The organism is Rhodococcus sp. OK611 (assembly GCF_003050885.1).
Classification (GTDB): Bacteria; Actinomycetota; Actinomycetes; order Mycobacteriales; family Mycobacteriaceae; genus Rhodococcus_G; species Rhodococcus_G oryzae.
Genome location: NZ_QAOZ01000007.1, coordinates 1 through 55,946 on the forward strand (window position 1 = coordinate 1; position 55,946 = coordinate 55,946).

Sequence of the window (55,946 nt, forward strand, 5' to 3'; positions counted from 1 at the left end):
CGTCACCCTCTGGGGCCAGCCCTTCAGCATCGGCTGACCCCACCCAAGAACGCACCCGGACCACTCGGCCGCGCCCCTCACGCGACCGAACCCGGACGCTGAAGAACCGCAGGCGTGCGGTCCGGAACGCCCCCTCCCGGACCGCACGCCTGCGTGGTCTCCGACGGAACTGATCCACATTCGGGTGACGAGGGCCTGGGCTACCGGTGATTCTCGGCGACCCAGGCCACGATCTGAGTTCGGGAGGTGAACCCGAGCTTGGCCAGGATGTGTTCTACATGGCCCTGGACGGTGCGGGGTGAGAGGACCAGCATCGAGGCGATCACCTTGTTCGGATGGCCTGCCGCGACCAGTTGTGCCACCTCGGTTTCTCGCGGGGTCAACACGGGGGCGACCGGTGTCGTCCGGGGCTGGTCGGCGGGGCGGTCCCCGAGTGCGTACGCGACGGATTCTTCGAGGCTCATGGCGGCACCGGTGCGGAATGCCTCAGTGTAGGAGCGCTTTCCGAGCGCATCACGGGCCTGTTGCACGCATTCGTCGTGGTTCCCGAGCATGTACGGAAGGGGCACCGCGGCGGTGCCCACCCTCTGCGAGAGCGTCTCGGCGGCGCCCATCAGGACGGCCGCTCGAGTCGGCTTGTCTTCGCGTATCGCGATCCAGGCCATCGACTCCAGGCACCAGCCCGTCATGAGCGGGTCGTTGACCTGCCGGTTCAGTCGCATTGCCTGTTCCATCATGGTTGTTGCCCGGTCGATGTCGCCGGTCCGTAGCGCCGTCAATCCGAGGGCCCATGACGAGTACGCACGGAAGTAGGACTCACCGCGCGGGGTGGTGATCGCCAGCGTCTGCTCGTAACAGGCGACGGCCGTCTCCTCGTCCCCCAGAAGCCCGCTCGCGAGTGCCAGGCCCAGGAGGGCGCCCAGCTGTCGAGCGATTCGGAGCCCGGTTCGACCCGGGCCGGACCCGGCCGCGAAGTGCGCACCCGCGCTGGCGAGGGCGGCCTGGAATGGTTCGTATGCCGCGGCGAGGTCGCCCCTGAACATTGCCAGGTAACCCCTGGCGTAGTTCGCTGTCTCGAGCGACTCCGCGTCCCCCAGCTGCTCCGCGAGCGCGCAGCACTGCTGCGCCCGTGTCGTCGCGTCGCCGAGTTGACCCTGCATCCCCGCCAACACCCCGTCGTCGAACAAGGTCGACAGTCGTTCCGCCGCCTGCGCGGTATCGGAGGTCGACAGGGAAATGTCCATCCAATGCCGGGCTTCCGCCAACAGGCCCCGGCACGTCCAGAACAGAAACAGGGCATTGACGATGCGCACATTGACATCTGGATCGGTGCCGATCACCGGCTCGGTCATGCTGAATGCCAGTGCTTCCCGCAGGTTCGACTGTTCCCGGTCGAGTCGAGCGATCCAATCGGTCTGGTGGGGGCCGATCCACTCGGTAGCCGCCTGCGCTACCAGCCGTTCGTACCACCCGAGGTGCTGCCGCTGCGCCCGGGACAAGTCGCCGGATTCACTCAGCTTCTCTCGGCCGTAGTCGCGGATGGTCTCGGCCATGCCGAAGCGCACGACGTCCCCACACTCCTCACGGACCAGGATCGACTTGTCCACCAGCGACGCCACCGCGTCCAGCAGGTCCCCGGACGATTGTTCCTCGGGGCAGATACCCTCGGCCGCATCGAGTTCGAAACCACCGACGAAGACCGACAACCACGACCACAGCTCCCGCTCCCGCGCCGTGCACAACTCGAAACTCCAGTCCACACACGACCGCAACGTCTGCAGACGGGTCGGCGCGGATCGGGAACCAACGGTGAGCAGCTGGTACTGGTCGGTCAGGCGTTGCAGGATCTGCTCGGCAGACATCATCCGCAGCCGCACCGCCGCCAGCTCGATGGCCAACGGAAGTCCGTCCACCCTGCTGCAGATCCCGGCCACCGCAGCGCAATTGGTCTCGGTGAGCGCGAACTCGGGCAGGGCGGCGGCGGCCCGCGTGACGAACAGCGCCACCGCCTCGTACTGGGGCATGGCCTCGAGCGGCGGGGTCCGCTGCGCGTCCGGAACGGTCAGCGGCGGCACCCGCAGCACCCGCTCTCCGTGCACCCCGAGGAGCTCTCGGCTCGTGGTCAGGATGCGCAGCTCCGGACACGATCGCAGCAGTGCCTGCGCGAAATCCGCGACTGCCCCGAGCAGATGCTCGCAGTTGTCCAGGACCAACAAGGTCTGCCGGGTGGACAGATGATGGACCAGCAGACGGGACTCCGAACTTCCCGGCCGATCCGGTAGCCCGAGCGCCGCGGCGACCGCCTCAGGCAGCAACGCAGGATCGTGCAGGTCGCCGAGCGCGACAAACCAGACCCCGTCGGTGAACGACCGCCGCGAGTCCGCGGCGACCCGCACCGCCAGCCTGGTCTTGCCGACCCCGCCGATGCCGGCCAACGTCACCAACCGTGAGGTACCCAGCAACCGCCTCGCCTCGGCGATCTCCCGGCGCCGACCGACGAAACTGGTCAATTCCAGCGGCAGGTTCCCGAGCCTGCCCTTCACGGAGGTCGTCATGGAACGTCCCGTCGTGGTCTCGTGTGATCGAAACTACCCCTGGCAAATTATGGCAGGCCGATCGTGGACCAGCGAGAACGGCGAAGGGGCTGTCCCCGGCCGCTCGGCCGGGGACAGCCCCTTCATCAGAAAACTAGGTCACCGAAGAAGACTAGGCGCCGATCAGTCGCTGGGCCAGGTAGCCCTCGACCTTGTCGAGCGAGACCCGCTCCTGCTCCATGGTGTCGCGCTCGCGGATCGTCACCGCATGGTCGTCGAGGGTGTCGAAGTCGACCGTGATGCAGAACGGGGTGCCGATCTCGTCCTGGCGACGGTAACGGCGGCCGATGGCGCCTGCATCGTCGAACTCGACGTTCCAGTTCTTGCGCAGCAGCGCCGCGAGATCCTTGGCCTTGGGGGTGAGGTCGGCGTTGCGGCTGAGCGGCAGCACGGCGGCCTTGACCGGGGCCAGGCGACGGTCAAGGCGCAGTACGGTGCGCTTGTCGACGCCGCCCTTGGCGTTGGGCGCCTCGTCCTCGGAGTAGGCGTCGACCAGGAAGGCCATCAGCGAGCGGGTCAGGCCTGCTGCCGGCTCGATGACGTACGGGGTGTACCGCTCGCCGCTGGCCTGGTCGAAGTAGTTCAGGTCGGTGCCCGAGTGCTCCGAGTGGGTCTTGAGATCGAAGTCGGTGCGGTTGGCGACGCCCTCGAGCTCGCCCCACTCGCTGCCCTGGAACCGGAAGCGGTACTCGATGTCGACGGTGCGGGTCGAGTAATGCGAGAGCTTGTCGGCCGGGTGCTCGTACAGACGCAGGTTCTCCGGGTCGATGCCGAGGTCGGTGTACCAGGCGAGCCGGGTGTCGATCCAGTACTGGTGCCACTCCGCATCCTCGCCCGGCTTGACGAAGAACTCCATCTCCATCTGCTCGAACTCGCGGGTGCGGAAGATGAAGTTGCCGGGCGTGATCTCGTTGCGGAAGCTCTTGCCGATCTGGGCGATACCGAACGGCGGCTTTTTGCGCGAGGTGGTGAGCACATTGGCGAAGTTGACGAAGATGCCCTGCGCGGTCTCGGGCCGCAGGTAGTGCAGCCCCTCCTCGGTCTCGATGGGGCCGAGGTGCGTCTTGAGCATCATGTTGAAGTCGCGCGGCTCGGTCCACTGGCCGACGGTGCCGCAGTCCGGGCACACGATGAGGTCCATGGACACGTCGTCCGGATTGTCGAGGCCCTTCTTCTCCGCGAAGGCCTCCTGCAGGTGATCCTGGCGGTGCCGCTTGTGGCAGTTCAGGCACTCGACGAGCGGGTCGTTGAAGACCCCGACGTGGCCGGATGCGACCCACACCTCGCGCGGGAGGATCACCGAGGAGTCGAGGCCGACGACGTCGTCGCGGCTGGTGACAATGTTGCGCCACCACTGCCTCTTGATGTTCTCCTTCAGCTCGACGCCGAGCGGCCCGTAGTCCCAGGCAGACTTGGTACCGCCGTAGATCTCACCGCAGGGGTAGACGAGCCCCCTGCGCTTCGCGAGGTTGGCGACGGTCTCGATCATGGACTTGGGTGCCACTTGGGGAGCTCTCCATCTGGGTAATAGATGCTGCGGTCACGTGCGGTTTTCTGCGCCCCAGCCTATCTGCCCCGTCGGGCCGACCGAAATCTCCCCATTTGACATGCGCATCCATGCATATCAAAATGGAATCGATTTGCAATAAGGCGAGCGGGGCCCGCCGCGGGATCCGACGAGGAGGTGGGTGCGGGGTGAGCATCAGCGATGCCGACGATCTCCACGCCGTCGAACACGTTCCGTCCGGCTCCAGGCCGCCGGCCGCCCTGCCGAGCAAGGACACGCTGAGCGCGGCGGGCGACATCCTGCGCGCCCTGGCCGCCCCCGTGCGGATCGCGATCGTGCTGCAGCTGCGCGACGCGGAGCGCTGCGTGCACGAACTCGTCGAGGCGCTCGGCGTCACCCAGCCGTTGATAAGCCAACACCTGCGGGTGCTCAAGTCGGCGGGCGTCGTGCGCGGCGAACGCAACGGCCGCGAGGTGTTCTACCGCCTCGTCGACGACCACCTGGCCCACATCGTGATCGACGCCGTCGCCCACGCCGAGGAAGGACCGAGACCGTGACCGAGAAGAACGACAGGCGTAACCCCGTCGTGGTCGGCGTGCGGGCCACCAAGCAGCGCAGCGCGATCTCCGCACTCCTCGACGAGATCGACGAGTTCCGCTCCGCGCAGGACCTGCACGACGAGCTGCGCAAGCGCGGCGAGGGCATCGGCCTGACTACGGTCTACCGGACGCTGCAGACCCTCGCCGACGCCGGCACCGTCGACGTCCTGCGCACCGACACCGGCGAGTCGGTGTACCGCCGCTGCTCCTCCGGCCATCACCACCACCTGGTGTGCCGGTCGTGCGGGTTCACCGTCGAGGTCGAGGGCCCGACTGTCGAGCAGTGGTCGCAGTCCATCGCCGACGAGAACGGCTTCACCGACGTCAGCCACACCGTCGAGATCTTCGGTACCTGCCGCAACTGCTCCGCCTAGCGCCCGCTCGATTCCGCGCCTGTCGCTCGGGACACCCGCGTCAGCGGGTGCGCGGGATAGGCGTGCACCAGGGCGGTCGAGACCTTCGGGACCGCTTGGGTGAGTGCGTGTTCGGCTCGATGGGCGATCCGGTGCGCGTCCTCGAGACTGGTACCGGCGTCGATGTCGAGTTCGGCGTCGGCGTGTAGCCGGTGACCGATCCACCGCATCTTCAGGCTCCGGACCCCCGCCACCCCCGGCTCGGCGGCGAGCGCACGCTCGCAGGCATCGACCAGATCCGGATCGACCCCGTCCATCAACCGACCGAACACCTCGCGCGCGGCGCTGATGAGCACGATCAGGATCGCGGCTGTGATGAGCAGGCCCACGATGGGGTCGGCCAACGGGAATCCGAGGGCGACGCCTCCCGCGCCGAACAGCACTGCGAGCGAGGTGAATCCGTCCGTGCGTGCATGCAGGCCGTCCGCGACCAGGGCAGCGGATCCGATCTGCCTGCCGACCCGGATCCGGTAGAGCGCGACGAGCTCGTTGCCGATGAATCCGACCAGCCCGGCCGCAGCCACCCATGCGAGGTGCTCGATCGGCACCGGATCGAGCAGCCGACGCACGGCCTCGTACCCCGCGATCAGCGCGGACAGCGCGATCATGGCGAGCACGAACAGGCCTGCCAGGTCCTCGGCGCGGCCGAACCCGTACGTGTAGCGGCGGGTCGCGGCACGCCTGCCCAGCGCGAACGCGATCCACAGCGGGACGGCGGTCAGCGCGTCAGAGAAGTTGTGGATGGTGTCGGCCAACAGCGCCACCGACCCCGAGACCGCGACGATCGACAGCTGGACGAGTGCGGTGACACCCAGCACGACCAGGCTGACCTTGACCGCCCGGATGCCTATCGCGCTCGATTCGAGCGCGTCGTCCACGTTGCCGGCCGCGTCGTGGCGGTGCGGGACGAACACCTCCCGCACGGCGGAGCGAAAGCCGCCACGGTGCGCGTGCACGTGACCCTCCTGGTGTTCGTGCGTCATGCTGGGCCGCCGATCTCGCCGACCGCCGCCTCCCCCGCGGCATCGGCGTGCAGGACCCGCAACCCGCTGTCGGTGCGGTGATGTCCGGGTATGCCAGGACCGGCGTGCTCGGCGTTGAACACCGCGTCGGTCACCAGCTGGCGCACGTGGTCGTTCTCGAGCCGATAGAACACCGTCGTGCCCTCGCGGCGCGTCCGCACCAGCCGCGCCATCCGCAGCTTCGCCAGGTGCTGCGACACCGACGGCGCCGGCTTGCCGACGTGCGCCGCCAGCTCGTTGACCGAGCATTCCCGATCGACCAGGGCCCACAACACGTGCACACGGGTGGCGTCAGCCAGCATCCGGAACACCTCCACGACGAGGTCGACCTGGTCGTCCTGCAGCCGCCGCCGGCAATATGCATTATCTGCATTCATACGTAGATATTACGCCCGTCGATCCCCGAAAGCGGCGCCCCGGCGTCAGCGGACATTCGCGACGCACAACTCCGCTGCGCTCCTGGGGCATATAGATTTTGGGGACATCCAGGGAAGGATCGAAGAATGGTTCGTGATGTCGTGCGCCGTGCGCGCGAGCTGCTCGAGGTAGGTGATCAGGAGCAGGCGCACGCGATCCTGGCTCTGGCGCTGGATGCGCAGGGACGTGCCGCCGAGGACCTGGACGCAGTAGCCGTGGCCGAGGCGACGGGGATGCTCCTCCGATTGGAAGCCCCGTCCGAACCACGCGATGCCCTCGAGCGACGCATCGCGAGGATGACCGAGCTCACGGACGGCTTCGATGCCGACACCGTCCGGGAGGCCCGCGCGCTCGCCGAGCTCGAGGCGATCGAGTGGATCCACCGGCACGAGCTCGATGACGCGATCGTGCTGGTCGATGTGCTGCGAGCGGCGGAGTCGTTCGCAGCACGTCACATCGGGGACGATCAACCGCTCGGTGTGCGGCAGGCCCGAGCGGAGGCAATGCTCACCGCCGAGATCCTGCGGCGGCACCTGGGACGAGATCGCCATCGGGTGGCGGTCGGCCTCGAGACGCTGGCGCTCACGCTCACCGCGGAATCCGACGAGCGGTTGCGTCATCTGCGCATCAATGCGCTCTATCGGGCGGCACAGATCCGCTACGACATCGGAGATGACCCGGAGTCCGCGATCACGCTGATGCACCGCGTGATCGCCGAGGCCGAGCCACTCCCCTCGGCGCGGGCGCTCCTGCACGCCGCATCGCTCTGCCTGGTCGACGACGAGATCAGCCGGGGATTGCCTGCGGCGGTGGCGATTACCCACGGCCTGCGTGCTCTCGATGTGCCCGTCGCCGATCCCGGCTTCGAGGCGGCCGCCGAACAGGCCCGGCATCTCGACCAGGTGCTGGAGCGGCTTCCCGACACCGAGCGCGACCTTGCCGCCGTGGAACACTCGACCGCACTGGTGGACCGCTATGCCGCCTGTGCCGCCGAGGACGCGCGTGAGGCGGTCCTGTGGTGGGTGCTCGGGGGTGTTCCCGAGGACGCAGGCGCGGTGACGACGGTGGATCGACAGATCCTCGCCCACGCCGACCGCGCGTTCGGCACCGATACCAGCCCGGTCACGGCGGGGGCACGGGCGCGCGTGGCATCACGACTCGCCGAGGTGACCGCGCATCTCGGCGACCCCGAGATGGCCGTGCAGCTCTACGAACGGCTCGAAGCGCGATTCCCCGGGCACGAGACCGACGAGCGTCTTGTTGTGCCGCTCGCCCTGGCGATGGTCGACCGAGCGCTTCGACTCGCCGACATCGGCCGCCGTGGCGATGCCCTCGAGGTGCTGAAGCAGGTGCCGCACCGGTACGCCAGGGCCGCCGGCGTGCCCGGCGTCGCGGCCGCGATCGCCCAATCGATGTACTGGCGGGGACGCCTCCTGCGGGAAGCAGGCGAACTGGCCGAATCTCGCGGTGTCATCCGCGACACCGTGAATCGCTCGGCCCACGACGCCGACGCCGACGTCCGCCTGTGGGCGGCCAACTCACTCTTCTCCGTGTGGCAGTCACCCGGGCTCGATCCGACCGAGATCGATGATGCGCTGCACCGCTTTGCGGATCTGTTTGCCGCCGATCCAGACGTGCGCATCCGCCGCCTGGACGCCCGGCGCCGCCTCACTCAGTCGACACGCGCGGCAGAACGAGGCGAACGCGAGTTGGCGGCGACCCTGCTGCGGGGCCTGGTCACGAACCACGCGGACAGCGGCGACCCGGACACCCGCGACACCGTCGACCTCGCGACCGAGAATCAACGGATCCTCGCGATCTCCTCCCCCACCGATGCGGCCCCCGCCTCGGCGGGAGAGGCCCGCTACCGCGATCTTCGCGAACGGCTGTACGAGGCCGACAGACTGGTCGACGAGGGGCGACGCGCGGACGCCGAAACGCTGCTCGCGGCGGTTGCGGCCGACACCGGTGCGGACCCCGACGAGAACATCGTCATGCTCGGGCTCGCGGCGCTGGACGTGCTCGGAGGTCTGTTGGTCGACGCCGGGCGGTGGGAGGAACTCGTCGCCGTCGCACGCGGTGCCGCCCTGCGCCGCCCCGGCCTCGACACCCGCGCACGGCGGGTACACGCGCGTGGCCACCTGAGGCTCGGCATCGCGCTCGCCCGACTCGGCGAGGAGCGTGCCGCGATCGAGGCCTACGAGGCGCTCGGACGGCTCGCCGACGGATCGACCGACGGCGACATCGTGAGCGCCCGCGAAGTGGCCGCCTACAACCGCGCCGTTCTGATCGACGATCTGGGCGACCCGGTCGCCGCGATCACCGCCTACGACCACGTCCTCGCAGTCCACGACCTGTCCGTCGACTCCGCGGAACGCCGGCTCCGCCGTGTCAAGACACTGCGCAACAAGGCGCTACTCCTGACCGGTCTCGGCCGCCTGCACGAGACGAGCAACGCCCACCGGATGATCCTGGACATCGCGGGTGCCTTCCCCGATCCCGAGGTCGCCGAGCGAGCCCGCAAGTCCGCCTTCGACCTGGCGGCCTGCTACTCGCGGCTCGGCCAGCATCGGGCGGCTTCGGACCTCTACACCTGGATGCGCTCCGCCCGCCATCTCGGTTTCACCCGTGACGAACTCAAGAGCATCGCACGCTCCGCCAAGAACGCGGCCCGTGAATCCAAGCGCGCACATCGGTGACGAGTGGATCCCGATCGCGCACCTGAGCGCGGCGGCTAGGGCAGCAACCCCTGCCGACCCTGATCCGCGCCCGAGAGCACCAGCAGCAGCATCGTGGTGAGCGCCTCGTCCTCGAGCCCGGCGGCCGGGAAGGTGTAGCGCAGGATCACGTCGGCCAGCTTGCCGCGGGTGATCACTGTGATCGACCCGAACTGCATCATCGAGTTCTTCTCGGCGACCTTCTTGTGCAGCGCGGGCTTGACCGGACGGTCCCAGGCCAGCACGGCGGTCACCGACAGCACGTCGAGCCCGGGCGCGAGGTTCACCGCCCGCAGCGAGCACAGCGCCCCCGCGTACTCGAAACCCAATGACCCGTCGTCGGATTCGCGCACCTCCACGAAATGCGCGAGCGCGTCACGGGCGCGGACCTGCAGCTGCTCGGCGGTCCCGGCGTCCGTCACTTCACTCCTCCGAACCTTCGGTCGCGCGACGCATACTCGACGCACGCGGCCCACAGGTCGCGGCGGTCGAAGTCCGGAAACAGCTTCTCCTGGAACACCATCTCCGCATAGGCGGACTGCCAGATCAGGAAGTTCGACGTGCGCAGCTCACCCGAAGGTCGCAGGAACAGGTCCACGTCCGGCATGTCGGGCTCGTCGAGATACTTCGCGACGGTCGCCTCGGTCACCTTCTCCGGGTTCAGCTCGCCCGCCGCCACCCGACGCGCGATCTCCCGTGCCGCGTCGGCGATCTCGGCGCGGCCGCCGTAGTTCACGCACATCGTCAGGGTCATCGTGGTGTTGTGCTTGGTCAGCTCCTCGGCGACCTCGAGCTCCTTGATGACGCTGGCCCACAGCCTCGGCCTGCGCCCCGCCCAGCGCACCCGCACACCCATCTCGTGCATCTCGTCGCGCCGACGCCGGATCACGTCCCGGTTGAAGCCCATCAGGAACTTCACCTCCTCGGGACTGCGCTTCCAGTTCTCGGTGGAGAACGCGTACGCCGAGAGCCACTTCACGCCGATCTCGATGCAGCCCTCGAGGGTGTCCATCAGCACCGCCTCGCCGCGCTCGTGACCCGCGGTGCGCGGCAGGCCCCGCTCCTGGGCCCAGCGGCCGTTGCCGTCCATCACCAACGCGACGTGCCGCGGGATCAGCTCGGGCTGCAGGATCGGCGCCCTGGCGCCGGAGGGGTGGGGGGCCGGGGGCCGGATCACGCGGTTAGGCGGAGCTTGCGGTTCGCGTCGTCGAATCACGGTCACCATCCTGCCCGACCGGACGGGGTGGCCCCGCCACCGCCCGCGGATCCGCGGTATCCACCTCGGCCGCGGCGTGCGGGCGTGAGCGCTCGATCAACGGCAGGGTGCGCAGCTGACGCTCGAGGTGCCACTGCAGGTGCGCGGCGACCAGCCCGCTGGCCTGCGCGCGGACCGCGGCCGTGACGGTCTCGGTGTTCGCCCACTCGCCGCGCGCGAGCGCGTCCATCAGGTCGAGCACGCCAGGGGAGGGTGTCGCCGAGCCAGGCGGTCGGCAGTGCACGCAGACCGCCCCGCCCGCGGCCACGTGGAAGGCCCGATGCGGGCCGGGTGCTGCGCACCGCGCGCACTCCTCCAGCGCGGGCGCCCAGCCGGCGAAACCCATGGCCCGCAACAGGAACGCGTCGAGGATCAGCTCGGGTGGCCTGGCCTGCTCCCCCACCGCGCGCAATGCGCCGACGGTGAGCTGGTGCAGCCGCAGGGCCGGGGCCCGCTCCTCGCCCGCGAGCCGTTCCGCGGTCTCGAGCACCGCGCAGGCGGTGGTGTACCGGCCGTAGTCGTCGACGATGTCCCCGGCGAAGGCATCCAGGGTCTGCACCTGGGTGACGATGTCGAGGTTGCGGCCGGGGTAGAGCTGCACGTCGATGTGCGCGAACGGCTCCAGCCGGGCACCGAACTTGGACTTGGTGCGGCGCACACCCTTGGCCACCGCCCGCACCAGCCCGTGCTGGCGGGTCAGCAGGGTGACGATGCGGTCGGCCTCGCCCAGCTTGTGCTGGCGCAACACCACCGCGTGGTCCCGGTACAACCTCACCAGGAAAGTGTCCCACGATGCGGGGACAATCCCGGACCGCCCGCGCTCACCCGGTCAGCCCAGGCGTTGCCCGATCAGCTCGGCGAGCCGGTCCGGCGCCTCGAGCTGCGGCCAGTGCCCGATGCCGGGTAGCCCGGTCACCGCGGCGTCGGGGCGCAGCTCGAGCAACCGCGCGGGCATCTCGGGGACGGCGATGGGGTCGCACTCGCCCCAGATCAGCGCCAACGGCTCCGGGTACTCCACCAGCCCCGCCGTCCACCGATCCTGATGCGCCCGGCGCTCGAGAATGTAGCGGTTCTGGCGGGGCAGCAGCCGCCCGCCGCCGTTGCGCTCGATGGCCTCGATCAGGGCGTCGATGGCGCCGGCCGGAGCGGGCGCGCGCGGCGAGAAGCTGCGGTCGATCGCGCGGGCCAGCAGCCAATGCGGGGGTGAGAAGGGCAGCGCCCGCGCGGGCAGGCGCAGCATCGCGCGCTGGCCGGACGTCAGCTGCGCGAGGTCGATGAAGATCGAGCCGTTGGTCAGGATGACCTGCTCGGGAACGAACCCGAGGACACCGAGATTGTGGCGGTACATCAGCTCGGCCACCACGGTGTCCCCCATGTCGTGGGCGATCAGCACGCAGCGGCCGATACCCAACCGGCCGAGCACGGCCTCCACCAGGTCCGCCTGCTCGAACAGCGAGTAGCGGGCCGAGGTCGGCTTGTCGGACAGCCCGAACCCCAGCAGGTCGAGCAGCACCACCCGCCGACCGGACCCGAGCCGCTCCGCCACCTCGGCGAAGTCGTGCGACGAGCCGGGAAACCCGTGCACCATCACGAGCGGAGCGCCGGTGCCCTCCCCTATCTCGACGACGAAGATCCGGTTCCCGTCGACCTCGAGGTGGCGCCCACGCCGTTCCCAGGCCCTCAAGTCACCGCTCATGACTCCTCCGATGTTCGCGCTGGGCCCAAAGCTACTCACCCGGCACCGAATCCTGACGCGAAAACCTGGCGGCCGACACCGGCCGGAGGTACTGTTCGTTCGAACGAACAGTCATCGGGAGGCACGGAGTGAGCACGCACATGGAAGAGACCAGGGAACTCGGACTCGAGGAGACCGCACAGTCCCTGGCGACCGGCGCCTCCACCTCCGTCGACCGGGTTCGCCGCAGCCTGGACGCCATCGACGCCAGCCAGCCTGGCCTCAACGCCTTCCGGGTGGTTCGCCGCGAGGCCGCGCTCGCGGAGGCGGCCGAGGCCGACCGTCGGCTGGCCGCGGGCGAGCGCCTGCCGCTGCTCGGCGTGCCGATCGCGGTCAAGGACGACGTCGATATCACCGGCGAACCGACGGCCTTCGGCTGCCCGGGCGAGTTCCCCGCCAAGACCGCGGACTCCGAGGTCGTGCGGCGACTGCGCGCCGCGGGCGCCGTCATCGTCGGCAAGACCAACAGCCCCGAGCTCGGCCAGTGGCCGTTCACCGGGGGCAGCTTCGGGCACACCAGGAACCCGTGGGCGCGCGAGCGGACCCCCGGCGGGTCCTCCGGCGGCAGCGCGGCCGCGGTCGCCGCCGGGCTGGTACCGGCCGCGCTCGGCTCGGACGGCGCGGGTTCGGTCAGGATCCCGGCGTCGTGGACCAACCTGGTCGGCATCAAGCCGCAGCGTGGACGGATCTCCACCTGGCCCGAGCCCGAGGCCTTCTACGGCATCACCGTCATGGGGCCGCTCGCCCGCACGGTGGCGGACGCGGCGCTCCTGCTCGACCTGGTCTCCGGCAGCCACGAGGGCGACATGCACCAGCCCCCGCCGGTGACCGTGCGCGATGCCGTTGACCGCGAGCCCGGCCGGCTGCGGATCGCGCTGTCGCTGAAGATTCCCTACACGGCCACGCCAAGGACCCTGCACCCCGAGGTCAAGGAGGCGATCGGTGCCACCGCGCACGCGCTGCGCCGCCTCGGCCACGAGGTGACCGTCGCGGACCCCGCCTACGGGCTGCTGCTGGGCACGAATTTCCTGCCGCGGTCGATGGCAGGGCTGGAGCAGTGGCGCTCGCGGGTGCCGGACCCGACGCTGCTCGACCCGCGCACCCTGTCCAACGCGCGCACCGGCAGGCTACTGGGGGGCCTGCCGTTGCGTGCGTCGCGCGCCGCCGAGCCGCGCATGCGCAGGCGGATCGGCACCATCTTCAACGACTTCGACGTCATCCTGGCCCCGACCACCGCCACCCCGCCGCCGCCGGTGGACGCGATCGACGGCATCGGGCACTTCGAGACGGACAAGGTGATCACCGCCGCCTGCCCGTACACCTGGCCGTGGAACATCCTGGGCTGGCCGAGCGTGAACGTGCCCGCAGGCTTCACCCCGGACGGCCTGCCGCTCGGCGTGCAGCTGATGGGTCACGACAACACCGAACCGCTGCTGGTCTCGCTCGCGGCCCAGCTCGAACGTGAACTACGTTGGGACCGTGAACGTCCCGAACAGTGGTGGTGACCGGTGAGCGAGACCCCGGTTCGTGAGCGGATCCTCGCCGCGGTCCTGCACATCATCGGCACCGACGGCATCGCCGCCGTCACCAACCGCCGAATCGCGGCGCAGGCCGAGGTCTCGCTCGGCTCGATCACCTACCACTTCCCCAGCCAGACGGACCTACTGCGCGACGCCCTGCTCGGCTTCGTCACCGCCGAGACCGCCCGGCTGACCGACCTGGCCGAGCAGTACCGGGACACCGGCTTGAGCGTGCAGGACGCCGCCTCACTCACCGAGCAGGTGGTGCGGGACCTGGCGTTCGACGCGGAGCGGATGGCGCCGTTCGAGCTGTACATCCAGGCCGGCCGCGACCCGGAGCTGCAAGCGGCAGCCGACGATTGCTTCGCGGCCTACGACACGCTCACCGTGACCATCCTCGAGGCGCTTGGCGTGCCCGACGCCGCGGCGATCGCGCCGACCCTGGTCGCGACCATCACCGGCCTGCAGCTGCGCCGGCTGGCGACCGGCGGCGCGGGCACCGACGTCTCGACCGCGATCCTGCTGCTGGTCGGCGGGGCTCAGCCATGAACGGGGCCCGGCTACCGGCCGCCCGAGATGGAGCAGTCGACTGGCCGGTCCGATCGACCGTGTTACTCCATCGCCAGCTTGCCGAGCCTGGTGGCGCGTCCCAACACGAGCGGACGGACGATCGGCGGCATGCCGCGCCACACAGCATCGTCGGCTGCGATCGTGAAGCCGCTGTCGCGCATCAGGTCCGCGGTCGCGCGGTTGCAGCGGCAGCCGCCCGCAAAGTGTCGCCACGGATCGAGCAGAAGATCCTGGCACGCCGCGAGGAACCGCGAGCTCGCACGCACATGTTCGATGAACAACAACTGCCCATCCGGGCGGAGCACGCGCGCGATCTCGCGGAGCGCGAGTTCGGGGTCGTCGACGGTGCAGAGGACGAGCGTCGCGACGACGGTGTCCACCGACGCATCGGCGAGCGGTAGACGCTCGGCAGGCGCGTCGACGATCCGCGCGATGGGCGCATGCCGCTGCAGGCGACGCGCAAGTCTTCGGCGCATCCCCGGTTCGGGCTCGGCGAGCACGAGCTCGGCGATCCCGTCGGGATAGTGCGCGATGTTCAGCCCGGTCCCGGCGCCGATCTCGACGACGCGACCGTGGGCGCCGCCCAGGAGCGAGCTCCGCCGGCGGCGCATGCCTGCGATCTCGCCCAGCCAGAGAAACGGGTCGTACGCCAGCGCGAAGATCCGCAGCCACGCCGCTGATGGGGGGCTCGCCTGGAGTTCGTTGCTTGATTCGATGCTTACGTTCTCGGTCATGCGGTCAAACGTACGAGCGACCGCTTGTTGCGCACATCGCTCAGTTCGGCCATCTCCTGCAGATGGCCCATTCCGGCCATCTCACAGGAGTCCGAGACGCGCGGCCTCCGCGACGGCGGCCGTCCGTGAGGTGCGGCCCAGCTTGCGGCGGATATTCGCAACGTGGCGGTGAACGGTATGCGGGCTCAGCACGAGCTGCTCTGCGATCTCACGGTCGCCGAGACCGCGAGCGACGCAGGCGAGGATCTCACGCTCACGGCTGGACAGCAGGACCGATTCCGGCTCGCTCGCACGGTGCGACGACGGCTGCACCGGTGCCAGCGTCTGGTGGCACGCGCGGACCACGGAATCGGTGTCATCGTGCCAGGGAAAGTGCGCGCTTCCCGGCAGCGGGACGAAGGTCGCGCCCGGAATGGCGGCCGCGACCTCGCGCCCGAGCCGGAACGGTACCGCGCGGTCGCCACGACGATGCACAACCAACGCCGGCTGGCGGACGAGAGGGAGGTGTGCGCGTACGTCGAGGTGATAGGCCAGATCCAACAATGCGGCAGCGGTTTCGGCGGTCGCCGCCTCCCGCTGCAACCGCGCAAAGAGTTCGTGCTCCGCAGGGTCGGCGCCACCGAGGAAGATGTCACCTAGCAGGCGCGAGCCGAGGCCCCAGTGCGCGCGCACCGTCGCCAAGATCGCATCCCCCACGCCCGGTGTTGTCAGCGCCGCACCGTTGGGGTACGACCCGTACAGCACCAGGTGCTCGACGCGCTCCGGAAACGCTGCGGCAAACGCGATGGCGGTGCAGCTCCCAGATGAGCCGCCGATGAGCGACACACGCTCGAGCTCGAGCTCATCCAGAAGCGCGCACAACGTCGCAACTTCCCCATCGAGGCTCAGGTCCGAATCGTGCAAGGTGCGGTCCGACAAGCCGACGCCGAGCCGGTCGTAGCGGATCAGCGTGTAGCCAGCTGCGACTCCCTCCCAGAATCGCCGAAAACCCACACCCTGCCAGTCGAGCTCGAGGTGACTCACCCACCACGCCGGAGCCACGAGTGGTGGACCATCCCCGCGAATCTCGTACGCAACGCGGCGGGCGCCGAGGGGGAGGAACCGGATCTCGGACTTCTCCAGCATGGCACGAGCCTACGACCCGGGACGATCATCTCCACGGGATCCGTTGTCACCCGGCAACTGCTCGCCCTCGCCTGGTGGGACTGGCCGGCGCAGCCGCCTAGAACCCCAGGCGCCCGAGCTGCTTCGGGTCGCGCTGCCAGTCCTTGGCGACCTTCACGTGCAGCTCCAGGAAGATCCGGGTGCCGAGCAACTTCTCGATCTGGGTGCGCGCCTTGGTGCCGACCTCGCGCAGCCGGGCACCGCCCTTGCCGATCACGATGCCCTTCTGGCTGGGCCGCTCGACGTAGAGCAGCGCGTGTACGTCGAGCATCTCGCCCTGCTTCTCGGTGCGGCCCTCACGCTCGATGACCTCCTCGATCACCACGGCCAGCGAGTGCGGCAGCTCGTCGCCGAGCCCCTCGAGCGCGGCCTCGCGGATGAGCTCGGCCATCAGCGTCTCCTCCGGCTCGTCCGTGATCTCGCCATCCGGGTAGAACGCCGGGCCCTCGTCCATCGACTTCGCCAGCAGATCGACCAGCATCTCGACCTGCTCCCCCGACGCCGCCGACACCGGGATCACCTCGGTCTCGGGGCCGAGCAGCTTCGACAGCGCCACCAGTTGCTCGGCGACCTTCTGCTTGCTGACCTTGTCGATCTTGGTGACGATGCCGATCAGCTTGGTCTTCGGCGCCATCTGGCGGACCTGCTCGAGGATCCAGCGGTCGCCGGGGCCGATCTTCTCGTCCGCGGGGATGCACAGACCGATGGCATCGACCTCGGAGTAGGTGTCGCGCACCAGGTCGTTCAGTCGCTGACCGAGCAGCGTCCGGGGCCGGTGCAGCCCGGGGGTGTCGACCAGGATCAGTTGGGCGTGCGGGCGGTGCACGATGCCGCGGATGGTGTGCCGGGTGGTCTGCGGCCGCGACGAGGTGATCGCGATCTTGCTGCCGACCAGCGCGTTGGTCAGCGTCGACTTGCCGGTGTTCGGCCGTCCGACGAAACAGACGAAGCCGGAACGGAATTCGGTCTCAGTGCTCATGGGCATCTCCAGAAATGGGTCGGTAGGGCTCCCAGCCCATGACATAGGGGTCCGAGCCGTCGGCTCGGGCGGCGATCAGTTTGGCGGAGGCGGTGACCTCGGTCAGTGCGAGCACCCCGGGCTCGTTGTCCCGGACGGCGGTGACGATGTCTGCGGCGCTGCCGGGCAGGTCGCCCACCACCGCGGCGGCCTCGAAACCCTCCGCCCCGCTCGAGAGGGCCGCGGCGATCGCGGCCTGCAATGCGGTGAGGGTCAGGGCGTCGAGCGAGACCGGGCCTGCGGCGTAGGTGCGACCGTCGAGGTCCCGGACCGCCGCGCCCTGTGCGCCGCCGGTTCGGCCCATCGCCCCGCGGGCGAGGACCACCAGCTTGGCGTCCTCCTCGTCGAGATGCTCAGTCATGTCGGCCCTCGTCTCCCTCGTCATCGCCGACCGAGTCGGCGTCCGGTTCGGGCGCTCTCCATGCAAGAACAGTACTGATCCGGACCCGGCCTCGGACGTCGCTGCCGCCCTCGGCACGCAGCATCAGGCCGTCGGTGGTGACCTCCGAGCCCGGCAGCGGGACCCGGCCGAGCGCGTAGCCGAGCAGCCCGCCGACCGTCTCCACCTCGTCGTTGTCGATCTCCATCTCGAACAGCTCGGCGAGGTCCTCGATCGGCAGGCGGGCCGAGAGCCGAAAACGACCGTCGCCCAGGTCCTCCACCGGCGCGATCTCGCCGATGTCGTACTCGTCGGCGATCTCGCCGACGATCTCCTCGATGACGTCCTCGATGGTGACGAGCCCGGCGATGCCGCCGTACTCGTCGACCAGCAGCGCCATGTGGTTGCGGTCGCGCTGCATCTCGGCGAGCAGGCTGTCGAGCGGCTTGGAGTCGGGCACGAACACCGGCGGGCGCATCACCTCCCCGACGGTGACGCCCCGGCCGCCGTCGGTCGAGTGGTACGTCTTCTGGACCAGGTCCTTGAGGTACACGACGCCGAGGATGTCGTCGACGTTCTCGCCGATCACCGGGATCCGGGAGTGCCCGCTGCGGACGGCAAGCGAGGTCGCCTGACCCGCGGACTTGGTCGCCTCGATCCACACCATCTCGGTGCGCGGGACCATCACCTCGCGGGCGGGGGTGTCGCCGAGCTCGAACACGGACTGGATCATCCGGCGTTCCTCGTCGGCCACCACCCCGCGCTCCTGCGCCATGTCGACCAGCTCACGCAGCTCGATCTCGGAGGCGAAGGGGCCGTTGCGGAAACCCCGACCTGGGGTGAGCGCGTTGCCGACCAGGATGAGCAGTCGGCTGATCGGGGAGAACAGGACGCCGATCACCTGCAGCGGCAGCGCCGCGGCGAGCGTGATGGAGTACGCGTGCTGGCGGCCGATCGTCCGCGGCCCCACCCCGATCGCGACGTAGTCGATGAGCACCATCACGACCGCGGTGACCAGCAGCGCCCAGCTCCGCTCGAGCATGTCCAGGAGCGCGGCGGCGAGCAGGACCGTGGCGGTGATCTCGGCCAGGATCCGCAGCAGCACCATGAGATTGACGTACCGGGGCCGGTCGGCCACGACCATCAGCAGGCGCTGCGCACCCGGACGCGCATCCTTGGCCAGGTCCTCGACCCTGGCCCGGGAGATCGTGTTGAGTGCGGAGTCGATGGCGGCGAACAGCCCGCCGAGCGGTACCAGGATCGCGGCGAGCAGGATCTGGACTAGCTCATCACTCACTGCTCGGGGCCGTCGACAAACCCGGTCTTGCCCAGCAGCCTGCTGTCACGGGCGGCCAGTTCCGCCTCCCGCTCGGCCAGGCGCAGCTCGTCGTACCAGTCGGCGAGCAGGCTGTTCTGCAGCGCGAACATCTCCTTCTCCTCCTCCGGCTCGGCGTGGTCGTAGCCGAGCAGGTGCAGGACACCGTGCACGGTCAGCAGCGCCAGCTCGTGCGCGGTGGAATGGCCCGCCTTGGCTGCCTGGTCGGCGGCGAAGGCAGGGCACAGCACGATGTCGCCGAGCATCGCCGGTCCGGGTTCGGGGGCGTCGGGCCGACCGCCGGGCTCGAGCTCGTCCATCGGGAAGGACATCACGTCCGTCGGACCGGGCAGGTCCATCCACCGCATGTGCAGGTCGGCCATCGTGTCGAGGTCGACGAGCACCATCGACAGCTCGGCCGCCGGGTGCACGTCCATCCGGCCGATGACGAACCGCGCGACGCTGATCAGCTCGCCCTCGGAGACGTCGATCCCGGACTCGTTGGATACCTCAATGCTCATGACAGTCGTTCTCCTCGGGGCCGCCTGCGGCGGTGATGGGCGGGGGCGGTGTGGTCACGTGGGCTGGGCGAGCGTCAGCGTCGCGACGGGCGGGCCTGCGCCGCCCGGCGCTGCGAGCGGTTGCCGAGCTTGACCTCGTCGATCCGCTCGGTCTCGAAACGCTCGTAGGCGTCGACGATGTCGGAGACCAGGCGGTGCCGCACCACGTCCGCGCTGGTGAGCTCGGCGAAGTGGATGTCGTCGATGTCGGTCAGGATCTCCGAGGCAGCCCGCAGTCCGGACCGGGCGCCGCCGGGCAGGTCCACCTGGGTCACGTCGCCGGTCACCACGATCTTGGAACCGAACCCGAGCCGGGTCAGGAACATCTTCATCTGCTCGGCCGTGGTGTTCTGCGCCTCGTCCAGGATGATGAACGCGTCGTTGAGGGTGCGGCCACGCATGTAGGCGAGCGGGGCGACCTCGATGACCCCCGCCTGCATGAGCTTCGGGATGGCCTCGGGGTCCATCATGTCGTGCAGCGCGTCGTGCAGCGGCCGCAGGTACGGGTCGATCTTCTCGTGCAGGGTGCCGGGCAGGAACCCGAGCCGCTCGCCCGCCTCGACCGCGGGTCGGGTCAGGATGATCCGGCTGACGTTCTTGCTCTGCAGCGCCTGCACGGCCTTGGCCATGGCGAGGTAGGTCTTGCCGGTGCCGGCGGGGCCGATGCCGAAGACGATGGTGTTCGCGTCGATCGCGTCGACGTATCGCTTCTGGTTGACCGTCTTGGGCCGGATGGTCTTGCCGCGCCGGGACAGGATGTCCAGGCTCAGGACCTCCGCGGGCGATTCGGCGACGCCCTCGGTGAGCATCGCGACGCTGCGCCGCACCGCATCGGGGGTCAGGGTGTTGCCGCCTGCGACGACGGCGATCAGCTCACCGATCACCCGCTCGGCCAGCGCGACGTCCGCGGCCCTGCCGGTGAGGGTGATCGCGTTGCCACGAACGTGAATGTCTGCGTCGAGGGCGCGTTCGAGTTCCTTGAGGTTCTGATCCGAGGAACCGAGCAGCGGGAGCACCGCGTCAGGTGAGACCTCCATGCTCGACCGCACCGTGCGCTGCGCTGGGCGGTCCTGGCTGCCGTTGGCCTTCGCCCCTGCGCGCGAAGCGCGTCCCCCTGCGTCGTCCGACTGATCGCCCATGTCGCTGTCTGCACTCACGTGGTAGCTATGGCCTGCTTTCCTGGTTCCGTGTCCCGACGGACTTGGCCGCCCTGATACCTCGCAGTCTATCGCGGGTCGTTCGCGCCGCCCACACGATTACCGCCGGTCAGGGCCAGCCGCGGGCACCTGCGCGCCCTCGGCGTCCCGGATCCACGCCCGTGCCTCGTCGACGACCTCCGCCGCACGATCGGGCGCGACCCCGAGCAGCACCAGTGAGACGACTCCGAACGACTCGCCGGAATCGGTGACGCCACCCTTGTTGACCTGATCGAGCAGGGTCATCGTGACGGCCTCGGTCATCGCCACCAGGAGCCCGGCGGGCAGGTACGACGAGAAGGTCCCCTCGCGCTGGCCCTGCTCGACCATGGCGATGGCAGGCGCCCGCGCCGGTTCCATCAGGTCGAGGATGCGCTGCTCGCCGAGTTCCTTGCGCGCGAAGGTCAGCAGCATCCGGAACCGGTCGCCGACCGGCCAGGTCAGCAGGGCGAGGACGGCGAGCGCCAGGTCGGGTCGTTCCGGCACCGGAACGTCCGCGCCGAACGACGCGACCAGCTCGGCCGAGGCCTCGTCCGCGATGCCCTCGACGAGCGCCTCCCTGCTGGGGAAATGCGCGTAGACCGTGCGGCGGACCACGCCCGCCGCACGCGCGACGTCGTCCATGCTCGCGTCCGGGTCGGCGGCAAAGGCGCCGATCGCGGCGTCGATGATGCGCGTCCGATTGGCCCGCGCCTCGCTGCGTCGACGCCTCACCGGCTCCGCCACCGTCGCATCCACCTCTCGCCGCCCGATGTGATCTGCGTCAAGCATAGTTGCACAGCAGTGTGCAAGCTATTAACTTGCACATCAATGTGCAGATAGGTCCGGACGCCGGACCGCCGCCGCCGAATGGAGCGCCGACGATGACAACACTCGCGACCAAGCCGGTCTCCCGGATGGAACAGCCCTACCGCTGGCGCTGGGCCGCGCTCGGCGTGCTGTGCCTGAGCCTGCTGATCGTGGTGATGGCGAACACCGCGCTCATCGTGGCGGCGCCGGACATGACCCGGGACCTCGGCCTGACCAGCGCGCAGCTGCAGTGGGTCATCGACGGTTACACCGTGCCCTACGCGGCGCTGATGCTGCTGGCAGGCGTGATCGGCGACAAGTACAGCCGCCGCGGCGCGCTGCTGACCGGCCTGCTGGTGTTCGGCGGCGGCGCGGTGTTCGGCAGCCTCGCGGACACCACAACCGCGGTGATCGCGGCCCGGATGACCATGGGCGTCGGCGCGGCGATCATCATGCCCGCGACGCTCTCGCTGCTGGTCGCGACCTTCCCCAAGTCGGAGCGCTCCCGCGCGATCGCCGCCTGGGCGGCCACCTCCGGGCTGGCCATCGCGTTCGGGCCGCTGCTGGCGGGCTGGATCCTCGAGAGCCACTCCTGGAACGCGACCTTCCTGATCAACGTCCCCATCGCCGCGGTCGCGGCCGTCGCCGCACTCGCCCTCGTGCCGCCGTCGCGCGCCGAGGGCCTGGGCCGCATCGACTGGATCGGCGGCCTGCTGTCGGTCGTCGCGATCGGGGCGCTCGTCTACGCGATCATCAACGGCTTCCACTTCGGTTGGGGCGCAGGCCCGCTCGTCGGCGCCGCCATCGCGCTGGTCGGGCTCGCGGCGTTCGTCGCCTGGGAGCTGCGGCACCCGCAGCCGCTGCTGAACGTGCGCAAGCTCGGCGAGCGCAGCGTCGGCGGCTCGACCCTCGCGGTGCTGCTGCTGTTCCTGTCCGCGTTCGGCGCCATCTACTTCATCGCCCAGGAGTTCCAGTTCGTGCTCGGCTACGGCCCGCTCGAGACCGGCGTCCGGTTGCTGCCCCTCGCCGCGGCGGTGACCGCGGGTGCGGTGGTCAGCGGCCGGATCACCCCGCGCATCGGCGTGCGCAGCGCGATCGTGGCGGGCATGGTCCTCGCGGCGGCTGGCGTGCTGCTGCTGACGCGGGTCGACGGCGGCTCGGGCTACCTCGACTTCCTGGTGCCGCTGGTCCTGCTCGGAGTCGGCATCGGCCTGAGCGAGCCGCCCGCCACCGACGCGATCATGGGCAGCTTCCCCGACAGCGACCTCGGCGCCGCGGGCGGCCTCAACGACACCGCGATCGAGCTGGGCGGATCGCTTGGCATCGCCATCCTCGGTTCCATTCTGGCGGCGAGCTACAAGGACTCGATCGCCGGCTTCATCGACGGCGCGCCGCTCCCCCAGCTCGGCGGGGATCTCGCCGCCCAGGCCGACTATGCGATGGAGGTCTCGCGGGAGTCGGTCGGCGGCGCGGCGCTGGTCGCGCAGGAGCTGGCGGGCAATCCGCTGTCTGTCTCGTACGCCCAGCCGCTCCTCGAGGCTGCCTCCACCTCGTTCGCGGACGCGATTGCGAGCGCGAGCCTGGCCGGCGGGCTCGCGCTCGCTGTCGGCGCGGTGCTGGTGGCGGTGATCCTGCCCGGCCGGTCGACCGACCGACCGTAGCCGGAGACCCCGGCGGCCTCGGACCGATGAGTTTCGCCCGGCCCGGGGGTCTACCTCCCCAGGGACACAACGGGAGGCGGATCATGCGAGTGATGCAGACAGTGGCGAGCGGTTTCGGCCAGCTGGAATCCCCACGCTGGCACGACGGACGGCTGTGGGTCGCGGACTGGACGGCCGGGGTGATCCACGCGATCGACCCGGACGGCCGGATCGAGGCCGTGGTCGAACATCGGTCGTTGCCGCTGTGCTTCGACTTCCTGCCCGACGGGACACCAGTGCTCGCCTCCGGCCCCGAGCGGGCGCTGCTCCGCCTGTCGCGGGACCGGACCCTCACGCGCTACGCGGACCTGTCGGCGCTCTCGCCCTACGGCAGCAACGACATCGTCGTCGACGGCAGGGGCAACACCTACGTCAACAACGTCAACTTCGATTTCGCCGCCGGGCCGCCCGCAGCCGAGAGCGCACCCGGATTCGTCGCACTGGTCACCGGGGATGGGCGGGCGCGCGTGGTCGCCGAGGACCTGGACTTCCCGAACGGCATGGCGGTCACCGCCGACAACGCCACGCTGATCGTCGCCGAGTCCTACCGTCACCGGCTCACCGCCTTCGACATCGCGACCGACGGTTCGCTGTCGAACCGGCGCGTCTGGGCCGGCGTCGGCGACCACTCACCCGACGGCATCTGCCTCGACGCCGAGGGCGCCGCCTGGTACGCCGACGTCGGCGACCGGTGCTGCGTGCGCGTCGCGGAGGGCGGTCAGGTCCTCGACCGGGTGCAACTCGACCGCGGCGCGTTCGCCTGCGCGCTCGGCGGGGCGGACGGCGACACCCTCTTCGTCGTCGCCGCGCAGTGGCCGGGAGCCGAGCGCTTCATGGACCACACGGCGTGGGACGGCACCGTGGTCAGCACCGCCGCGCCGGCGCCGGGGGGCGGCTGGCCGGGAGCCTAGGTCACACCGGGTGCGTCGCCCAGGGGTCGTCGTCGAGCAGGGCGCGCAGGGTCAGGTCCCAGCTCCTGGAACCGCGGGCGAGGAAGTCGTTGTGGCCCTCACCCGGCACCTCCCAGAACGCCACCGTGTCCCCGGCCGCCTGGGCGGCGTCCCGGTACGCGCGGCTGGCGGCGGCCGGCACCTGGATGTCCTCCGCGCCGTGGATGCAGACCACCGGGACCCCGATCGGGACCCGGTACACGGGCGAGGCGTCGCGGTAGAGCTGCGGCGCGTCGTCGTACCGGGCGCCGAAGAACGCCTGCAGCGCGGCGCCCGCGGTGCGACCGGCCGCGCGCGCGGCCAGGTCCATCGCGCCCGCCTGCGTGACGACCCGCTCGGGGCGAACCGGGGAATCCCGTTGCCCGGCAACCCACAACGCCAGCTGCGCGCCAGCGGAGTGACCGACGATCCGGACGTTCTCCAGATCGAGCGGGATCGGCGAGAGGGCGGGCAGCATGCCGCCAACCGCGGCCAGCGCGGCCTCGATGTCGGCACTGGTCTGTTCCCAGCCGCCACCCGCACCGACCCGGCGGTACTCGACGTTCCACGACGCCACCCCGCGCCGGGCCAGCTCGATGGCGAGGGCGGTCGCCAGGTTCAGGTGGAAGTCGGCGCTCCAATAGCCGCCGTGCACGAGCATCACCACCGGCACCGGCACCGGCACCGGCTCGGCGACCGGGGCGGCGGGCAGGTACAGGTGCCCGAACTGCTGCGGCTCGGGTCCGTAGTCGACGCGTTGGCGGGGCACGGCGACTACTGGAGGGGCCGCGCGGACCAGCGGTCGGTGAGCACGCCGATCGCGCCGAGCGCCACCGCGGCCGCCGTGGAGGTCCGCAGCACCGTCGGGCCCAGGCGCACCGCGACCGCCCCCGCCGCGGTCAGCAGGTCGACCTCCGCGTCGTCCAGGCCGCCCTCGGGCCCGACCACCAGCAGCATCTCGGCCGCCGCGGCCAGCGGCAGCTCCGCCAGCGCCGTCGTGGCCGACTCGTGCAGCACCGCGACCACGGCGCCACCGGCCACCGCGGCCGCCACCCGCTCGACGACCGCGGGCGTGCGGTGCAGGTCGAGCACCTCCGGAATATGTGCTCGCCGTGACTGTTTCGCGGCGGCCGCCGCCACCGCGCGCCATTTCGCGACGCCCTTGTCGGCCTTCGGGCCCTCCCAGCGGGCCACGCACCGCGCGGACTGCCAGGGCACGATCGCGTCGATGCCCGCCTCGGTGGCCAGCTCGACCGCCAGCTCGGAGCGCTCCGCCTTCGGCAGCGCCTGCACCAACGTCACCGCAGGGGCGGCCGCCGGGACGGTGGCGCGGGCGGTGACCTCCAGGTCGAGGCGGTCCTTGCCGACCTCGACGACCACCGCGTCCGCGACGGCACCCCGGCCGTCGGAGAGCACCAGCCGCTCACCGACCCGGATCCGGCGCACCGTGGCGGCGTGTCTGCCCTCCTTGCCGTCGAGCACGGCGACCGCGCCGACCTCGGGCAGCGGGTCCAGATAGAACACCGTCGCGGCCATGTTCGTTCGCCCGACCCGTCAGCGACCGCTGAACGCGTCGCGCAGGCGGGAGAACAGTCCGCCGTTGTGCTGCGAGGCGGTGGTGACGACCTCGGCCTGGTCCTTGTCGCGCAGGTCCTTGAACGCGTTGAGCGCCGCGGTCTGCTTGCCGTCGAGGCGCGCGGGGACCACGACCTCCAGGTGCGCGTGCAGGTCGCCCCGCACCCCGGAACGCAGCTTCGGCATGCCGTGCCCGCGGACCGACTCGACCTTGCCCGGCTGGGTGCCCGCGGGGATGGTGATCTCCGTCGGGCCGTCGATGATCGTGTTGACGGTGACGGTGGTGCCGAGCGCCGCATCGACCATCGGGACGCGGACGGTGCAGTGCAGGTCGTCGCCGTCACGGACGAACACGTCGTGCTGCTGCTCGATGATCTCGACGTACAGGTCGCCCGCGTGGCCGCCGCCGGGGCCGACCTCGCCCTGCGCGGCCAGTCGGATCCGCATGCCGCCGCTCACGCCGACCGGGACCTTCACCGCGATGTCACGGCGGGCACGCACCCGGCCGTCGCCGCCGCACTTGTGGCAGGGGTCCGGGATGGTCTCGCCGGCGCCGCGACAGGTCGGGCACGGACGGGAGGTCATCACCTGGCCGAGGAACGAGCGCTGGACGGACTGCACCTCGCCCGCACCGCGGCAGGTCTCACAGGTCACGGGCTTGGAGTCGCCGTTGGTGCCTGCACCGGTGCACGCGTCGCAGAGGATCGCGGTGTCCACGGTGATGTGCTTGGTGACGCCGGTGGCGCACTCCTCGAGGGTCAGCTTGGTCCGCAGCAGCGAATCCGCGCCGGGCTGCACGCGGCCGCGCGGTCCACGGCTGGTCTGGCCGCCGCCGCCGAAGAACGCCTCGAACACGTCGCCGAGTCCGCCGCCGAAGCCGGCACCACCGAATCCGGCGCCGCCGCCCCCGCCGCCCTGCGACAGCGGGTCGCCGCCGAGGTCGACGATTCGCCGCTTCTCGGGATCGGAGAGCACCTCGTATGCCGTCGAGATGTCCTTGAACCGGGCCTGCGCCGCCTCGTCGGGGTTGACGTCGGGATGCAGCTCCCTGGCGAGCTTGCGGTACGCCCGCTTGATCTCCTGATCGGTCGCCTTCGTGCTGACGCCCAGAAGTCCGTAGTAATCCCGTGCCACGTTAAGTCTCTCGTCCTCGTTGTCGATCAGTTCCAGCTGTCAGTGAAAGTCATGCTCGCGGCAGCCCGCGCACACGCGTCAGCGCTCGGCGAGAACCTCGCCGATATACCTCGCAACGGCGGCGACCGATGCGATTGTTCCCGGGTAGTCCATCCGGGTGGGGCCGAGCACCCCCATGCCGCCGAAGACATTGCCGCCCGCGCCGTAGCCGGTGGTGATCACCGAGGTCCCGCGGATCTGCTCCATCTGGGTCTCTTCTCCGATCCGGACGGTCACCTTGCCCGCGTCGCCGGTGGCGGCGAGCAGCTTGAGCACGATGACCTGCTCCTCGAGGGCCTCGAGGACGGATCGCAGCGAGCCGGGGAACCCGGTGAAGTCCGCCGCGTTGCGGGTCAGGTTCGCCGTGCCGCCCAGCACCAGCCGCTCCTCGGGGTGCTCGACGAGGGTCTCGATCAGCACCGTCGCGGATCGGACCACGGCGTCGCGCAGGTGGTCAGGGGCGTCGGCGGCCAGCTCCGAGACGGCGATCGACGCTGCGGCCAGGCGCTTGCCCTCCAGCGCGCCACCGAGCAGGTTCCGCAGCCGGGCCAGGTTCTCGTCGTCGATCACGTCGCCCAGTTCGACGATGCGCTGGTCGACGCGACCGGAGTCGGTGATGAGCACCAGCAGCAGCCGGGCCGGGGTCAACGCGACCACCTCGAGGTGGCGGACAGAGGACGACGAGATTGTCGGGTACTGCACGACCGCGACCTGCCGGGTCAGCTGGGCCAGCAACCGCACCCCGCGGCGGAGCACGTCGTCCAGGTCGACGCCGGATTCGAGGAACTCCAGGATGGCGCGGCGTTCGGCGGGCGAGAGCGGCTTGACGTCGGCGATCCGGTCAACGAACTGCCGGTAGCCCTTGTCCGTCGGCACCCGGCCGGAGCTGGTGTGCGGCTGGGCGATGTAGCCCTCGGCCTCGAGCACGGCCATGTCGTTGCGGACGGTGGCGCTGGAGACGCCCAGGTTGTGGCGTTCGACGAGGGCCTTCGAGCCGATCGGTTCCTGGGTGGCGACGTAGTCGGCGACGATCGCGCGCAGCACCTCGAAGCGTCGTTCATCGGTACTCGACATAGCGGCCACCTCCGTCACCCGACTCCCCCGTCCGGAAGTCCGGCGAGACCATTCGTCACGGTCGGCGTGGTTCACACCCCCGCGACCGGCTACCAGTCTAATCGCCCTGCCGGGCTCTCCCCGCGAGGCCTTACTGTGTGTGGTGCGCGAACGGCGCCAGGTGCCGGCCGCGCACCCCCGACAACCGGGACGGGAACACCGATGATTTTCAAGGGCGTGAGGGACGGCAAGCCGTACCCGGACCACGGGCTGTCCATGCGCGACTGGTCCAAGATCCCACCACGACAGGTGCGCCTCGACGAGATCGTGACCACCACCAAGGTCCTGGAGCTCGACCGCCTGCTGTCCGAGGACTCCACCTTCTACGGCGACCTGTTCCCGCACGCGGTGCTCTGGGACGGCGTGATCTACCTCGAGGACGGCCTGCACCGCGCGGTCCGCTCCGCCCTGCGCAACAGGGTCGTGCTGCACGCCCGGGTCTTCGACTACGACGCGATCCGCTGACCCGACCGGGGGTCTGATCCGCCTGCGCTCATCGATCGGCTCGGCCCCGCCCTCGCTCAGATCATCAGGGCGGCGAAACCGACACAGGCGACGGTGAACAAAGCCACGACCGCGCACAGGACAACGGACCCGGTCACGATCAGTGCGGGCGCGCAGGCCGAGATCCCGGAGCCGAGCGCGATCACCGGCGACGATCGGAGCCGGGAGGTCGACGGTTCGGCGGGGACGGGGGCCCGGTCGGCTGATGGGTGGTTCATGTGATCTCCTGTCCCGGCCTACAGGCCGACGGTCTTTTCGAGGGCGCAGAGTTCGTCGTCGAGGCGACCGAGCAGGGGCTGAAGTAGCGGCACCGCTCGCCGGCAGCCGGTCAGCCCGAACGCGATCTCGTCATCGGTACTGGTGCAGGTGATGTTGAGGGCCTGTCCGTCGACCGGGATCGACAGCGGATACAGCGCGGTCAGACGGGCGCCGTTCCAGTACAGGGGCTCAGCCGGCCCGGGAACGTTGGAGATCATCACGTTCGGCGGGCGGACCGGCCCGCCCATTCCGAACATGCCCAGTGCGAGCGGCGCGGCCCCGAGCGCACTCATCGCCAGAGCCTGCGCCGAGCTCATCGCCCGCAGTGCCTGTTTGCCCTCGCGCATGGAGGCCGTCACGGTCGCGAGGCGGTTCGCCGGGTCGGCGAGGTCGGTGGCGAGATTACACATCAGCACCCCGATCTCATTGCCTGCCTTGCCCTCCCGCTGCTCGCCACGCAGCGAGACCGGCACCATCGCGATCAGCGGGTCGGCGGGCAGCGCCTCGAGATCGCCCAGGTAGCCGCGCAGCGCCCCTGAGCACATCGCGAGCACCACGTCGTTGATGGTCGCCTCGGCATGCTTGGCGACCAGCCGTAGCCGTTCGATCGGCCAGGACTGTGCCGCGAACCGTCGGGCCCCACCGATCGGCACGTTGAAGATGCTGCTGGGTGCAGAGAGCGAGAGCGATCCGCCACGCCCGTGCAAGGCCCGGTCGACGGTGCCAACGAGCGCGGGCACGAGGCCTCCCAGCTCACCGAGCGCGCCGCGAGCGACACGCAGCGCGGTGGCAGGCACGCCGAGCGGTCCGCGACCGCCCGCCGGCTGGTCCGAGACGAGTCGCAGCGCGCTGCGCTCGCGCACCAGCGGCTCCCATGGCGCGGGCATCTCCCGCCGTGCCGGGTCCGCGCTGAGCCCACGGCGCAGCAGCTTCATCGCCGACACGCCGTCCGCGAGGGCGTGGTGGATCTTCGTGTAGACCGCGAAGCGGCCGTCAGCGAGGCCCTCGATGAGGTGCATCTCCCACAGCGGCCTGCTTCGGTCCAGCAACACGGAATGCAAGCGGGAGACCAGCTCCAGCAGTTCGGTGATCCCGCCAGGGCGCGGCAGGGCATCGTGACGCACATGGTGCCCGAGGTCGACGTCGACATCCGTCTCCCAGCCCCACTGCCCCAGCGAGGTCACCGACCGACGGGCGCGTTTACGCAACAGCGGCGCGACATCGCCCCGACCCAAGGACGAATCGAGCAGTGCCCGCACATCGCACCCATCGGCGCCATCCGGCGGAGCGAACAGCGCGAGCCCCCCGACATGCATCGGATGGTCACGAGACTCGCCGAGCAGGAACATCGAATCGGTCGGCGCCATCGGCAGCAGCAAGGTTCGGCCTTTCCATGTGCCCGCACCCGGACGATCACGCGGGTCGTGGAGCCGAGGGGGCGTGTCCTGGATTTTGTCCAGCGGCAACGATGGGGCCAACGTTAGAGGCAGCAGCGGCTGAAGACTGTCCCCGAAGCGCGGGGGATGTCCCGATTGCGCAGGGACTTCGAGCGCGCAGGGTTTTCGGGCCGGGCTACGTCGTGATGAGGGTCTTCGACGGCGGCTGCCCGTACCGCTTTCGGTATTCGAGAGCGAAACGGCCGAGGTGCTGGAATCCCCAGCGATAGGCCACATCGGTGACCGCGACGTCGGACGGGTCTGCCTGGATCAGGTCCTCATGGGCCCGCTCGAGCCGCACATCGCGAAGATAGGCCAGTGGCGAGACCCCGACGTACCGCCGGAATCCGTCCTGCAGGGTGCGCACGCTGACGCCCACCAGCATCGCCAGCCCACTGACGGTCCACGGCTCCTCGGGATGCGCGTGGATCGCATCGATGGCCCGACTGATCGTGCGCGGGCGGGCAGCGTGGGCGGGCGAGTCGAGGAGTTCACGGCTGTCGTGAGCCGCCGTGAGCAGCAAACCGGTGGTCACGGCATCGACCAGCCGGCTCGAAACCAGCTCGTTGTAGAGCAGGCTGCTGTCGTCGTCGAGTTCCGCGGCGAGGGTTCGGACCAGAGCCAACCAGCTCGCGCCCGACTTGCTGGACAGATCGAACACGGGGTCGAAGGTCACCGGTTTGCCGACCGGCCGGCCGAGTAGGGCGCGAAGCTCGGACTCGAGGTAGGCGCGGTCGAACTTGATGCCGTACACCACGCAGTCCGCGCTCCATCGCGTGATCCTGGTGGAGCGATGCGGGAGGTAGATGGACGCGCGCCCGCGGGTGACCACATCGGGCTCTCCGCCCGCTTCCGACTCGATGCCGCCCGACATCGGAATGTTCACGTGGTAGGCACTTTCCAGCTCGTCGAGGTGGATGCTCACGTCCACTCCGTACGACAACCGCCCCACGGACACAGGACCGAGCTGCACAGTGTGTAGCGACATGTCGAGGTCGGAGTCCGTGGTGAGCTGGGCCAGCCGGTGGGGGTAGTAATTCCGACCGACGGCCGCGCGCGCCTCGTCGAGGGTTCGGGCATGAAATGCCAACACCCGGCGCGTCGGTTCGGGCGCACCCGCTGCAGGCGATTTATCGTGCATCTTTCGGCTCCACACCCAGGCTACGCGCGGCCCGGCCGAAGCAGATCCCACAGATCCCGATTGGATCGAATCCGGGAGCCGCGGACCCGGCCACCTGCCCACTTGTGCCGCTGACCCAAAAGGCCCGTGGTTGTTGGCCGAATCGGCCAAGCGCCGCGGCTCCGCTCGCGCCGATACTCGACGCCAACCCCCACCGAGGAGTGTGCGATGAGCATCGACCAGCTGGTGCCGACGATCGTCCGACCGCCCGTCACCATTCACTGCCCGGCGACCGGCGAGGAGGTCGGCTCGGTTCCCGACACAGAGCCCGACTCGGTAGCCGAGGTGGTCGACGGACTCCGCGCACAGCAGCCGGCCTGGGAGGCCCTCGGACCCAAGGGTCGGGCAAGGTGGCTGTTCAAACTGCGGGACTGGTTGCTGGACAACGAGACCCACCTGGAGGATGTTCTCCAGTCCGAGACCGGGAAGCCGCGGACCGAGGCCGGGCTCGAGGTGCCGGTGATCGCCGAGATCATCAACTTCTACGCCGCCCGCGCGCCGCGCGACCTGGCCGACGCGAAGCTCCCGAACTCCGGTGCGTTCAGCCTCACCAAATCGCAGCGCAAGACATATCGCCCGCATCCGGTGGTCGGGGTGATCACGCCGTGGAACTTCCCGCTGCTGATGCCCGCCATGGACGTGATCCCCGCGCTGCTCGCAGGCGCCGCCGTCATCCTCAAGCCGTCCGAGGTGACCCCGCTTTCCGCGCTCGAGCTGGCGCGCGGATGGCGCGAGATCGGCGCGCCGCCGATACTGGCCTGCATCACCGGCCGCGGGGACACCGGCGCGGCCGTCGTCGACGCCGTCGACATGGTGCAGTTCACCGGCTCCACGGCCACCGGGCGCAAGATCGCCGCCCGGGCGGGCGAGCGCCTGATCCCCTGCAGCGTCGAACTCGGCGGCAAGGACGCCGCGATCGTGCTTGCCGACGCCGACCTCGAGCGGGCAGCCAGCGGGATCGTCTGGGGCGGGCTGATGAACTCCGGCCAGGCCTGCATCTCGGTCGAACGGGTCTACGTCGAGGAGGCCGTGCACGACGAGTTTGTCGCGCTGCTCACCGAGAAGGTCCGGTCGCTGCGTCAGGGCGCCGACGACGACTCCCACTCCGCGGACGTCGGCGCGCTGGCCAACGCGAACCAGGTCGACATCGTGCGCCGTCACGTCGACGACGCGATCGCCCGCGGCGCCACCGCACTGACCGGCGGCGCCCCGACCGGGGTGGGGACCTTCTTCGAGCCGACCGTGCTGGTCGACGTGGACCACACCATGGCCTGCATGACCGAGGAGACCTTCGGTCCCACCATCCCCGTGATGAGGGTGGCCGACGCGGACGAGGCCGTCCGGCTCGCCAACGACTCGGTCTACGGCCTGTCCGCGACCGTCTGGACCGGCAGCCGCTCGCGCGGGGAGGCCATCGCTCGACGCCTCGAGGTCGGGGCGGTGAACGTCAACGACATGTTCAGCAACCTCTTCTGCTTCGGGCTGCCGCACGGCGGATGGAAGACCTCCGGGATCGGCGCGCGCTTCGGCGGCGACTCGGGCCTGCACAAGTACTGCCGGGTGCAGGCCGTGACCGCCCCCCGGTTCCCCACCCTGACGAACGAACCGCTGTGGTACCCGTACACGCCCTCGCGGGCGCGGGTCGCGGCGAAGCTGCTGCGGGCGATCGTCGCCCGCGACATGCGCCGCCGATTCTCCGGAACCGGTCGGTGATCCTCAGAGGCCGGACCGGATCCCGTTGCCGCACAGCCGCGTCGGGGTGCGCCGGCTGGACGGGCGGGGTCAGCTCAGGATGTCGCGGATGACACCGTCGGCCAGCAGCCTGCCGCGGTCGCTGAGCACCAGGCGGTCATCGGCGCGCGAGAGCAGCCCGTCCGCGACGGCCTGCTCGGCGGCCGCGATCTCAGAAGCTCGCAGGTCCGACACCGGCAGTCCCGACCGCAGCCGCAGCGTCAGCATCACCCGCTCCATGTGCCGGTCCTCGGCGGTGAGCTGCTCGCTGTCCGCGACGGGCAGCTCACCCGCCGTCAGCCGGTCGGCGTAGCGGGCCGGGTGCTTGACGTTCCACCAGCGCACCCCGCCGACGTGGCCGTGCGCGCCGGGTCCCGCGCCCCACCAGTCGCCGCCGTCCCAGTACCCGAGGTTGTGCCGGCACTCGGCGCCCTCCTTCGCCCAGTTCGACACCTCGTACCAGCTCAGCCCGGCGTCGGCGAGGCGCGCGTCGATCCGCTCGTACCTGGCGGCGAGGACGTCGTCGTCGGGCGCGGGCAGGTCCCCGCGCCGCACCTTCCTTGCCAGCGCGGTGCCGTCCTCCACGATGAGCGCATACGCCGAGACGTGGTCGACGCCCGCGGCGAGCACCGCATCAAGGGACGCGTCGAGATCCTCGTCGCGCTCGCCGGGCGTGCCGTAGATCAGGTCCAGGTTCACGTGCTCGAACCCCGCCGCGCGCGCCTCCACGGCGGCCGCCACCGGGCGCCCCGGGGTGTGGGTGCGGTCGAGGATCTTGAGCACGTGCTGCGCCGCCGACTGCATGCCAAGCGAGATGCGGGTGAACCCGGCCTCGCGGAGGCGGTCGAAGAACTCCGGCGAGGTCGACTCGGGGTTCGATTCCGTGGTCACCTCGGCGCCCGCGGCCAGGCCGAAGCTCGAGCGGACCGCGCCAAGCACGTCGGCCAGGCCGTCGCCGCCGAGCAGCGACGGCGTGCCGCCGCCGACGAACACCGTCTCCGCCGCGGGCACCGCACCGTCGGCGCCGAGCATCGCGGCGGCCGCGTCCAACTCGCGGCGCAGGCCCTCGAGCCAGGACTGTGGCGACGCGGAGGTGCCCAGCTCCCCCGCCGTGTACGTGTTGAAGTCGCAGTACCCGCAGCGCGTCGCGCAGAACGGGACGTGGATGTAGATGCCGAACGGACGCGACCCCACTCCGGCCAGGGCATGGTCCGGCAGCGCAAACGCAGCAGCCACCGGCTCGGTCATCGATCCACTCACCTCATCAGTGTCCCATTACCAGAGGACGTGACGAGCGCCACACATCGCCCTGCCTGCGCATTTCCCCCGAGTCGGGGGGAAATAGCCATGGGGTGTCGGAATCGGCGAGGTCATCTGGCACAATTGGCCGGGTGACCGGACTTGGGATTGCGCTCGTGGCTCGACGCCACGTCGATCTCAAGCGTGTCTGTAGCTGTCTGCCCTTGCCTGCGTAGACGCCATTCGCCAGCCCCCTCTCAGTCCCGGCCGGTCTCGGATGTGCCTGCGGGGACAGCCCTCCCCGTCGGCATGCCATCACAGACCGGCGCACCGAAGAAGATTCTGGAGCGCCTCCGATGTCGCAAAGTGTCGACACTCCTCCTCCCGCTCGCGCGCCGCGGCCGGCCAAGCGCCGTGCCGAGGGCCAGTGGGCCCTCGGCTACCGCGAGCCGCTGAACGCCAACGAGCAGGCCAAGAAGGACGACAACCCGCTCAACGTCCGCGCCCGCATCGAGAACATCTACTCGAAGCAGGGATTCGACAGCATCGACAAGTCCGACCTGCGCGGCCGGATGCGCTGGTGGGGCCTCTACACCCAGCGTGAGCAGGGTTACGACGGCACCTTCACCGGTGACGAGAACATCGACCTGCTCGAGGCCAAGTACTTCATGATGCGGGTGCGCTGCGACGCAGGCGCCCTCAACGTCGAGCAGCTGCGCACCATCGCGGGCATCTCCACCGAGTTCGGCCGCGACACCGCCGACCTCTCCGACCGCGAGAACGTCCAGTACCACTGGATCGAGGTCGAGAACGTCCCCGAGATCTGGAAGCGGCTCGAGTCCGTCGGCCTCAAGACCACCGAGGCCTGCGGCGACTGCCCGCGCGTCGTCCTCGGGTCCCCGCTTGCAGGCGAGTCCCTCGACGAGGTGCTGGACCCGACCCCGGCGATCGACGAGATCGTCCGCCGCTACATCGGCAAGCCCGAGTACTCGAACCTGCCGCGCAAGTTCAAGACCGCGATCTCCGGCCAGCAGGACGTGGTGCACGAGATCAACGACGTCGCCTTCATCGGCGTCAACCATCCCGAGCACGGGCCCGGGCTCGACCTGTGGGTCGGCGGCGGGCTCTCCACGAACCCGATGCTGGCGCAGCGAGTCGGCGTCTGGGTGCCGCTTGACGAGGTGCCGGACGTGTGGGAGGCCGTGGTCTCGATCTTCCGCGACTACGGCTACCGCCGGCTGCGGTCCAAGGCGCGGCTGAAGTTCCTCATCAAGGACTGGGGCATCGAGAAGTTCCGGGAGGTGCTCGAGACCGAGTACCTCAAGCGGAAGCTGATCGACGGCCCCGCGCCCGAGCAGCCCAAGCGGCCGATCGACCACGTCGGCGTGCAGAAGACCCGCAACGGTCTCAACGCCGTCGGCTTCGCGCCGATCGCGGGCCGGGTCTCCGGCACCATCCTCGCGAAGGTCGCCGACGCCGCCGAGAAGGCGGGCAGCGACAAGATCCGCTTCACGCCGTACCAGAAGCTGATCATCCTCGACGTCGCCGACGACAAGCTCGATCAGCTGATCGCCGACCTCGACGAGCTGGGCCTGCCCGCCCGCCCGTCGCACTGGCGGCAGAACCTGATGGCCTGCTCCGGCATCGAGTTCTGCAAGCTGTCGTTCGCCGAGACCCGCAAGCGCTCGCAGGTGCTGGTGCCCGAGCTCGAGCAGCGACTCGCGGACATCAACGCGCAGCTGGATGTGCCGATCACCATCAACATCAACGGCTGCCCCAACTCCTGCGCCCGCTCGCAGGTCGCGGACATCGGCTTCAAGGGCATGCTCATCGACGACGGCGAGGGGAATCAGGTGGAGGGCTTCCAGGTTCACCTGGGAGGCAGCCTCGGGTTCGACGTGGCCTTCGGCCGCAAGCTGCGCCAGCACAAGGTCGCCAGCACCGAGATGGGCGACTACATCGACCGGGTGGTCCGGCAGTTCGTCAAGCACCGCAATGCGGGCGAACGCTTCGCCGAGTGGGCCGTCCGAGCAGACGAGGGGGATCTCCGTTGACCACATTGGATCTGGCCACCGCGACCGCGGACGACCTCCGAGCGCTCGCCGAGCAGGTGGCGGCGAGCCTCGACGGCGCGTCCGCCCAGGAACTGCTGCAGTGGACCGAGGACACGTTCGGGACCGACTTCATCGTCGCGTCGAACATGCAGGACGGCGTCCTGGTGCACCTGGCCGCCCAGGTGCACCCCGGCGTCGACGTGCTGTTCCTCGAGACCGGCTACCACTTCGCGGAGACCATCGGCACCCGCGACGCGGTCGAGGCGGTGTACGGGGTGAACGTCATCAACGTCCAGGCCGAGGCCAGCGTCGCCGAGCAGGACGCGGCCGAGGGCAAGGACCTGTTCGCCCGCGACCCCGGCCGCTGCTGCGCACTGCGCAAGGTCGCGCCGCTGAAGAAGTCGCTCGCCGGGTACAAGGCCTGGGTGACCGGCATCCGCCGGGTCGAGTCCCCCACCCGCGCCAACGCGCCGCTGATCTCGTTCGACGAGGCGTTCGGGCTGGTGAAGATCAACCCGATCGCCGCGTGGTCCGACGACGACATGCAGGCCTACATCGACAAGCACTCGATCCTGGTGAATCCGCTTGTCGACGAAGGCTATCCATCAATCGGGTGCGCGCCGTGCACCGCCAAGCCAGCCCCCGGCTCCGATCCGCGCAGCGGACGGTGGGCCGGTAACGCCAAGACAGAATGCGGGTTGCACGCCTCATGACTGCTGAACTGACCGACATCCGACCGCAACTCGACGGCACCGACTTCGACACGCTCGCTGCCCTCGAGTCCGAGGCCATCCACATCTTCCGTGAGGTGGCAGGCGAGTTCGAGCGCCCGGTGATCCTGTTCTCCGGCGGCAAGGACTCCACCGTGCTGCTGCACCTGGCGATCAAGGCCTTCTGGCCCGCGCCGCTGCCCTTCGCGCTGCTACACGTGGACACCGGGCACAACCTGCAGGAGGTGCTGGACTTCCGCGACCACGTGGTCGAGAAGTACAACCTGCGCCTGCACGTGGCCAAGGTCGAGGACTACCTCGCCGACGGCCGGCTCACCGAGCGGCCCGACGGGATCCGCAACCCGTTGCAGACGGTGCCGCTGCTGGACGCCATCGCCGAGAACCGCTTCGACGCGGTGTTCGGCGGCGCCCGCCGCGACGAGGAGCGCGCCCGCGCCAAGGAGCGGATCTTCTCGCTGCGCAACGCGTTCGGCCAGTGGGACCCGAAGAAGCAGCGTCCCGAGCTGTGGAACCTGTACAACGGCAAGCACTCCCCCGGCGAGCAGGTCCGCGTGTTCCCGCTGAGCAACTTCACCGAGCTCGACATCTGGCGGTACATCGCCCGCGACAACGTGGAGCTGGCCAGCATCTACTACGCCCACCAGCGCGAGGTGTACCAGCGCGACGGCATGTGGATGACCTCCGGCGTCTGGGGCGGACCGCGGGAAGGCGAGGAGGTGCAGAACCTCTCGGTGCGCTACCGCACCGTCGGCGACGGCTCCACCACCGGCGCGGTGCTCTCCGAGGCGGCCGACAACGAGGCCATCCTCGCCGAGGTCGCGGCGTCCCGATTGACCGAGCGCGGTGCCACCCGTGGCGACGACCGAGTTTCCGAAGCGGCCATGGAAGACCGCAAGCGAGAGGGCTACTTCTGATGAGCGACCTGTTGAGGCTCGCCACCGCGGGCAGCGTCGACGACGGCAAGTCCACCCTGGTGGGCCGGCTGCTGTACGACACGAAATCCGTTCTCGCCGACCAGATCGACGCCGTCACCCGCGCGTCGGTTGACCGTGGGCTCGACACCCCGGACCTGTCGCTGCTGGTCGACGGCCTCCGCGCGGAGCGTGAGCAGGGCATCACCATCGACGTGGCGTACCGCTACTTCGCGACGCCCAACCGCACCTTCGTGCTCGCGGACACCCCGGGCCACGTGCAGTACACCCGAAACACCGTCTCCGGCGCGTCCACCGCGCAGCTGGTGATCCTGCTCGTCGACGCGCGCAAGGGCGTCATCTCGCAGACCCGCAAGCACGCCGCCGTGCTCGCGCTGCTCGGCGTGCCGAAGCTGGTGCTCGCGGTCAACAAGATCGACCTGGTCGAGAACCCGGCCCAGGTGTTCGCGGACATCTCCGAGGAGTTCAACGCGCTCACCACCTCGCTGGGGTGGGCGTCCGAGGACGTCGTGGAGATCCCGGTCTCCGCGCTGCACGGCGACAACGTGGCCGTCCGCTCCGAGAACACCCCGTACTACAACGGCCCCACCCTGATCGAGCACCTCGAGTCGATCCCGGTGGACGCCGAGCCGCACCGGGTGGGCCTGCGCTTCCCGGTCCAGTACGTGATCCGGCCTCGCACCGCCGACTTCCTCGACTACCGCGGCTACGCCGGTCAGGTCGCCGCGGGTTCGGTCCGCCCTGGCGACGAGGTGGTGATCCTGCCGTCCGGCACCCGCACCACCGTCGAGCGCGTCGACACCGCCGACGGTGAGCTCGACGTCGCGAACGCGGGGCGCAGCGTCACGCTGATCCTGGCCGACGACGTCGACGTCTCGCGCGGCGACACCATCGCCTCGATCGAGGACGCGCCCGAGCCGATCGGCGAGTTCGAAGCGACGGTCTGCTGGCTCGCCGAGAAGCCGCTGCGGCCCGGCGCCCGCCTGCTGCTCAAGCACGGCACCCGCACCACGCAGGCGATCGTCGGTGGCATCGTGGAGCGGTTCGACGAGCAGGACCTCACCACGGCGCAGAGCCCGGACACCCTCGAGCTCAACGAGATCGGCAAGATCTCGGTGCGCGTCGCGGAGCCGATCGTGGCGGACGACTACACGGTCAACCGGCACACCGGCAGCTTCCTGTTGATCGACCCGGCGGGTGGCAACACCCTCGCGGCCGGCCTGGTCGGCGACGCGATCGCCGCCATCGAGCTCGCCCGCGTCTAGCGTCGTGTTCGACATCCAGGTCGGGACGCACGCGTCCCCGATGCCCGTCCCGGCGCCGCTGATCGCGGTGGCCCACGGCAGCCGCGACCCCCGCTCCGCGCGGGCGGTCGCGGCCGCGGTGGACGGCATCCGGGCCTCGCGCCCCGACCTGGACGTCCGCCTCTGCTTCCTGGACCTGTCCGCCCCGTCGGTGGACCAGGCCATCGATGCGGTTGCCGCCGAGGGACATTCGTCCGCCGTCGTGGTGCCGCTGCTGCTGGGCAGCGCCTTCCACGCGCGGGTTGACCTGCCCGCGCTGCTCGCGGCAGGCCGCCGCAGGCACCCCGGGCTCGACCTGGTGCAGGCCGAGGTGCTCGGCGACGACCACCGGTTGGTCTCCGCCGTGCGCGACCGCATCACCCAGACGGGAACCGATCTCGGCGATCCCGAGGTCGGGGTCGTGCTGGCCGCGGTCGGTTCGTCCTCGGAGACCGCCAACGAACTCACCACCCGCATCGGCCCGCGGCTGCTGGCCGGCACCGGCTGGGCAGGCGTCGAGGTCTGCTTCGCGACCACCGGACCCGGCGTGCCGCAGGCCGTCTCGGCGCTGCGGGCCCGCGGCGCGCGGTCCATCGTCGTCGCACCGTGGTTCCTCGCGCCCGGCCTGCTCACCGACCGGATCGGCCGGTCCGCCGAGGACTGCGCCCCGGAATCGCTGCAGGCCGACGTGATCGGCGCCCACCCCCTGCTCGCGGAGGTCGCGCTCGACCGGTACGCCGCGGGCGTCGAGCGGATCGCCGCCGCCCGGGTCGAACTCTCCGCCTAGCCCGACCGCTCGACCTCGTCGAGCCTGCGCCGCAGGTGCTCCCGTTCGGCGTCGGTGCCGACCGTCTCCAGCGCCGCACGGTAGGCCGCCGCGGCCTCCGGGAACCGGCCGAGCCGCTGCAGCAGGTCCGCGCGGGCGACCGCGTACGGGTGGTAGCCCCGCAGCCGCGCCTCCCCCGCCAGCCCGTCGAGCAGGGTCAGCCCCGCCTCCGGTCCGTCCCGCATCGCCACCGCCACCGCCCGGTTCAGCGCCACCACCGGCGACGGCGCCAGCGCGAGCAACACGTCGTAGAGCGCCACCACCTGCGGCCAGTCCGTGGTCGCGACATCCGCGGCCTCGTCGTGCAGTGCCGCGATGGCCGCCTGCACCCCGTACACGCCCGGCGGGCCACCGGTCAGCGCGACGACCACAAGGGCGCCGCCCTCCTCGATGGCCGCGCGGTCCCAGTGGCTGCGGTCCTGGTCGTCGAGCAGCACCAGCTCGCCGCCCGGCCCGGTCCGCGCATCGCGGCGGGCATGGATCAGCAGCATCAGCGCCAGCAACCCGGCGACCTCGCGCTCGGCCGGCAGCAGCCGCCGCAGGATCCGGGCGAGCCGGATCGCCTCCTCCGCGAGGTCGAGGCGCTGCAGGTCGGGACCCGAGCTGGCCGCGTAGCCCTCGGTGAAGATCGAGTAGATCACCCCGAGCACACCGGGCAGACGCTCCGGCAACTCGTCGGGTCCCGGTACCCGGAACGGGATCCGGGCCTGCCGGATCTTCTTCTTGGCCCGCACGATTCGCTGCGCCATCGTCGCGGTCGGGACGAGGAACGCCCTGGCCACCTCCGGCGTCGTCAGGCCGGCGAGGCAGCGCAGGGTCAGCGCGGTCCGGTCCTCGTCCGCGAGCGCCGGGTGGGTACAGGTGAAGAACAGCTGCAGCCGGTCGTCGGGCAGATCGGTGAGCGCGTCCGCGGGCGGGGCCGGGTCCGCCCGGTCGGACTCGACCTGCAGGACGGCGAGCCGGGCCGCGTAGGCCTGGTCCCGCCGCAGCCGGTCGACTGCCCGCCGCCGCGCCGTCGTCATCAGCCAGGCGCCCGGCCTGGCCGGGACGCCGTCCACCGGCCAGTGCACCAGCGCGGCCTCGATGGCCTCCGAGGTGACCTCCTCGGCCAGGTCGAGGTCGCCGAACCGGCGGACGAGCGAGGCGAGCAGCCGGCCGCGTTCCTCCCGGAACACGGACTCCACGGACGACCCGGCCACCGCCCGCTCGTCCATCGCGGTCACTCCCCGAAGTCGGCGATCGGCCGCACCACGACAGTTCCGCCGTCGCGGGCGCCCGGGCAGCGTGCCGCCCAGTCGAGCGCGACGTCGAGGTTCGGCACGTCGATGACGTAGAAGCCGCCCAGGACCTCCCTGGACTCGGCGAAGGGGCCGTCGGTGACGGTCCGCGCACCGTCCGCGTCGACCCGGACCGCCGTGGCGGTGGTCAGGTCCGCCAGCGATTCCCCGGACACGAAGATGCCCGCCTCACTGACCTGCTTGTCGTAGACCATCCAGTCCTCGGGCGTGCACCCGTTTGCGACGGGATCGGTGGAGGCCGCGTTGATCAGCATCATGTACTTCATGGTTCGACTCCTGTCGTTTCATCGTGCGGCGAGGTGCCGTACTCAATGACGACGAACGGAACCCGGTCGAATCGACACGTGCAGGAAATAGTAGGCGGCTGCGCCGCCTGTGCGCGGTTGACGAGTGTCTGGACTCGTCAACCGCGCACGGGCCGCGGAGCGGCCTAGGCCGGGATGTTCGGGATCAGGGTGGCGCGGGCGTAGACGGTCTCGCCCTCCTTGAGCTGCAGCGCCTCGCTGTCGCCGCGGGTCACCTGGGCCGCGAACAGGTCGCCGGTGGCGGCGTTGCGCAGCTCCACCCGCACCTCGAAGCCGAGGTGCACCACCCGCTCGACCGTCGCCCGGGTGACACCCGCGGACTCCGCGGTGCCTGCCTTCTGCGCGACCGCCATGCTGGGGTCGCGCCCGACGCGGATGTCGTGCGGGCGGACCAGCTGGCCGTTCAGCTTGGCCACCGGGCCGAGGAACGACATCACGAAGTCGTTCGCGGGCGTGTCGTACAGGTCCCGAGGGGTGCCGACCTGCTCGATCCGCCCCTTGTTCAGCACCGCGATCCGGTCGGCGACGTCGAGCGCCTCCTCCTGGTCGTGGGTGACCAGCACGGTGGTCACGTGCACCTCGTCGTGCAGCCGCCGCAGCCAGGTCCGCAGGTCCTCGCGGACCTTGGCGTCGAGCGCACCGAACGGCTCGTCGAGCAGCAGCACCTGCGGGTCGACGGCGAGCGCGCGGGCCAGCGCCATGCGCTGCCGCTGGCCGCCGGAGAGCTGGGCCGGGTAGCGGTGCTGGAAACCGTCGAGACCGACGATCTCGAGCAGCTCGTTGACCTTCTTGTCGATCTCGGGCTTCGGACGCTTGCGGATCTTCAGCCCGAACGCGACGTTGTCGCGAACGGTCATGTGCTTGAACGCCGCGTAGTGCTGGAACACGAAGCCGATGTCGCGCTTCTGCGGCGGCACACCGGTGACGTCCTTGCCCCCGATGGTGATGGTCCCCGAGTCCGGGTTCTCCAGCCCGGCGATCGACCGCAGCAGGGTCGACTTGCCGGACCCGGACGGACCGAGCAGCGCGGTCAGGGAGCCGGCCGGGATGTCCAGCGACAGGTTGTCGAGGGCGGCGAAGTCGCCGAAGTTCTTGTTGGCGCCGATCACGGAAATCATGTGTTGCTCCTCTTGCGGTCGAGCAGCGTCATCAGCAGCAGGGTCACCAGCGCGATCCCCATCAGCAGCGTCGCCGCGCAGTAGGCCCCGAAGGTGTTGTGATCGTCGATGTAGCGCGAGTGCACGAGCAGGGTCAGGGTCTGGGAGACGCCGGGGAACCCCGAGGACACCATGATCACCGCGCCGAACTCGCCGAGCGAACGGGCAACGGTGAGCACCACGCCGTAGGTCAGGCCCCAGCGGATCGCGGGCAGGGTTATCCGCCAGAAGGTCTGCCACTTGGAGGCGCCGAGGGTCGCGGCGGCCTGCTCCTGCTCGTCGCCGATCTCGTGCAGCACCGGTTCGACCTCGCGGACCACGAACGGCAGCGTGACGAAGATGGTGGCCAGCACCATGCCTGGCAGGCCGAAGATCACCCGGAACCCTGCCTCGTCCAGGACGCCGAACCAGCCGTTGACGCCCCACAGCAGGATCAGCGAGACGCCGACGACGATCGGCGAGACCGCGAACGGCAGGTCAACGACCGCCTGCATCAGGCCGCGGCCCGGGAACCGTCCCCGGACCAGCGCCAGGGCCGTGACGATGCCGAAGATCACGTTGATCGGCACGACGATGGCCACGATCAGCAGCGAGAGGTTCAGCGCCGAGATCGCCGCCGGGGTGGAGATCGCCTCGATGAAGGCGCCGATGCCCCGCTCGAAGGTGCGCCACAGGATGACGCCGATCGGCACCAGCAGCAGGAAGAACAGGTAGCCGAGCGCGACGACCCGCATCCCGAGCTTCGATCCGGTCGAGAGGTTCACTGGGCCTGCTCCTCACGTCGCTGGCTGCGGCTCGAGAGCACCCGCAACACCAACAGGGTGACGAAGGCGATCGCCAGCAGCGCCACCGACACCGCGGCGGCGTTGACCGGCCGGTCGATCTCGATCTGCTGCTGGATGTACTGCGAGGTCACCTGCGTCTCGCGCGGGATGTTGCCGCCGATCAGCACGACCGAGCCGTACTCGCCGATCGCCCTGGCGAACGCCAGGCCCGCGCCGCTGATGATCGCGGGCGACAGGATCGGCAGCACCACCTTCCGGAAGATGGTCCAGTTGCTCGCGCCGAGGGACGCGGCGGCCTGCTCCACCTCCCGGTCGGTCTCGATCAGCACCGGCTGCACCGACCGGACCACGAACGGCAGCGTGACGAACGCCAGCGCGACGACGAGGCCGGGCTGGGTCGCGTTGAGCTGCACACCGATCGGGCTGTTCGGGCCGTACAGCGCCAGCAGCACGATGCTCGCCACGATGGTCGGCAACGCGAACGGGAGATCGATGAGCGCGTTGACGAATCGCTTACCGGGGAACTCGTCGCGGACCAGCACCCAGGCGATCAGGGTGCCCATCACCACATTGATGAGGGCGACGACCGCCGAGACCGTGACGGTCACGCGCAGCGAGGCCAGCGCGACCGGGCTGGTCACGGCCTCCCAGAACCCGCTGAGGCCGTCCTCGAACGAGGTCACCGTCAGCGCCGCGAGCGGGAGCAGCACGATGACGCTGAGCCAGAGCATCGCGACGCCGATGCCAAGCGGGCCAACGGTGCCGGTCACGGCGGTCCACTTGCGCTTCTTCGGGCGGGTGGGCCGAGCGGGGGGACCGGTCTCGGTCGACTGCTGTCCTACGGACTCGGACACCAGTCCCCCCGTCGTTGTTTCTGTAGTGCTGGTCACGGTCAGATTACTTGGTGGCGTTGTCGTAGATCGTGGCGATGGAGCCGGTTTCCTTCTTGAACAGGCTCTCGTCGACGGCCTTCCAGCCGCCGAGGTCCGCGATCGTCCACAGCTTCGCGGGCGCAGGGAAGTCGGCCGCGAACTCGGCGGCGACACCGGGATCGACCGGACGGAATCCGGCCTCGGCCCACAGCTTCTGGCCCTCGGTGGTGAAGAGGAAGTCCTTGAACGCGTTGGCCTTCTCGAGGTTCTGGCTGCTCTTGATCACGGCGACCGGGTTCTCGATCTTGAATGTGACCGGCGGGGTGACGTGCTCGACCGGGTCCCCGTTGCGCTCGGCGAACAGGGCCTCGTTCTCGTAGCTCAGCAACACGTCGCCGGTGCCCTGCAGGAAGGTCTCGGTGGCCTCGCGACCGGACTTCGGCTGAACCTTCACGTGATCGGTGACGAGCGTGTTCAGGTAGTCGAGTCCGGCCTGCGGGTTCTTGCCGCCGTCGCTCTTGGCGGCGTACGGCGCCAAGAGGTTCCACTTCGCCGAGCCCGAGCTGAACGGGTTGGGCGTGACCACCTCGAGGCCGGGCTGGAGCAGGTCGTCCCAGTCCTTGATGCCCTTCGGGTTGCCCTCGCGGACCACCACCGTCACGACCGAGCCGAACGGGATCCCGTTGTAGGCGTCCTTGTTCCAGTCCTCGCTCACCAGGCCCGCGTCGACGAGGCGGGTGATGTCGGGCTCGACGGAGAAGTTGACGAAGTCGGCCTGGGCGCCGTCCTTGACCTTGCGGGACTGGTCACCGGAGGCGCCGTAGGACTGCTGGAACTCGACGTTCTTGCCGGCCTCGGTCTCGTTGAAGGCGGGGATCAGCTTGTCGTAGCCGGGCTTGGGGACCGCGTAGGCGAACAGGCTGACGGTGCCCCCGCTGCCGTCGCTCGATCCACCCTCGGCGCCGACGGTGTCGCTCGAGCCGCCGCTGCACGCGGTCAGTGCGATCGAGCCGGCGGTGACGGCGGCGGCCAGCAGGAGGCCGGAACGGGTGATGCGAGAGCGCGCGCTCATGTGAATTGCCTTTCACAGGTGTGCCACGAGGGCAAGGAGGTGGTGTCCGGTCCTCAGACCGCAGCGCGGGACCACTACCGGCAACGGCGTGGTCTCACGGTGACACAGAATTGGGGTTGTCGCCCGCTACGTGGGGCGGTCCGGCCGCGGCTCAGGTGGCTCGTGCGGCTACGGGAATCGACAACAGTCGATATCGGCGACCGCAAGCATGCCGACAGCGATCAACGCCAGTTCATGGCGGACCTGGTGCACGGCGGTTGCAGACACGCGCACGAATGTAGCAGAGCTACCGGCCCCGATCGAACTGGAGCCGGCACCGTTCCACTACCTGGTCAGCAGCCAGCCGATCAGGACCAGGAGCATCAGCGCGATGAGGGCGAGGGTGACACGCGAACGGGGCATCAGCGGGCACCGTCCTCGGTGGCGGAGGCGGGGGCCGAGTCCCGGCCGAGCAGCACGAAGATCCTGGCGAGCAGCAGGTCGGCGCCGCTGGCGATCCCGATCGCGAGCGGCATCATCACCGCCATCACGAGGATCAGCTGCGGGATGAAGGGCAGCCCGATCACCCAGAGCTCGAGTCCGTCCCACCAGCTGGCAATCTGTGTCACCCGGTCAGCCTATCGCCCCCACTCCGGTGGACGCCCACGCCCGTCGGGCAGATGATGATGAGATGGCCCAACTCGATGATCAGATGGCCCCACTCGATGACACCGAGGCGCTCACAAACGGCGAGATGGTGCCCGCGAACCTGCCTGCGCGCATCGACCTGGAGCACCATCGCAGCACCTTCCCGCCCATCGACGACTACGCCTTTCTCTCCGACTGCGAGACCACCTGCCTGATCGCCCGCAACGGCTCGGTCGAGTGGATGTGTGTGCCCCGCCCGGATTCGCCGAGCGTCTTCGGTGCGGTCCTCGATCGGAGCGCGGGTCACTTCCGGATCGGCCCCTACGGACAGAACGTGCCCGCGGCCAGGCGCTACCTGCCGGGCGGCCTGATCGTCGAGACCACGTGGCAGACCGAGACCGGCTGGCTCATCGTGCGTGATGCCCTGGTGATGGGCCCGTGGCACAACACCCAGGAGCGCTCGAAGACCCATCGGCGCACCCCGACCGACTGGGACGCCGAGGGCATCCTGTTGCGCACGATCAAGTGTGTCAGCGGGACCATCGAGCTGGAGATGAGCTGCGAGCCCGCCTTCGACTATCACCGCGCCGCCGCGAAGTGGGAGTACACGGGCAAGGTCTACGAGGAGGCCACCGCCACCTGCGACGGCAGCATCCTCGGCGCGCACCCCACCCTGCGGCTGACCACGAACTTCAAACTCGGACTCGAGGGCCGCGAGGCGCGGATCCGGACCCGGATGCGGGAGGGCGACAACGGCTTCGTCGCCCTGTCCTGGGCGGACGTGCCCGCGCCCGGCACCTTCGAGGAGGCCGCGGACAAGATGTGGCAGACCGCGGAGTGCTGGCGCCAGTGGATCACCATCGGCCGCTTTCCCGACCACCCGTGGCGCGGATACCTGCAGCGCAGCGCGCTCGCCCTCAAGGGCCTGACCTACAGCCCGACCGGTGCGCTGCTCGCCGCCTGCACCACCTCCCTGCCGGAAACCCCTGGCGGCGAGCGCAACTGGGACTACCGCTACGCGTGGGTGCGCGACTCCACCTTCGCGCTGTGGGGCCTGTACACCCTCGGCCTCGACCGGGAGGCCAACGACTTCTTCTCGTTCATCTACGACGTGTCCCGGTCCGAGGACGGTCACCCGAACCCGCTGCAGGTGATGTACGGGATCGGCGGCGAGAAGACCCTCGAGGAGGAGGAGCTCGGCCACCTGTCCGGATACGACGGGGCCCGCCCGGTGCGCATCGGCAACGGCGCATACAACCAGAACCAGCACGACATCTGGGGCACCATGCTCGACTCGGTGTACCTGCACGTGCGCTCGCGCGACCGGGTCCCCGAATCGCTGTGGCCGCTGCTCAAACGGCAGGTCGAGGAGGCGATCGAGCATTGGCGTCAGCCCGACCGCGGGATCTGGGAGGTGCGCGGCGAACCGCAGCACTTCACCTCCTCGAAGGTGATGTGCTGGGTGGCCCTCGACCGCGGCAGCAAGCTGGCGATCCTGCACGGCGAGAAGGCGTATGCCGAGCAGTGGGCGCGGATCGCCGACGAGATCAAGGACGACATCCTCGAACACGGGGTGGACGACCGGGGCGTCTTCACACAGCGCTACGGCGACGATTCGCTCGACGCCTCGCTGCTGCTGGTGCCGTTGCTGCGCTTCCTGCCCTCGCACGACCACCGGGTGCGCGCCACCGTGCTTGCCATCGCCGACGAGTTGACCGACGACGGTCTGGTGCTGCGGTACCGGGTGGAGACCACCGACGACGGCCTGTCCGGCGAGGAGGGCACGTTCACCATCTGCTCGTTCTGGCTGGTGTCGGCGCTGGTCGAGATCGGCGAACTGTCACGCGCCAAGCGCCTGTGCGAGCGGCTGCTCGGGTTCGCCAGCCCTCTCAAGCTGTATGCCGAGGAGATCGATCCGCGGACCGGCAGGCACCTGGGGAACTTCCCCCAGGCCTTCACCCACCTGGCGCTGATCAACGCGGTGGTGCACGTGATCAGGGCCGAGGAGGCCGGCGACACCGGTACCTTCCAGCCCGCGCACGGCCCGACCTGAGAACGCCGCGGGTCGGCCCGCCAGGGCTTCGTCAGGCAAACCGGCGTAGCAGCCGCTCCGCATCGTCCGCGATCCACCGAACGACCTCGCCCGCCGGACGGGCCGAGTGCACCAGGCCGACGGCCTCACCGGCGTACACGACGCCGAGGTCGGGGTCGTTCGGGTCGTAGGCCTCCGCGAGGGTCTCCTCGGACCCGTCGGCGCCGTGCCAGGCCTCGGTGAACTCGTTCGCGATCGCCCGGCCGCCCCAGCGGCTCGGCCACGGCTGACTACGGGCCTGATCGAAGACGGAGGTGTACACGGTGTCGGCGCTGCCTGCCTCGACCACCCGCTCGCGGGCATAGCCGGGTCCGATGGTCTCCGGGCTGGCCAGCAGGGCGGTGCCGATCAGCGCGCCCTCCGCGCCCGCGGCGATGACCGCCGCCAGCCCGCGCCCCGTTCCGATGCCACCGGCCGCGACCACCGGCAGGTCCGTCGCGTCGAGCAGTTCCTGCAGCAGCGGCAGGGTGCCGATCTGGCCGGTGTGCCCGCCCGCCTCGCCGCCCTGGGCGATCACCAGGTCCACCCCGGCAGCCTCTGCGACCCGCAGGTCCTCGAGCGTGTTCACCTGGGACACGACAGGGATACCCGCGGCGTGCACCCGCGGCACGTAGGCGGCCGGGTCGCCGAAGGACAGCGACACCAGCACCGGCTCCTCAGCCAGCGCCGCGTCGAGCAGGGTGTCGTCGTCGTCGAGTGCCCACGTCATCAGCCCGACGCCGAACCGCCCGCCGATGCGGCGGGCCACCGCCGCCTCCTCGGCCACCCACTGCGGGGTCGCGTACCGCGCCGCGCCGAGCAGCCCGAGGCCCCCCGCCTTGGACACCTCGCCGGTCAGTTCGCCGCCTGCCCTGCCGCCCATCGGCGCGCCGAGGATCGGCACCTCGATCCGCAGTTCCCTGGTCAGCCAGGTCTCGAGCATGCCGATTCCTCTCCTGTCGCGGCTACGCCGCCTGTGCGCGCGGCGCCTACTTCTTCGGCTTGTCCGCCACCGACTCGTTGGACAGCGCCGCCACGAAGGCCTCCTGCGGGACCTCGACACGACCGATGGTCTTCATCCGCTTCTTGCCCTCCTTCTGCTTCTCGAGCAGCTTGCGCTTACGGCTGATGTCGCCGCCGTAGCACTTGGCGAGCACGTCCTTGCGGATCGCGCGAATGTTCTCGCGCGCAATGATCTTCGCGCCGATCGCGGCCTGGATCGGCACCTCGAACTGCTGGCGCGGGATCAGCTCGCGCAGCTTGGTGGTCATCTTGTTGCCGTAGGCGAACGCGGCGTCCTTGTGCACGATCGCGCTGAAAGCGTCGACCGCCTCGCCCTGCAGCAGGATGTCCACCTTCACCAGGGCGGCCTGCTGCTCGCCGGACTCCTCGTAGTCGAGGCTGGCGTAGCCCTTGGTGCGCGACTTCAGCGAGTCGAAGAAGTCGAACATGATCTCGCCCATCGGCAGCGTGTAGCGCAGCTCGACCCGGGTCTCGGAGAGGTAGTCCATGCCGCCGAGCTCGCCGCGACGGCTCTGGCACAGCTCCATGATCGGGCCGGTGTACTCGCTCGGCGCGATGACGGTGCACTTGGCCATCGGCTCGTACACCTCGCGCACCCGGCCCTCCGGCCAGTACGACGGGTTGGTGACCTCGTGCTCGGAGCCGTCCTCCATCACCACGCGGTAGACCACGTTGGGCGCCGTCGAGATGAGGTCGAGGCCGAACTCGCGCTCGAGCCGGTCCCGGGTGATCTCCATGTGCAGCAGCCCGAGGAACCCGCAGCGGAAACCGAACCCAAGGGCCACAGAGGTTTCCGGCTCGTACGCCAGCGCCGCGTCGTTGAGCCGCAGCTTGTCGAGCGCGTCGCGCAGCACCGGGTAGTCGGAGCCGTCCATCGGGTACAGGCCGGAGTACACCATCGGCTTGGGATCGCGATAGCCGACGAGCGGCTCGGTGGCGCCGTTGCGCGCGGCGGTGACGGTGTCGCCGACACGGGACTGGCGGACGTCCTTGACGCCGGTGATCAGGTAGCCCACCTCGCCGACACCGAGGCCGATGCTCGGCTTGGGCTCGGGCGAGATGATGCCGACCTCGAGCAGCTCGTGGGTGGTGCCGGTGGACATCATGGTGACCTTCTCGCGCGGGGTGATCCGCCCGTCCACCACGCGGACGTAGGTGACCACGCCGCGGTACGCGTCGTACACGGAGTCGAAGATCATCGCGCGCGCAGGGCCGTCCGCGTTCCCGACCGGAGCCGGGACCTTCTTGACGACCTCGTCGAGCAGTTCCTTGACGCCGACACCGGTCTTGCCCGAGACCCGCAGCACGTCGCCCGGCTCGCAGCCGGTGATGTGCGCGATCTCCTCGGCGTAGCGGTCGGGATCGGCCGCGGGCAGGTCGATCTTGTTGAGGACCGGGATGATGGTGAGGTCCTTCTCCATCGCCAGGTACAGGTTCGCCAGCGTCTGCGCCTCGATGCCCTGCGCGGCGTCCACCAGCAGCACGGCGCCCTCGCAGGCCTCCAGCGCGCGGGACACCTCGTAGGTGAAGTCGACGTGACCGGGCGTGTCGATCAGGTGCAGGACGATCTCTTCCTTGGTGCCGTCCTCGTTCTCGACGACCCAGGGCAGCCGCACGTTCTGCGCCTTGATGGTGATGCCGCGCTCGCGCTCGATGTCCATCCGGTCCAGGTACTGGGCGCGCATCTGCCGCGGATCGACCACTCCGGTGAGCTGCAGCATCCGGTCCGCGAGAGTCGACTTGCCGTGGTCGATGTGCGCGATGATGCAGAAGTTCCGGATCCGCGTGGGATCCGTGAACGTGGTCTCCGCAAAGTTGCTGGTCAAGCCCTTTTCCTCATCTCACTCACTCACTGAAGCTGCACCGGCCGGTGTGTCCGTCCCGCACTGGTCCCGCACCAGAACCATATCCATTGCGTCCCGCGCGCGATCGTCGTCGCCGGACCACAGGTGTGCGTAGACGTCTAGTGTGACAGCTGCCGATGCCCGGCCGAGATAGTGAGCCACCATCTTCGCCGATGCACCTGCCAAGAGCATTCCTTCGGGCCTGCGAATGCGAGATGATCGTGGTCAGAGTTCCTCGCCGTTGAGTGGTGCACTCAGCTATCCGATGCGTGCGGTCTGAGGGAGTGTGGTGGCGCATGGTCCATGAACAGGTCAGGTGCGCAGCGGTCACGAGTCCCCGATGGTGGGCGCAGCTTGTCGTGCTGATCGTCGCCACCTCGTGGCTGGCCGGGGGGTCGCCCGCCGCGGCGAGCCCCGATCGCTCGGCGCTCCAGAGCGGGACAGGCTCGTATCTCGACCACATCGACAGGACCGGCGGCCGGCAGTGGAACGTGTACGTCCACTCCGCGGCGATGGACAGGACGATCCAGTTGGAGGTGATCCGCCCGGCCGACACCTCCTCACCGCGACCGACGCTGTACCTGCTCAACGGCGCAGGCGGGGGTGAGGACGCGGCAACCTGGCAGGCGCAGTCCGACGCGGTCGCCTTCTTCGCGGACAAGAACGTCAACGTGGTCACTCCGGTCGGGGGGAAGTTCAGCTACTACACCGACTGGCAGCGGCCAGACCCGGCGCTCGGGGTGAACAAGTGGACCACCTTCCTCACCAGGGAACTCCCGCCGATCGTCGATGCGACGCTGGGCGCGAACGGGCGCAACGCAATTGCCGGGCTGTCCACGTCGGGCAGCGCGGTGTTGACGCTCGCGGAGATGGCGCCGTCCCTGTATCGGGGCGCTGCCGCATTCAGCGGCTGTGCGCACACGAGCGCTCCTCCGGGCCGCGCGTATGTGGAGCTGGTAGTCGGGGCCGGGGGTGGCGCCACGACGAACATGTGGGGTCCCTACACGGACCCCGATTGGGTGGCCAACGACGCGTATCTGCAGGCCGAGAGGCTGCGCGGGATCGCGTTGTACATCTCCAACCGGACCGGGTTACCGGGTCCACACGACACCCTCGACAATCCCCGGATCGGCGGCAACCCCATCGCATTGGGCGCCCAGGTTGCGGTGGGTGGCGTCATCGAAGCGGCCACCGATCAGTGCACCCGCCAGCTGGCCGACCGGCTCGCAGCGCTCGGGATCCCCGCCACCGTCGAACTCGGCGCACCGGGCAGTCACTCGTGGGGCTACTGGCAGGACGACCTGCATGCGTCCTGGCAGCTGTTGTCGGCCGCTCTCGGCGCATGACAACGCGCACAAGCATATTCAGCGCCCCTGCCGCGCAGTTGTGAAGCCGCGCAGTTGTGAAGTTGGATCCTCGGTTGGCATATCACCCCATGACGATGAGGTCGCCGACGATGTGTCGGTCAGTCTTCGAGTTCGTCGATGTCGTATTTGATGGCTGCGTCGCTGATCAGCAAGCCGAGCCCGAGCGCCGCGCTCCCGAGGGCGAGTCCGATGGTGAGGGCTAAGCCCACACCCAGACCCAGCGCGAGGGCGGTGCTGCCCAGACCCAAAAAGAGGCCGAGCATGATCTCTCCCAATCCTTGGATTGTTCCCGACATCGCCGGGAAATCCTGACGAGTCCATTCTCGTCCGGCAGCACCCGCTACAGAAGGACCCAGAGGTATCGAAATCGGATGGTGCAGCCCGTTGCGTGGATCCGATGCGGCCGATCGATGCCGATCCGCGCCGCGCAGATAGGTTGGACGCATGGCACGAAGCTGGACGCAGATCGGCAAGCAACTCGGGAGCATCGCGCTGCGCGAGGGCCCCCGCCTGTTCAAGGAGCTGCAACGCTCGGGAGTGTTGCCCGGCAAGGCCCGTGTCGAGCAGGCCCCGACGCCGAAGCCGCCCCTCAAGCCCGGACGACCGGTGTCCTCCACCGCGGTGCCGACCGCGCACCGCGCCCGCCGGGTCGAGTACTCCCCCGACCTCGACGGCCGGGCCGACCCGGGCGAGGTCGTGTGGACCTGGGTGACCTACGAGGAGGACGCACACCAGGGCAAGGACCGGCCGGTCCTGGTCGTCGGGCGCGACGGCGAGACCCTGCTCGGCCTGATGCTGTCCTCGAACGCCGATCGGGACGGCGACCGGAACTGGATGGGAGTCGGCGCCGGCTCCTGGGACAGCGCCGGCCGCCCGAGCTGGGTGCGCCTCGACCGGGTGCTCGACGTCCCCGAGGCCGGCATCCGCCGCGAGGGCGCCATCCTCGATCAGCGCCGGTTCGAGCAGGTCGCGACCCGCCTGCGGGCCGACTTCAGCTGGAGCTGAGGCACTTCCGGCCCGCCACCCTGATCAGTTGCCGGCGAACTCCACGTCGAGCCGCAGCCGGTGGGTGCCGTCCGCGTCGACGAGAAGCTCGCCGGTCCCGGTGATCCCCGCCAGGTCGCCGGTCCCGCTGGTGGGGACCACGACGAGCTGGTGGTGGCTGCGGTCGGCGCCGTCCGTGGTGGCCATGTGCGCGAAGTTGAAGGTGCCGCGGCGGTCGCCGATCGACCCCTCGAACGATTCCATCGCGAGGTAGGTGCCCACGCCGGTCTCCTGGGAGAACGCGGAGGTGAACTGGGTCCGCGAGGTGCCTTCGATGTCGCCGGTGAAGGTCTTGGTCATGTACGTGTACCCGACGTCGAGTCCGGTCTGGATCGGGGAGGTGTACTCGGTCGGTTCGAACGAGGTCACGGAGAAGGTGCTGTCTGCCTGCATGACATGCAGCGTAGGACGGTCCACCGACACCGCGCTTGAACAAACGCGACGCCGCGACACGGACGAAGGACCCCCGACGCCATCCGCGTCGGGGGTCCTTCGGATCGTGGGTTCGGGTCCCGCTAGATGTTGATCCGGTCGTATCGACCGAACACCCCGCGGTAGGCCAGCGCGCCGAGCGCGCCGCCGATCAGCGGGAACACGATGAACGCCCACAGCTGGCCGAGCGCGCCATCCTGGTAGGGCGCCACCGCGATGCTGCGGGCCGGGTTCACCGAGGTGTTGTCGATCGGGATCGACACCAGGTGGATCACCGCGAGGGTGAAGCCGATCGAGATGCCCGCCAGCGGCACGTCCGAGATCTGGTCGGTCGAGGCCATGACCACGAACACCAGCAGCGCGGTGAGGAGCACCTCGATCACGATCATCGCGGCGAGGCCGTACCCGTTCTCCAGCACCCCGATGCCCAGCGGACCCTTGATCGCCGACGGGCTGTGCGCACCCCACCCGTTCGCACCGAGCCCCGACGCGGCGCGGTTGTAGGAGGGCAGCGACTTGGCCACCGAGTAGAGGACGACGCCGGCGAGCACGCCGCCGAGAACCTGGGCGGCCACGTACAGGCCCGCCTTGGCCACGGATATGCGGCCGAGCAGGAAGTGCCCGAAGGTGACGGCCGGGTTCACGTGGCAGCCCGAGATGGGTCCGATCGAATACACGAGGAAGAGCAGGGTGAGGCCGAACGCCAGGGCGACGCCGAGGTTGCCGACCTTGTCGCCCGCGATCACCGCGGTGCCCACCGATGCGAACACCAAGACGAACGTGCCGATGCCCTCGGCGACGTACTTCTTGACGTCCGAGATCGGTTCCTTCTCAGATATTTCCTGTGCAGTCGGAGACATGTTCCACCTTCAGTGAAATAGGGTCATATGCAAGGACAAGATCATTTCGGGACGCTACGCGAGGCGGGTGATCTCCACAACAACATCGAGGTCTGTCGAGCCGCCGCCGGAGTAGATCCCCTTGAGCGGTGGGACATCGGCGTAATCCCTGCCCACGGCCACCGATACGTGCTGCTCGTTGACCTCGACGGCATTGGTCGGGTCATGCCCCCACCACTCCCCCGTCCAGGCCTCCACCCAGGCGTGGCTCTCGCCCTCCACGGTGTCCCCCAGTGCGGCGGAACGTTTCGGATGCAGGTAGCCGGACACGTAGCGACTGGGGATGCCCATGCTCCGCAGCAACAGCAGCGTCAGGTGCGCGTAGTCCTGGCACACCCCGGCCCGCTCGCCCCAGGCCTGCAACGCCGACGTGTGCACCCCCGTCGTGCCCGGCACGTAGGACATCTCCTCGTGCACCCAATTGGACGCCGCCACAACCGCTTCTGCGGGCCCGCACCCCTTGCGCAGGTCCCTGGCGACGGCAGCGAGCTTGCGACTTCCCGGCACATAGGCTGTGTCGCTGAGCAATTCACCGAACCTGTCGCGCAGATACGCACCCTCGAGCTGCGCCCACGTCACGGTCTCCGTGGGTGCGGCGAAGGGATCGGTCTCCACCACCGACGATCCCGAGACCTCCAGCGTGGTGTGCGGGGCGTGCAGGTCGAACGCGATGACCGCGGTACCCCAGTAGTCGGTGTACCGGTACCACCTGGTCGCCGGGGCCGTCTCGACACGGTTGAGGATCACGTTCTGCCGATGATCGCTCCTCGGGGTGAGCCGGGCCTCGTTGTAGGAGGAGGTCACCGGCGCGTTGTACGCGAATCCGGTGGTGTGCACCACCCGCAGCCGCCAGCTCATAGCTCCCCCTCCAGCGTCGAGTCGCCGCTCCTGGCCCCCGCGTCGGTCCACGCCACCCACGGCGCGGAGTGGAAGTACTGCAACGCGATGGCCTCCCCCAGCTCGCGGCACGTCTCCTGCAGCG

General features: G+C 69.7%; 55 protein-coding genes and 1 pseudogene (1 of these 56 running past the window's edge). 17 read left to right on the top strand and 39 right to left on the bottom strand.

The window, feature by feature from the left end:
• Positions 1-200: 200 nt before the first annotated feature.
• Both C8K38_RS09975 and C8K38_RS09980 read right to left on the bottom strand, forming a co-directional pair.
• Positions 201-2,555 (bottom strand): ATP-binding protein, encoded by a 2,355-nt coding sequence (locus tag C8K38_RS09975; RefSeq protein ID WP_097211356.1) that lies wholly within the window; start codon positions 2,553-2,555, stop codon positions 201-203.
• Between the two features lie 151 nt (positions 2,556-2,706).
• On the bottom strand, positions 2,707-4,098 hold the full coding sequence (locus tag C8K38_RS09980) for a glycine--tRNA ligase (RefSeq protein WP_097211357.1): 1,392 nt from the start codon (positions 4,096-4,098) through the stop codon (positions 2,707-2,709).
• Between the two features lie 191 nt (positions 4,099-4,289).
• Between C8K38_RS09980 and C8K38_RS09985 the strand changes: the two genes are divergently transcribed.
• Together C8K38_RS09985 and C8K38_RS09990 are read left to right on the top strand one after the other, a co-directional pair.
• Positions 4,290-4,658 (top strand): ArsR/SmtB family transcription factor, encoded by a 369-nt coding sequence (locus C8K38_RS09985; protein WP_257017393.1) that lies wholly within the window; start codon positions 4,290-4,292, stop codon positions 4,656-4,658.
• On the top strand, positions 4,655-5,074 hold the full coding sequence (locus C8K38_RS09990; protein ID WP_072753901.1) for a Fur family transcriptional regulator: 420 nt from the start codon (positions 4,655-4,657) through the stop codon (positions 5,072-5,074). Before C8K38_RS09985 ends, C8K38_RS09990 begins: the two co-directional genes overlap by 4 nt.
• Here the strand turns inward: C8K38_RS09990 and C8K38_RS09995 are convergent.
• Both C8K38_RS09995 and C8K38_RS10000 read right to left on the bottom strand, forming a co-directional pair.
• Positions 5,071-6,096, bottom strand: a complete 1,026-nt coding sequence (locus C8K38_RS09995) for a cation diffusion facilitator family transporter (RefSeq protein WP_097211359.1) — start codon at positions 6,094-6,096, stop codon at positions 5,071-5,073. The genes C8K38_RS09990 and C8K38_RS09995 overlap by 4 nt on opposite strands.
• Positions 6,093-6,512, bottom strand: coding sequence for an ArsR/SmtB family transcription factor (locus C8K38_RS10000; protein ID WP_097211360.1), 420 nt, complete (start codon positions 6,510-6,512; stop codon positions 6,093-6,095). Before C8K38_RS10000 ends, C8K38_RS09995 begins: the two co-directional genes overlap by 4 nt.
• Positions 6,513-6,638: 126 nt before the next feature.
• Here C8K38_RS10000 and C8K38_RS10005 point away from each other — a divergent pair, with 126 nt between their 5' ends.
• The gene (locus C8K38_RS10005) at positions 6,639-9,251 is read left to right on the top strand and encodes a hypothetical protein (RefSeq protein WP_097211361.1); all 2,613 of its coding nucleotides are present in this window, start codon (positions 6,639-6,641) and stop codon (positions 9,249-9,251) included.
• Positions 9,252-9,286: 35 nt separating this feature from the next.
• On the opposite strand, the gene C8K38_RS10010 is transcribed toward C8K38_RS10005, so the two are convergent.
• The 4 genes from C8K38_RS10010 to C8K38_RS10025 are packed head-to-tail and all read right to left on the bottom strand — an operon-like array spanning position 9,287 to position 12,220.
• Positions 9,287-9,691, bottom strand: a complete 405-nt coding sequence (locus C8K38_RS10010; RefSeq protein ID WP_097211362.1) for a hypothetical protein — start codon at positions 9,689-9,691, stop codon at positions 9,287-9,289.
• Entirely contained in the window at positions 9,688-10,494 is an 807-nt protein-coding gene (locus C8K38_RS10015) for an isoprenyl transferase (protein ID WP_097211363.1), read from the bottom strand. Before C8K38_RS10015 ends, C8K38_RS10010 begins: the two co-directional genes overlap by 4 nt.
• Positions 10,451-11,299 (bottom strand): DNA repair protein RecO, encoded by an 849-nt coding sequence (gene recO / locus C8K38_RS10020; protein ID WP_097211364.1) that lies wholly within the window; start codon positions 11,297-11,299, stop codon positions 10,451-10,453. Before recO ends, C8K38_RS10015 begins: the two co-directional genes overlap by 44 nt.
• 54 nt (positions 11,300-11,353) lie before the next feature.
• Positions 11,354-12,220 (bottom strand): alpha/beta fold hydrolase, encoded by an 867-nt coding sequence (locus C8K38_RS10025; RefSeq protein WP_097211365.1) that lies wholly within the window; start codon positions 12,218-12,220, stop codon positions 11,354-11,356.
• A 140-nt stretch (positions 12,221-12,360) separates the two neighbouring features.
• Here C8K38_RS10025 and C8K38_RS10030 point away from each other — a divergent pair, with 140 nt between their 5' ends.
• Positions 12,361-13,764 carry an amidase gene (locus tag C8K38_RS10030; RefSeq protein WP_097211366.1) on the top strand — a complete coding sequence of 468 codons (1,404 nt, stop codon included), beginning with the start codon at positions 12,361-12,363 and terminating at the stop codon, positions 13,762-13,764.
• Positions 13,765-13,767: 3 nt separating this feature from the next.
• Positions 13,768-14,328: a TetR/AcrR family transcriptional regulator gene (locus C8K38_RS10035; protein WP_097211367.1), complete on the top strand. Its 561-nt coding sequence runs from the start codon at positions 13,768-13,770 to the stop codon at positions 14,326-14,328.
• Between the two features lie 62 nt (positions 14,329-14,390).
• On the opposite strand, the gene C8K38_RS10040 is transcribed toward C8K38_RS10035, so the two are convergent.
• From C8K38_RS10040 to C8K38_RS10075, 8 genes are all read right to left on the bottom strand, one after another.
• Positions 14,391-15,083 (bottom strand): class I SAM-dependent methyltransferase, encoded by a 693-nt coding sequence (locus C8K38_RS10040; RefSeq protein ID WP_097211368.1) that lies wholly within the window; start codon positions 15,081-15,083, stop codon positions 14,391-14,393.
• An 81-nt stretch (positions 15,084-15,164) separates the two neighbouring features.
• The gene (locus C8K38_RS10045) at positions 15,165-16,208 is read right to left on the bottom strand and encodes an alpha/beta fold hydrolase (protein ID WP_097211369.1); all 1,044 of its coding nucleotides are present in this window, start codon (positions 16,206-16,208) and stop codon (positions 15,165-15,167) included.
• Between the two features lie 97 nt (positions 16,209-16,305).
• Positions 16,306-17,226, bottom strand: coding sequence for a GTPase Era (gene era / locus C8K38_RS10050; protein ID WP_077042041.1), 921 nt, complete (start codon positions 17,224-17,226; stop codon positions 16,306-16,308).
• The gene (locus C8K38_RS10055; RefSeq protein WP_051636960.1) at positions 17,216-17,626 is read right to left on the bottom strand and encodes a hypothetical protein; all 411 of its coding nucleotides are present in this window, start codon (positions 17,624-17,626) and stop codon (positions 17,216-17,218) included. The genes era and C8K38_RS10055 overlap by 11 nt, the downstream gene beginning before the upstream one ends.
• Positions 17,619-18,941: a hemolysin family protein gene (locus C8K38_RS10060; protein WP_097211370.1), complete on the bottom strand. Its 1,323-nt coding sequence runs from the start codon at positions 18,939-18,941 to the stop codon at positions 17,619-17,621. Before C8K38_RS10060 ends, C8K38_RS10055 begins: the two co-directional genes overlap by 8 nt.
• The gene (ybeY, locus tag C8K38_RS10065) at positions 18,938-19,480 is read right to left on the bottom strand and encodes an rRNA maturation RNase YbeY (RefSeq protein ID WP_097211371.1); all 543 of its coding nucleotides are present in this window, start codon (positions 19,478-19,480) and stop codon (positions 18,938-18,940) included. Before ybeY ends, C8K38_RS10060 begins: the two co-directional genes overlap by 4 nt.
• A gap of 74 nt (positions 19,481-19,554) precedes the next feature.
• Positions 19,555-20,556 carry a PhoH family protein gene (locus C8K38_RS10070; protein ID WP_223263808.1) on the bottom strand — a complete coding sequence of 334 codons (1,002 nt, stop codon included), beginning with the start codon at positions 20,554-20,556 and terminating at the stop codon, positions 19,555-19,557.
• 219 nt (positions 20,557-20,775) lie between these two features.
• Positions 20,776-21,486: a TetR/AcrR family transcriptional regulator gene (locus C8K38_RS10075; protein ID WP_097211372.1), complete on the bottom strand. Its 711-nt coding sequence runs from the start codon at positions 21,484-21,486 to the stop codon at positions 20,776-20,778.
• Between the two features lie 92 nt (positions 21,487-21,578).
• Here C8K38_RS10075 and C8K38_RS10080 point away from each other — a divergent pair, with 92 nt between their 5' ends.
• Both C8K38_RS10080 and C8K38_RS10085 read left to right on the top strand, forming a co-directional pair.
• Positions 21,579-23,165, top strand: a complete 1,587-nt coding sequence (locus C8K38_RS10080) for an MFS transporter (RefSeq protein ID WP_097211373.1) — start codon at positions 21,579-21,581, stop codon at positions 23,163-23,165.
• A 92-nt stretch (positions 23,166-23,257) separates the two neighbouring features.
• On the top strand, positions 23,258-24,115 hold the full coding sequence (locus C8K38_RS10085) for an SMP-30/gluconolactonase/LRE family protein (RefSeq protein ID WP_209926765.1): 858 nt from the start codon (positions 23,258-23,260) through the stop codon (positions 24,113-24,115).
• Position 24,116: 1 nt separating this feature from the next.
• Here the strand turns inward: C8K38_RS10085 and C8K38_RS10090 are convergent, their stop codons facing one another.
• The 4 genes from C8K38_RS10090 to hrcA all read right to left on the bottom strand — a co-directional run bounded on the left by C8K38_RS10090 (position 24,117) and on the right by hrcA (position 27,955).
• Positions 24,117-24,902, bottom strand: a complete 786-nt coding sequence (locus C8K38_RS10090) for an alpha/beta hydrolase family protein (protein ID WP_097211375.1) — start codon at positions 24,900-24,902, stop codon at positions 24,117-24,119.
• A gap of 5 nt (positions 24,903-24,907) precedes the next feature.
• Positions 24,908-25,669: a 16S rRNA (uracil(1498)-N(3))-methyltransferase gene (locus C8K38_RS10095; RefSeq protein WP_097211376.1), complete on the bottom strand. Its 762-nt coding sequence runs from the start codon at positions 25,667-25,669 to the stop codon at positions 24,908-24,910.
• A gap of 18 nt (positions 25,670-25,687) precedes the next feature.
• Complete coding sequence (gene dnaJ, locus C8K38_RS10100; RefSeq protein WP_097211377.1) at positions 25,688-26,842, bottom strand: molecular chaperone DnaJ; 1,155 nt, start codon at positions 26,840-26,842, stop codon at positions 25,688-25,690.
• 78 nt (positions 26,843-26,920) lie between these two features.
• Positions 26,921-27,955 carry a heat-inducible transcriptional repressor HrcA gene (hrcA, locus tag C8K38_RS10105; RefSeq protein ID WP_097211526.1) on the bottom strand — a complete coding sequence of 345 codons (1,035 nt, stop codon included), beginning with the start codon at positions 27,953-27,955 and terminating at the stop codon, positions 26,921-26,923.
• Between the two features lie 201 nt (positions 27,956-28,156).
• Here hrcA and C8K38_RS10110 point away from each other — a divergent pair, with 201 nt between their 5' ends.
• Entirely contained in the window at positions 28,157-28,459 is a 303-nt protein-coding gene (locus C8K38_RS10110; protein ID WP_077042050.1) for a type II toxin-antitoxin system VapB family antitoxin, read from the top strand.
• 56 nt (positions 28,460-28,515) lie between these two features.
• On the opposite strand, the gene C8K38_RS10115 is transcribed toward C8K38_RS10110, so the two are convergent.
• From C8K38_RS10115 to C8K38_RS10125, 3 genes are all read right to left on the bottom strand, one after another.
• A complete protein-coding gene (locus C8K38_RS10115) occupies positions 28,516-28,716 on the bottom strand; it encodes a hypothetical protein (RefSeq protein ID WP_108168813.1) in 201 nt (66 codons plus the stop codon).
• 18 nt (positions 28,717-28,734) lie between these two features.
• Entirely contained in the window at positions 28,735-30,135 is a 1,401-nt protein-coding gene (locus C8K38_RS10120) for a WS/DGAT/MGAT family O-acyltransferase (RefSeq protein ID WP_097211378.1), read from the bottom strand.
• A gap of 193 nt (positions 30,136-30,328) precedes the next feature.
• Positions 30,329-31,333 (bottom strand): AraC family transcriptional regulator, encoded by a 1,005-nt coding sequence (locus tag C8K38_RS10125; protein ID WP_097211379.1) that lies wholly within the window; start codon positions 31,331-31,333, stop codon positions 30,329-30,331.
• Between the two features lie 207 nt (positions 31,334-31,540).
• Between C8K38_RS10125 and C8K38_RS10130 the strand changes: the two genes are divergently transcribed.
• Positions 31,541-33,085, top strand: coding sequence for an aldehyde dehydrogenase family protein (locus tag C8K38_RS10130; protein WP_097211380.1), 1,545 nt, complete (start codon positions 31,541-31,543; stop codon positions 33,083-33,085).
• A 69-nt stretch (positions 33,086-33,154) separates the two neighbouring features.
• On the opposite strand, the gene hemW is transcribed toward C8K38_RS10130, so the two are convergent.
• A complete protein-coding gene (gene hemW / locus C8K38_RS10135; RefSeq protein WP_097211381.1) occupies positions 33,155-34,351 on the bottom strand; it encodes a radical SAM family heme chaperone HemW in 1,197 nt (398 codons plus the stop codon).
• Between the two features lie 347 nt (positions 34,352-34,698).
• On the opposite strand from hemW, the gene C8K38_RS10140 reads away from it, so the two are divergent.
• From C8K38_RS10140 to C8K38_RS10160, 5 genes are read left to right on the top strand one after another with little or no spacing between them, the layout of a single operon-like run.
• Entirely contained in the window at positions 34,699-36,396 is a 1,698-nt protein-coding gene (locus C8K38_RS10140; RefSeq protein WP_027499952.1) for a nitrite/sulfite reductase, read from the top strand.
• A gap of 5 nt (positions 36,397-36,401) precedes the next feature.
• Positions 36,402-37,109, top strand: coding sequence for a phosphoadenylyl-sulfate reductase (locus C8K38_RS10145; protein ID WP_097211382.1), 708 nt, complete (start codon positions 36,402-36,404; stop codon positions 37,107-37,109).
• Positions 37,106-38,041 carry a sulfate adenylyltransferase subunit CysD gene (gene cysD / locus C8K38_RS10150; protein WP_077042056.1) on the top strand — a complete coding sequence of 312 codons (936 nt, stop codon included), beginning with the start codon at positions 37,106-37,108 and terminating at the stop codon, positions 38,039-38,041. Before C8K38_RS10145 ends, cysD begins: the two co-directional genes overlap by 4 nt.
• Positions 38,041-39,324 (top strand): sulfate adenylyltransferase subunit 1, encoded by a 1,284-nt coding sequence (locus C8K38_RS10155; protein WP_097211383.1) that lies wholly within the window; start codon positions 38,041-38,043, stop codon positions 39,322-39,324. The genes cysD and C8K38_RS10155 overlap by 1 nt, the downstream gene beginning before the upstream one ends.
• Before the next feature lie 40 nt (positions 39,325-39,364).
• A complete protein-coding gene (locus tag C8K38_RS10160) occupies positions 39,365-40,129 on the top strand; it encodes a sirohydrochlorin chelatase (protein ID WP_097211527.1) in 765 nt (254 codons plus the stop codon).
• On the opposite strand, the gene C8K38_RS10165 is transcribed toward C8K38_RS10160, so the two are convergent.
• The 8 genes from C8K38_RS10165 to C8K38_RS10195 all read right to left on the bottom strand — a co-directional run bounded on the left by C8K38_RS10165 (position 40,126) and on the right by C8K38_RS10195 (position 46,265).
• Positions 40,126-41,382: an RNA polymerase sigma factor gene (locus tag C8K38_RS10165; RefSeq protein ID WP_097211528.1), complete on the bottom strand. Its 1,257-nt coding sequence runs from the start codon at positions 41,380-41,382 to the stop codon at positions 40,126-40,128. The two genes, C8K38_RS10160 and C8K38_RS10165, sit on opposite strands and share 4 nt — an antisense overlap.
• Before the next feature lie 5 nt (positions 41,383-41,387).
• On the bottom strand, positions 41,388-41,732 hold the full coding sequence (locus tag C8K38_RS10170; protein ID WP_097211384.1) for a YciI family protein: 345 nt from the start codon (positions 41,730-41,732) through the stop codon (positions 41,388-41,390).
• A gap of 164 nt (positions 41,733-41,896) precedes the next feature.
• The gene (locus tag C8K38_RS10175) at positions 41,897-42,889 is read right to left on the bottom strand and encodes a sulfate/molybdate ABC transporter ATP-binding protein (protein ID WP_027499945.1); all 993 of its coding nucleotides are present in this window, start codon (positions 42,887-42,889) and stop codon (positions 41,897-41,899) included.
• Positions 42,886-43,662, bottom strand: coding sequence for a sulfate ABC transporter permease subunit CysW (cysW, locus tag C8K38_RS10180; RefSeq protein ID WP_245221511.1), 777 nt, complete (start codon positions 43,660-43,662; stop codon positions 42,886-42,888). The genes C8K38_RS10175 and cysW overlap by 4 nt, the downstream gene beginning before the upstream one ends.
• A gap of 26 nt (positions 43,663-43,688) precedes the next feature.
• Positions 43,689-44,609, bottom strand: coding sequence for a sulfate ABC transporter permease subunit CysT (gene cysT / locus C8K38_RS10185; RefSeq protein ID WP_373560248.1), 921 nt, complete (start codon positions 44,607-44,609; stop codon positions 43,689-43,691).
• 1 nt (position 44,610) lies between these two features.
• Complete coding sequence (locus tag C8K38_RS10190; protein ID WP_097211385.1) at positions 44,611-45,657, bottom strand: sulfate ABC transporter substrate-binding protein; 1,047 nt, start codon at positions 45,655-45,657, stop codon at positions 44,611-44,613.
• Between the two features lie 168 nt (positions 45,658-45,825).
• On the bottom strand, positions 45,826-45,930 hold the full coding sequence (locus C8K38_RS28070) for an Ms4533A family Cys-rich leader peptide (protein WP_354581603.1): 105 nt from the start codon (positions 45,928-45,930) through the stop codon (positions 45,826-45,828).
• Between the two features lie 128 nt (positions 45,931-46,058).
• The gene (locus C8K38_RS10195) at positions 46,059-46,265 is read right to left on the bottom strand and encodes a hypothetical protein (protein WP_097211386.1); all 207 of its coding nucleotides are present in this window, start codon (positions 46,263-46,265) and stop codon (positions 46,059-46,061) included.
• A 125-nt stretch (positions 46,266-46,390) separates the two neighbouring features.
• Between C8K38_RS10195 and C8K38_RS10200 the strand changes: the two genes are divergently transcribed.
• Positions 46,391-48,337: a glycoside hydrolase family 15 protein gene (locus C8K38_RS10200; RefSeq protein WP_097211530.1), complete on the top strand. Its 1,947-nt coding sequence runs from the start codon at positions 46,391-46,393 to the stop codon at positions 48,335-48,337.
• Between the two features lie 31 nt (positions 48,338-48,368).
• On the opposite strand, the gene C8K38_RS10205 is transcribed toward C8K38_RS10200, so the two are convergent.
• Together C8K38_RS10205 and lepA are read right to left on the bottom strand one after the other, a co-directional pair.
• Positions 48,369-49,298, bottom strand: a complete 930-nt coding sequence (locus C8K38_RS10205; RefSeq protein ID WP_097211387.1) for an NAD(P)H-dependent flavin oxidoreductase — start codon at positions 49,296-49,298, stop codon at positions 48,369-48,371.
• 46 nt (positions 49,299-49,344) lie between these two features.
• Positions 49,345-51,204, bottom strand: a complete 1,860-nt coding sequence (lepA, locus tag C8K38_RS10210; protein ID WP_097211388.1) for a translation elongation factor 4 — start codon at positions 51,202-51,204, stop codon at positions 49,345-49,347.
• 314 nt (positions 51,205-51,518) lie between these two features.
• Between lepA and C8K38_RS10215 the strand changes: the two genes are divergently transcribed.
• Positions 51,519-52,568, top strand: coding sequence for an alpha/beta hydrolase (locus C8K38_RS10215; RefSeq protein ID WP_097211389.1), 1,050 nt, complete (start codon positions 51,519-51,521; stop codon positions 52,566-52,568).
• A 119-nt stretch (positions 52,569-52,687) separates the two neighbouring features.
• On the opposite strand, the gene C8K38_RS26855 is transcribed toward C8K38_RS10215, so the two are convergent.
• Positions 52,688-53,035 (bottom strand): hypothetical protein, encoded by a 348-nt coding sequence (locus C8K38_RS26855; RefSeq protein WP_143548430.1) that lies wholly within the window; start codon positions 53,033-53,035, stop codon positions 52,688-52,690.
• Here C8K38_RS26855 and C8K38_RS10225 point away from each other — a divergent pair.
• Positions 53,034-53,594 (top strand): type II toxin-antitoxin system PemK/MazF family toxin, encoded by a 561-nt coding sequence (locus C8K38_RS10225; protein ID WP_097211390.1) that lies wholly within the window; start codon positions 53,034-53,036, stop codon positions 53,592-53,594. The two genes, C8K38_RS26855 and C8K38_RS10225, sit on opposite strands and share 2 nt — an antisense overlap.
• Positions 53,595-53,618: 24 nt before the next feature.
• Here C8K38_RS10225 and C8K38_RS10230 read toward each other — a convergent pair whose 3' ends face one another.
• From C8K38_RS10230 to C8K38_RS10245, 4 genes and pseudogenes are all read right to left on the bottom strand, one after another.
• Positions 53,619-54,026 carry a DUF3224 domain-containing protein gene (locus tag C8K38_RS10230; RefSeq protein WP_097211391.1) on the bottom strand — a complete coding sequence of 136 codons (408 nt, stop codon included), beginning with the start codon at positions 54,024-54,026 and terminating at the stop codon, positions 53,619-53,621.
• 122 nt (positions 54,027-54,148) lie between these two features.
• Complete coding sequence (locus tag C8K38_RS10235) at positions 54,149-54,925, bottom strand: aquaporin (RefSeq protein WP_097211392.1); 777 nt, start codon at positions 54,923-54,925, stop codon at positions 54,149-54,151.
• 54 nt (positions 54,926-54,979) lie between these two features.
• Entirely contained in the window at positions 54,980-55,822 is an 843-nt protein-coding gene (locus C8K38_RS10240; RefSeq protein ID WP_097211393.1) for a transglutaminase family protein, read from the bottom strand.
• Positions 55,819-55,946 (bottom strand): annotated as a pseudogene (locus tag C8K38_RS10245) (alpha-E domain-containing protein) (it continues 843 nt past the right edge of the window). The gene C8K38_RS10240 and the pseudogene C8K38_RS10245 overlap by 4 nt, the downstream one beginning before the upstream one ends.

Coding starts and splice junctions, on each gene's coding strand:
- C8K38_RS10005 (WP_097211361.1), top strand. CDS start 6,639: ATGGTTCGTGATGTCGTGCGCCGTGCGCGCGAGCTGCTCGAGGTAGGT.
- hemW (WP_097211381.1), bottom strand. CDS start 34,351: ATGACCGAGCCGGTGGCTGCTGCGTTTGCGCTGCCGGACCATGCCCTG.
- C8K38_RS10030 (WP_097211366.1), top strand. CDS start 12,361: ATGGAAGAGACCAGGGAACTCGGACTCGAGGAGACCGCACAGTCCCTG.
- C8K38_RS10015 (WP_097211363.1), bottom strand. CDS start 10,494: ATGGTGACCGTGATTCGACGACGCGAACCGCAAGCTCCGCCTAACCGC.
- ybeY (WP_097211371.1), bottom strand. CDS start 19,480: ATGAGCATTGAGGTATCCAACGAGTCCGGGATCGACGTCTCCGAGGGC.
- C8K38_RS10085 (WP_209926765.1), top strand. CDS start 23,258: ATGCAGACAGTGGCGAGCGGTTTCGGCCAGCTGGAATCCCCACGCTGG.
- C8K38_RS09995 (WP_097211359.1), bottom strand. CDS start 6,096: ATGACGCACGAACACCAGGAGGGTCACGTGCACGCGCACCGTGGCGGC.
- C8K38_RS10075 (WP_097211372.1), bottom strand. CDS start 21,486: ATGCTTGACGCAGATCACATCGGGCGGCGAGAGGTGGATGCGACGGTG.
- cysW (WP_245221511.1), bottom strand. CDS start 43,662: ATGCGGGTCGTCGCGCTCGGCTACCTGTTCTTCCTGCTGCTGGTGCCG.
- C8K38_RS10110 (WP_077042050.1), top strand. CDS start 28,157: ATGATTTTCAAGGGCGTGAGGGACGGCAAGCCGTACCCGGACCACGGG.
- C8K38_RS10130 (WP_097211380.1), top strand. CDS start 31,541: ATGAGCATCGACCAGCTGGTGCCGACGATCGTCCGACCGCCCGTCACC.
- C8K38_RS10230 (WP_097211391.1), bottom strand. CDS start 54,026: ATGCAGGCAGACAGCACCTTCTCCGTGACCTCGTTCGAACCGACCGAG.
- C8K38_RS10240 (WP_097211393.1), bottom strand. CDS start 55,822: ATGAGCTGGCGGCTGCGGGTGGTGCACACCACCGGATTCGCGTACAAC.
- era (WP_077042041.1), bottom strand. CDS start 17,226: ATGAGCACTGAGACCGAATTCCGTTCCGGCTTCGTCTGTTTCGTCGGA.
- C8K38_RS10225 (WP_097211390.1), top strand. CDS start 53,034: ATGGCACGAAGCTGGACGCAGATCGGCAAGCAACTCGGGAGCATCGCG.
- C8K38_RS10045 (WP_097211369.1), bottom strand. CDS start 16,208: ATGCTGGAGAAGTCCGAGATCCGGTTCCTCCCCCTCGGCGCCCGCCGC.
- C8K38_RS10160 (WP_097211527.1), top strand. CDS start 39,365: ATGCCCGTCCCGGCGCCGCTGATCGCGGTGGCCCACGGCAGCCGCGAC.
- C8K38_RS10080 (WP_097211373.1), top strand. CDS start 21,579: ATGACAACACTCGCGACCAAGCCGGTCTCCCGGATGGAACAGCCCTAC.
- C8K38_RS10025 (WP_097211365.1), bottom strand. CDS start 12,220: ATGAGCGGTGACTTGAGGGCCTGGGAACGGCGTGGGCGCCACCTCGAG.
- C8K38_RS26855 (WP_143548430.1), bottom strand. CDS start 53,035: ATGCGTCCAACCTATCTGCGCGGCGCGGATCGGCATCGATCGGCCGCA.
- C8K38_RS10115 (WP_108168813.1), bottom strand. CDS start 28,716: ATGAACCACCCATCAGCCGACCGGGCCCCCGTCCCCGCCGAACCGTCG.
- C8K38_RS10235 (WP_097211392.1), bottom strand. CDS start 54,925: ATGTCTCCGACTGCACAGGAAATATCTGAGAAGGAACCGATCTCGGAC.
- cysD (WP_077042056.1), top strand. CDS start 37,106: ATGACTGCTGAACTGACCGACATCCGACCGCAACTCGACGGCACCGAC.
- C8K38_RS10155 (WP_097211383.1), top strand. CDS start 38,041: ATGAGCGACCTGTTGAGGCTCGCCACCGCGGGCAGCGTCGACGACGGC.
- C8K38_RS10125 (WP_097211379.1), bottom strand. CDS start 31,333: ATGCACGATAAATCGCCTGCAGCGGGTGCGCCCGAACCGACGCGCCGG.
- C8K38_RS10170 (WP_097211384.1), bottom strand. CDS start 41,732: ATGAAGTACATGATGCTGATCAACGCGGCCTCCACCGATCCCGTCGCA.
- C8K38_RS10190 (WP_097211385.1), bottom strand. CDS start 45,657: ATGAGCGCGCGCTCTCGCATCACCCGTTCCGGCCTCCTGCTGGCCGCC.
- C8K38_RS10095 (WP_097211376.1), bottom strand. CDS start 25,669: ATGGCCGCGACGGTGTTCTATCTGGACCCGCTGCCCGAGGTCGGCGCG.
- C8K38_RS09975 (WP_097211356.1), bottom strand. CDS start 2,555: ATGACGACCTCCGTGAAGGGCAGGCTCGGGAACCTGCCGCTGGAATTG.
- C8K38_RS10205 (WP_097211387.1), bottom strand. CDS start 49,298: ATGCTCGAGACCTGGCTGACCAGGGAACTGCGGATCGAGGTGCCGATC.
- C8K38_RS10215 (WP_097211389.1), top strand. CDS start 51,519: ATGGTCCATGAACAGGTCAGGTGCGCAGCGGTCACGAGTCCCCGATGG.
- C8K38_RS10000 (WP_097211360.1), bottom strand. CDS start 6,512: ATGAATGCAGATAATGCATATTGCCGGCGGCGGCTGCAGGACGACCAG.
- C8K38_RS10040 (WP_097211368.1), bottom strand. CDS start 15,083: ATGACCGAGAACGTAAGCATCGAATCAAGCAACGAACTCCAGGCGAGC.
- C8K38_RS10175 (WP_027499945.1), bottom strand. CDS start 42,889: ATGATTTCCGTGATCGGCGCCAACAAGAACTTCGGCGACTTCGCCGCC.
- C8K38_RS10070 (WP_223263808.1), bottom strand. CDS start 20,556: ATGGAGGTCTCACCTGACGCGGTGCTCCCGCTGCTCGGTTCCTCGGAT.
- C8K38_RS10140 (WP_027499952.1), top strand. CDS start 34,699: ATGTCGCAAAGTGTCGACACTCCTCCTCCCGCTCGCGCGCCGCGGCCG.
- hrcA (WP_097211526.1), bottom strand. CDS start 27,955: ATGTCGAGTACCGATGAACGACGCTTCGAGGTGCTGCGCGCGATCGTC.
- C8K38_RS10055 (WP_051636960.1), bottom strand. CDS start 17,626: ATGACTGAGCATCTCGACGAGGAGGACGCCAAGCTGGTGGTCCTCGCC.
- C8K38_RS10165 (WP_097211528.1), bottom strand. CDS start 41,382: ATGGACGAGCGGGCGGTGGCCGGGTCGTCCGTGGAGTCCGTGTTCCGG.
- C8K38_RS10200 (WP_097211530.1), top strand. CDS start 46,391: ATGGTGCCCGCGAACCTGCCTGCGCGCATCGACCTGGAGCACCATCGC.